Origin of the sequence: Paenibacillus sp. FSL R10-2782 (genome assembly GCF_038592985.1) — a bacterium.
GTDB lineage: Bacteria > Bacillota > Bacilli > Paenibacillales > Paenibacillaceae > Paenibacillus > Paenibacillus terrae_C.
Genome location: NZ_CP151951.1, coordinates 5,558,726 through 5,603,820 on the forward strand (window position 1 = coordinate 5,558,726; position 45,095 = coordinate 5,603,820).

Consider the following 45,095-nt stretch of genomic DNA (forward strand, 5'->3'; position numbering starts at 1 on the left):
GGCTGTTCATCATCCACCACCAGAATCGTTCCCTGCATACAGCGCTCACCTCTTCCTACGGATCATGTTATATATTAACTTTCGTTTGTCAGTGTCCATAAGCTGCTTATTCTATTCTACCATACCCACACGCCATTCCATTACTTGTCCAGCCCCTTTTTCTTGCACAAAAAAAGCCATGCCTGCACCTACTGTTAAGCATGCAGAAAAACATGGCCTTCCCCGTATCCTCATGAATCATCATCCAGCGTTATAAACGATCCATCTATCTTAAATACGTCATTGGATTGCGTGGCGTATTGTCTTTACGAATTTCAAAATGCAGATGTGTTCCTGTCGAGCGTCCTGTGTTCCCCATAACTCCGATCGACTCGCCTTGCTGAACCACCTGTCCCACATGAACGCCAATGCTGCTCAAATGCCCGTATACTGTCTGGTAGCCATTACCATGGTCAATCATAATGACATTGCCGTAGCCATTCTGCTGACCTGCAAATGTAACTACACCTTCATCCGATGCGTGGATGTCAGGACTGCCGACCAAATCGACACCCTCATGCATACGTCCCCAGCGTGCGCCAAAGCTGCTCGACATCGCTGCGCCGGACACCGGCCAAGCGAACTCTCCCGATCCTTCGCCTACGACCTTTGTTCCTTTCAACACCACCTCGGAAACAGACGGCTGCAACACCTTTTGACCGAGCCATTCCTCTCGCACGACCTCGCCGTTCTCCTTGGTCAGACGGTAATCCATTTCCTTCAAGCCTGCTTGTCCCGGTCTGACAACCTTGGTGACTCCTGCTTTCAGTTCGTCACTTTGGCGAACCTCAATCTCAGGCTCAATAGCAATCTGCTCAACGACCTTCTCCACTGTTTGCACCGTAACCGGAGCCTTTGGAGCGGTAAGCTTCAATTCATCTCCAATTTGCAGATACAGCTCACGCGATCCGGGGTTGTTCTGCTTAATCTCCCAAGCGGTCATATTAAATTTATTCGCAATCGACGACAAGGAATCGCCCTCCTGTACCGTATACGTTACAGGTGCCTCACGCGCCTCGGTCAGCGCTTTAACCGCTTCTGCCTCGGTCAGCACCTTGTTCGGGTCTGCTTTTACAGGCTCATATGCAATTTTCTCACGAATAGTGGCAGACTCCAGCCATGCTTTAGAGGCTTTGCTACTGGCATTTGCATGACTACTGCCCACGGATGTTTTGCGAACCAGTCCCTTGATGCCTGTAGCCGTGCCCTCACCCGCAGGTGTGTATTTCTTCTGCACTTGCTTCAAAGCAGCCTGTGCAGTCGCTTTATCCTTTACAATACCGACCGTCTGGCCGTTGACCTTCACTTCTACGCCTTTGGCATACGCGGTCAGCATGCCATCCAGCTTCTTCAGTGTTGCTCCGCTGTCGATATCCACTTTATACGCCTTTTCAATACCTGTCGTTACTGCGCTCGTATTGAGCACCATGTCCACACCGGGATACTTGTCCTTATATTGCTTGCTCTTCGTTGCATACAGTTGATTTAGCTGTTGCTCATTGAGGATGCTTCCGACCTCCACACCCTTTACATACACTTTATAATAAGGAACCGTATTCGCCCCGACATATTGATTTCCAGCAAAAATAAGACTGCCTGCAATCACCACACCGCCCGCAGTCCAACTCAACCACTTTCTGCGCCCGCTCAACCACATTGCTATTTTTCCTGCTGCTCCAGCAGGCTTGTCTTCAGCGCTTGAATCTTCATTCCTGCTCTCTGATGAATGCTTTCCCTTCAAAACCTCCATGATTCTCTCCTTTTCAGCATATCTTATCTCTATATAAATGCGTTCGTTATTGGTTTTTCCCGCTATGAATCCAGCCTGTATTTACAAGTATCTATGATATTAGTCGCTATCTAGCATTGCATAGTTGCGTAAAAGGTTTCAAAATTTTAACCTTTTCACGACACTGTCTTACTTTAACATAGCTTTTACAAAGAATTCAACTCCACCCCAATTCCTTCCTGACACGCAAAAAAATCCGCGCCCGGCGCGGATTCCAATGTCCTGTTGTGAGCATGAGCATTACCCATAGTCGAATCGTTACTATTTAAGCATACCCATCAGCTTGTTATACTCTTCTTTCGTTAGATACTTCGCAAGCACCTGCTGGATATCCTGCAGCTCCTGCTCGGTCAGGCCGCCTTCCATCGCGGCAGATATTTTTTGCATTTCCTCCGGTGGCAATTTATTCATCAGTATCGCAAAAATCTCCTGCTTCTGCCCGGCGGGTAAGCTGTTCTTTTTTTTCGTCAAATGGTCAGGCGTAATGACCAGGTCATGACCTTCAATACTTGTTTCAGGTGTAGCTGCACCTTCTGCCTGTTGCCGTGACACGCCGCCCGTTGCACCAGCCGAAGAAGAACCACCCTCCTGCGGGGTTTTCCCATTCGTTGCCCCACTGGTTCCCGTGCCTCTCCCACTCTCATCTAAGCCCTGTCCCATAACGGATAAAGCATCATCAGGCGGTGTTACACTTTCCGAACTACCGCCCGTAGCTTTGTTTTTTCCTGTATCAGTACTTTTATCGGTGCCAGAGCTTCCGTTCAACCAGCCCAGTCCCCATATCGGCTGATGATCCAACTGAATGTTAAACTGCCGCAGCAGCGATTGAACATAGGCATTCACAACCACGCCTGTTACCGCCAGTGTTAAAGCGCTGACCAGCACCACCGTCATTCCTTTCTTAAGTAGCCATCCAAGCCACCTCATATCCCATTCCCTCCTTATACGCATCTTGCCATGTGTACATCATGAAGTGCATATAGATCAGTATTGACGAGATATGACGATTTTTAACCCTTGGAATATGTAAAACTAGCACGATTGGATAGTAGATGTAATTCTTACATGAATCAGCGTGTACGGCGCACCCAGAAATGGAAAATGTCGCTGCGGACATAATCCAGCGAATACAACACCTGTCTGTTCAGCTCATCATAATGAAGCTGCTTGAGCAGTAACACGGTAGCCTGCGGCTGCTTCAACAGACGCGTCATATGGGCATCGTCATGATTCGGGACAGTAAGCTCCGAATACGCGCCAACAATTCGTACCCCGGCTTTAAGTTCCAGGCTTTGGAAAAGCGAACCTGAAAAAGACCCGCCGTCCAAAATCGAACCTGCTAATGTCTCCGGCATCCAATTGATAGAATGTGCTACCGCTTCTCCATCGGCTGTGCGAGTCCGCTCCAGAACGATCATAGGCTCATTCTCGGAAAACCTCATTCGTTCGGCAATATCAGGGGGACATACCGTCATCCTCTTGATAGATTCCAACTGCTCATCCTCCCTCAACCCTGCCGAACGGATCATGTCCCCGATGCTGTACAGGCGGTCCAGCGAGCTTGGAATGCTTGGCAGCGGGCAAGTAGCGAACGTACCACTCCCGTGCTTCACCAGCAGCTTGCCCTCCGATTCCAGTTGACGAATAGCTCCCCGTAGTGTCGTACGCGAGACACGGAAGGATTGGGAAAGTGCAGCTTCCGAAGGCAGCCGATCTCCAGGGCCAATCTGGTTAGCCTCTATATATTCTTCTATAAGCTGCTTAATGTTCTCCTGTTTTGTTGACACCGTCCGAAGCCCAGCCTTTCTATTGTATTAAGCCATATAAATCGGATTCGTAAAAGCAATCATCATCACACAGTCCTCCATGCAGCCATAAAGCTCGGCCCGTAACCAGCCTTTTCCTGCGGGATCTTGTAATGATAGCGTATATTCACCTGATTGAGCAGGGATCTGAGTCTCAGAGCATACTCCATGACTACTTGTCAGCAAAAGGCGAAGGTTCTGAGGCTCAAGGGTGTAATGGGCTGCTCTCGTTTCCACATCCAATTGAACCGTCACAGACAGTGAATCCTCCACAGACAGCTCTACACATTCACCGATGTGATATCGCTTATCACTACCCTTAACCTGTGCCGACATCGTCAGTAACGGTCCCATCGTAACCGACACCGAACCGAGGCGGATCGCCTCAACTGCCCGGTTAACTAAGCTCTCCTGCTCTTCTGCTTCACCATGAACACCCAGATACGTGACAGCCGGAAGCGCATCATCCCGTTTGGATACATGCCAGTCCCGACCGCTTACCGCCGTGATGCGATACCCCTGATTCAATAAATCCGTCCACATGGCGAACGCCCGCTGGCTATCCCGCTTAATAGACGGCATAAGTGTTGACCAGACCTCAATATAATCGACCTCATGCCAGTCCTGGATGGTATACTCCCAAAAGCACCCCGTACAGATCGGGCTTCCGATCCTGAATGGATGGGCAAGTCCTGCAATGCCTCCCTGCTCATGCACTTGCCGGATTCCCTCATGAATGTCATCCGGCCCCAGCACTCGCCAGTCAATAAACCGGTCTACCCCCAGCGTCAGCATATGCCCGTAAAAAGTCGTCCACTCCATCCCTGAAATGATCGGGACACCGAACTGCTGCTCGACCCGGTCCTGATCTACAAGTGCCGACTGCGTGTTGTGATCCGTCATAGCGATGCATTCCAGCCCGAGGTCCGCTGCGCTTTGGGCAAGCTCCTCCAGCGTTTGCTTTCCGTCGCTGTGAAGCGTATGGGTGTGAAGCTCAGACGGAATCCATTTAAGCATATATGGCTTCCTCCCCCAATACGTGAATTTGGTAAACAAGCGTCTCGGTCACAACGGCATGCAGACTGACGGTAATCCGCCACATGCCCGCCGGATTATCTCCTGCGAGGAATCCCGGCGAAGCCCCAGGCGAACCGAGCCAATGCTCCTGTTGCATCTCGGGACGATGTGCATTTCCCCGGTGGCGGAGAGGGTCATCGACAGACAGCGTCAATAAATTTTGCAGTGGCATATACTTCTTCCACAGATCTGATGAATGTCCCGGTTCGTCGTATCCGTATTTGCTGATGCTTTCCTCAATAATCTCTCGCGCTTGCTCCTGATCCTCCAATAACTTGGGGGTGTAAGAGAAGTGAATACGGATCGTGTCAGTCGGCTGCGGGATGTGAAAAGAGTACGTAATATGGCTCTGGGTACAGGTTCTATCGACCGTTCCTTCCACATACAGGAGCCTGCTCATGACTCCCCATCCTTGCTTGTCGGGTCATCCACAGCACGGTTCTCCGTACGATTTAAAGTATGTTGGCCATCACCCGCCCCGTCTTTGTCTGCTGCCCATAAAATACCCGCTGGATGATGCCGCGTTAGCTCAATCACCCGGTCCGTACGAATACCAGGAAACTTCGGCAGGTTTTCCTCGTTTAGCGTAAAAGCATACAGTCCAGCCACTTCCATGCTGTCTGCACCGCCTTCCAGCAATACAGCTCTGATTTCAGCTATATCCTCAAGCACAGCCTCTCCAGATAACTTGACCGTGGTAGAAAAATGCGACTCTGCACCCTCATAAGCAGCCCTGAAATCACCCAGTCGCAGATCATGATAGCACGATGAATACCACTGCTCCGAGCCATGAAGGCGAAGCTCTATATCCACACAGGCATCTTCCTCGCGTCGGTTAAAGCCCGGCTTGGACACTGGAGACGATTCACTGCTGGAATCCCTTAAGGGGCGTTTTGAAGTCTGGATAAATACATAGCTGCGCTGATGGGCAAGCATAATGGAAGACGCATTTGATGGCATTTCCAGCTCCTGCTGACGCTCCATCTCCCACCCGGTGACCTGATAGGCAAAAGGAAAACGGCTCATGACCGCCTCACGCGGCTCTTCCTCTGGCTTCCATTGGAAAGCAGGCGGCAGCATAAAACGATAGTCCGAAGAAATGTCATCCTTAAAGTTTCCATTCGTCGTTGCGGATTGGAGAACAGGATGCCCGCCCAGATCATAGTTGCCATTAAACGCAGTCGTAATATGATGTGCCCCCTGGAAAACAGCCTCCAGAACGTTGCCCCCGGCATCCAGCTCGACGCGGTACATCCATTCGATATCGGTGGTTCTTCCCCATTTGCTCATAAGCAGCGGTGCAGGCGTTCCTTCATCCTCATGGCTGAACATCATCTGGTATTCAATGATCGTTTTCCCCTCATTCTCTTCCATGGAGTAGAACAGAACAAGCGGTGTATCTGTAAAACGATTCTCATAGGGATGCGCCAGATTACGTCCGTATAAAAGCGGGGTGTGGCGATAAATCAGTGATCTTGGAGAAGAATCAGCCACGCAGCGCAGTTCAACCCCGTCGATCCATGCTCTGGATACAAGCGGAGCCGACTCCAGCTCACGAAATTCGGCATAGACCTCATAATCGCCTTCTTTTAGATACCCCAACAAACGGGTGTACACTCCCTGACTGCTGCCATAATACAAAATAACATCCTGATTATAGGCTTCGTTCAGGTAGAGGCGTACGAAGGCGGATTCCCGATCTGTCGCAGCCCAGTCACTGTCTGATCTGGCGAGCAGATCAAGCTCCGCGAACCCGTCTTCGGGCATGGAAAACGTGAACCGGAATCCGTTCCCCGGACTAAGCTCAACCTCCGCTTTGTGTAAGGCAATCCGATACCCGCAATCCAGCAGGTCCTTTTCCCACACTCGCCCACTAAACCCCGTAATCTGCACCTCTGCTTGGCTGTTCATCCCTGTAACCTCCTCAGTGTATAGCGGCCTTCTAGCTCGCCTCGGCATCCTTCACCATAGTCCGAATATAAAAGTAGCCCATAAAAGAACACAGTAAAAACATAAACACTGCCATTGCGCTGGCTGTATGCGTCTCCTGATAGCTGGAAAATACCTGCTGCATCGCCACACCCAGCACCTGCGGCGAGTTGGCGCCAATCAGGAACGGAGCTGTGAAGCTGCCCATAATCCCCATAAAGATGAAGGTCACCGCAACCCACATCGTTTTGTAGGAAAGGGGTAAAATAAAGCGCCCAAACAGTTGCAGCGTGCTGGCTCCCGCGTCTCTGGCACTTTCCACAACAGCGTTCGGAATGCTGGCCAGCGCCGAACTTAGCAACATCGTTGCGAACGGAATGTTAAACCACAGATTAGCCAGCACCAGACCTTTGTAGTCGTAAATAATCCTCGGAATGGTTTCAATACCCAGCGGCAACAAAAGGCGTGCAGCCCAGCCATGATTGCCGTACATCGTAATGATCGCATAGGTTGCAATTACGCCGGGAACGAACATCGGGACAAAATACAATCGCCCGATCCATTTGACGACAAAACCTTTTCCAAATCGCAAATAAATCGCCAAAGCGTAGCTGATGACCAATGTGAGGGCCGTCGAAACCAGCGTGACATTGATCGTATATATCATATTTTTTCGCATCGCAGGCTCTGTGAACAGGCGGATATAGTTCGCCAGCCCGTAGCCTGTTCCATGCTGATCAATCAGACTTTCCTTTACGGCATAGAGAATCGGAATTATGACGACAACCAGCAAAATGAGAAAAGACGGGATGACTAGGGCAAGCCCCAGCATCCCCCTTTTGGACGATGAACTCATGATTAACCGCCCGCTACTTCACTCTGCCAGCGTTTGTAGATTTCCTGCTGGAGCTCGCCGCTGTTAAAGCTGCGGTATCCAGAAGATACACTGTTGAATTTTTCTTGCAATTCACTTGGCATCAGACTCCACTTAATCCCCGGATAGCCGTACATTTTGTTAATAACAACCGTTTGCGCTTCTGGCGTCAGCACATAATTCAGGAATTCTTGTGTTGCTTCTTTTTTGGAGGAAAGCGAAGGAACCATCAGATAAGACGGACCGCCTGTAAATGCAGGGTCGATCTGTGTCAGCTTCACCGTGTCTGGAAGCAGACCCTTAGCCAGTTGTTCGAGCGCCATATCGGACCAGGCCGGAACCATGTCCACCTCTCCACTTGCCAAAATATCAAGCGTGCCTTGGTTCTTTTTCGGATAAACTCCCTTTTGGTACATCGAAGGACCCAGTTCCTTGAGCAGCGAGAAGCCTTGATCCCATTTCTTCATATTGGCCGGATCATCACTGTTCATCGCTTCTGGAGGAAGGAAGTTATAGATAACCGTGTTCACAAACGAGCTACCCGATCCACCCGTGGACGGGTCGTTATAAGCAAATTTGCCCGGGTGCTGACGAATCCACGTATACAGCTCATCCGCTGTTTTCGGAGGTGTCGCTACTTTTGCACTGTTGTAGGCGAGAACAACCGAAGATGCCCGATATGGAATGGCCTGATTGTTGACTTGTTTGAGATACGTTTCATCGACATTCGCTAGGTTAGGAACCTTGGTAGTGTCCACCGTTTCCCACAGCTTTTCGCCTACCCCTTTAGTGATGTCATCCAGACTGCCTTCGTACAGGTCGATATCTGTATCGGTTTGCCCGCTTTTCTTAGCTGCAATCAGACGATCCAGCGTAGATGCGCCCCCGGTTCCCGCTGGCAAATACACCAGCTTGACCTTAACGTGATCATTTTTAGCTTCAAAGTCCTTGATTAACGTTTCCCACAGCTCTTTGACGTTCAAGGAACCGCCAGTGTACAAGGAGATTTCTGTCGTTCCCGTAGCGGCTCCCGCTTTCGTATCCTTGGCTTCCCCTGTAGCTGTAGCGGCATTACCGCCGTTTCCACAGCCAGCCAACAACGATAAACTAAGCACTCCAGCCAAAATCAGACCCATCTTCTTTTTCCCAAACACGTTGTTGCCTCCTTTAGATAGTTGCACAAGTTCGCAGCATCACCAGATGATGCGTTCATGATGGACATTGATGCGATGTAGAGGTTGATCGTGAATCTTCACTGTGCTGCCGGAAAAGTAACCATTTTACTGAAGCTGAATCTGATCTGCTCTCCACTGCGCAGCTCGGCTGCCCGTTCACGCGGCACAAACATTTTCAGATGATCGGTACCGCTATCCAGCGAAACCTCCGCATAATGCCCGAGAATCATCACTTGTCTGATCGTTCCGGCTAGAGAGCCGTTTTCTTCGGTCGTCAGAACAATATCCTCTGGCCTTACACCGACCATAGATTCACCTGTATATTCATGCTCTTGTGCAAACGGTATGCCGCTCACAGAGACACTGCGACCTGTACTCACCCCCTTTAATAAATTGATGCGGCCAATAAAGCCCGCTACAAAAAGCGACTGTGGCTTATCATAAATCTCCTGTGGCGACGATAGCTGCTCAATCCGCCCCGCATTCATAACAACAATCCGGTCGGAAATCGACAGCGCCTCCTCCTGATCGTGGGTGACAAACACCATCGTCATCCCCGTCTGGGTCTGGATGTCGCGCAGCTCCTCCCTCATCTCCATGCGCAGCTTGGCATCGAGCGCGGAAAAAGGCTCGTCCAGCAACAATACATCCGGCTTGAGCAGCAGAGCCCGAGCGAGCGCTACCCGCTGCTGCTGACCGCCCGAGAGCTGCCCCGGCGTTTTACGCTCTGCGCTCTCCAGCCGAACCAGCGCCAGCGCTTCCTTTACCTGGCGGTCGATTTCGGCCTTTTTCACCTTGCGAATCTTCAACCCGAAAGCAAGGTTGTCATACACCGTCATATGCGGCCACAAATTATAGCTTTGGAACACCATAGCGGTTGGGCGTTTTTCGGGTGGCAGCTTGAGCACACTTTTACCCTGAATCTGAATGTCGCCACTGTCCGGGTCCAGAAAGCCGCCAATGGAGCGAAGCACGGTTGTTTTACCACAGCCGGAAGGACCGAGCAGGGTCACAAGCTCCCCTTTCATCACGTCAAGTGAGATGCCCTTGACTCCGTCTCCCGTCTTAAAGCGTTTGGTTAACTCACGAATGGATAATTGAATGGACATTAGCTTTGGCTCCTTTTTTCAGGATTTTGCAAAATTCGATTTCAGTCGCATTACTTCACCTGGAATCCGCCAGCCAGCACGTCCGCGCTTACGAAACGCCTTGCGGCCAGCAGCAGGATCACCGTGGGCAGAGTCAAAATGACGGAGAATACAGCACCCGTAGTACTCGGATAATCCGCAATAATGGAATACATAATGACAGGCATCGTTTTATAGTCCGGTGTCCCGACGAGCAGCGTTCCCTGAGCCTCATCTAATGAAGCGAGAAATGTAAAGATGGAAGCGACCACAATGCCGGGCAGCGCCATGGGGAACGTAATTTTCCAGAACACCCGTAACGGTCCCGCCCCGGCATCCCGGGCAGATTCCTCTTGAGCGCGATGGACGCTGCGGAACGCAGAGGAAGGAATCCAGGTCATGTACATCAGCGTGTTCACCATGTGGATCAATACAATGCCCGTAAAGGTGTTCATCAGCCCGAATTTGTAGAACAACACCGCGATAGACACGTACAATCCCATTTTCGGAAAAGCATGCGTGAGCAAAAATGAAAACAAAAACCACTTGCTAAGCGGAAACGAAATCCGCGCGAAGGCGTAGGCAGCGGGAACACATACGATAATCGAGCAGACTGTAACGGTAATAGCGATCAGGAAGGATAGAGATATGGAGCTGAGCACATCATCCTGCGTTAATACAAACTTCCACCATTCCAGTGACAAGCTCTGTGGCAGCGGTGCAGGATACTGCCATTTTCCCGAAATTGCCAGCAGCAATAAATTAGTTAAAGGCCCCAGGAAAAAAATGACGAAAATAACGAGCACGATGAACTCCACAATTTTGCGTGTGCCAAGTGAGCGAAGATACCAGTTCATAATTCATCCCTCTCAAGACGTCTAGACGTCCGAATCTCTTTCTATCTGGATTATAGAGAGGGTTTGTTATCACAAATCGACATGGGCGATAAGATTTTGTAAAGGGGGCAGAAATCAGAGGAACGCTTTTTACATTAAAAAAGGAGAGGGAGGCTTTAACAGCCTCTCTCTCCTTGAACGTGCAGGAATAGCTATACAATTGAATAGGCGTAACGCCTTAACAGATAAAACGATTCCGCTGGTTTACAGATAAATCGGAAGCACCTGGTTCGTTTGGTCACGGTTACGACCAACAGAGAAGATTGCAATTGGAATGCCTGTCAGCTCAGATACACGTTGTACGTAATTACGAGTAGTCTCAGGCAATTCCTCCAGCGTTTTCACGCCAGTAATGTCTTCGCTCCAGCCTGGCAGTTCCTCGTATACGGCCTCGCACTCCGCCAGCATTTTCAAACTAGCCGGATAATGCGTAATCACCTCACCGCGATACTTGTAGCCTGTGCAAATTTTCACCGTTTTCAGACCTGTCAATACGTCCAGCGAGTTCAAGGACAGACCTGTAAGTCCGCTGACACGACGCGCATGACGCACAACTACACTGTCGAACCAGCCAACACGACGAGCACGACCTGTAACGGTACCGTACTCATGGCCTGTTTCACGGATGTAATCACCGATTTCATCATTCAGTTCCGTTGGGAACGGACCGTCACCGACACGAGTTGTGTAGGATTTAGCTACACCGATGACTTGTTGAATCTTGGACGGGCCTACACCGGAACCGATACATACGCCGCCAGCCGACGGGTTGGAGGATGTAACGTACGGATACGTACCTTGGTCGATATCGAGCATAACGCCTTGCGCGCCCTCGAACAGTACCTTTTGATTCGCATCAATCGCATCATTCAACACAACAGACGTATCTCCTACATAAGGACGGATAAATTCAGCATACTCCAGATACTGTTTCAGTATTTCTTCTACATCCAGCGGCTCGCCGCCATATACTTGTTCAATCATATGATTCTTTTCTTTTGTTTGATGGCGCAGCTTCTTTTCGAATTCCTCTGCATCCAGCAAATCAGCAATACGAATACCATTACGTGCAGCTTTATCCATATAAGCAGGGCCGATCCCTTTACGCGTCGTACCGATTTGGTTAGGTCCTTTGCGGTCTTCTTCCAGCACATCCAACGTGATGTGGTATGGCATAATAACATGTGCACGGTCGCTAATGACCAGATTTTTCGTAGAAAAGCCATTATCGTGAATGTAAGTAATTTCTTCAATAAGAGCGGCCGGATTAACTACCATGCCGTTGCCAATGACACACTTTTTATCTTCATAAAAAACGCCGGATGGAATCAGGCTCAGCTTGTACTTTTTACCGTCAATGAGAATCGTATGACCAGCATTGTTTCCGCCTTGGTAACGGGCCACCACTTCAGCGCTTTCCGCCAGATAGTCCGTAATTTTACCTTTGCCTTCGTCTCCCCATTGTGTTCCCACAACGACTACAGTTGACATGTTTCATTCCTCCGTGGAGTGCCCACAGACACTCTGATTTTGGGCTGACGCGCTACGTATATCTGACTTAAACCGCCTGAGCGGACAGATATAGAACGTTCTCGGACAGCAGGAAAAAACGTCCGTCGCAGACATTCCGTAGGTACGGAAAGCCCCGGGCGTAATGATCTCCCCACTGCGTTGAAGCAGCACTATAAGTGTAACAGCACCATTTTTCAAAGTCAAATAAAAAGCGAACATTATATCACATGAAAATAGTATTGTTCGTAATTGAGAGTTTCGGTCCTTATATGAAAACATATGAATACCGTGTGTAAAAGGCCCCTTCGACATCGCGGAACCGCGTCGAAAGAGCCTTTTTTCAAATATATCATTCCGCTAGCCAGCGAATGCATCCGAATGAGCGCGCTCGTAATTGGCGAATTTATTATAATTTTTGAGAAACACCAGCTCTACCGTACCGACCGGGCCGTTACGCTGCTTGGCAATGATAATCTCAATAATATTTTTCTTTTCCGTTTCCTGATTATAGTAATCATCCCGGTACAGAAACGCGACGATATCAGCATCCTGCTCAATGGAACCAGATTCCCGCAAGTCACTCATCATCGGTCGCTTGTCCTGACGCTGCTCTACACCCCGGCTTAGCTGGGAAAGGGCGATGACAGGCACTTCCAGCTCACGGGCAATTTGCTTCAAGGTCCGTGAAATTTCGGATACCTCCTGCTGCCGATTCTCGCCCGACTTCCCGCGCCCATGAATAAGCTGCAAGTAGTCGATCACAATCATGCCGAGTCCCTTTTCCGTCTTGAGACGACGGCACTTGGCACGGATATCCGCAACCGTAATACCGGGCGTATCATCGATATAGATTTCAGCCTCCGACAAGGCCGCAATGCCCATCGTCAGCTTCGCCCAATCGTCGTCGCCTTTAAAATCACCTGTCCGCATGACGTTCGCGTCCAGATTGGCCTCGGCGCAGATCATCCGCTGAACGAGCTGGGCCGCCGACATTTCCAGACTGAAGATAGCAACCGTCTCCTTTGCCCGAACTGCAACGTTTTGCGCAATATTCAGGGCGAACGCCGTTTTACCCACGGATGGACGGGCTGCCACAATGATTAGATCATTGCGCTGGAAACCCGCTGTCATCTTGTCCAAATCAACAAAGCCGGACGGAATCCCGGTCGTATTACCCTTGTTCTGATGCAGCAGTTCGACCCGATCGAACACTTCCATCACGACATCGCGGATGGCAATAAAACCGCTGCCCGAGCGTCCGTTGGAGATCTCCATAATCTTGCGCTCGGCATCGCTCAGCATACCAGCGACGTCCTCGCCGCCGCTATAGCCTTCGCTCACAATCTGCGTGGCTGCACGAATCAATCGGCGGAGCATCGCCTTTTCTTCAATAATCTGAGCGTAGTAATCCACGTTGGCCGCTGTCGGCACCCCGTGAGCCAGCTTCGCCAGATAGCTGACGCCCCCGATATCCTCCAGCTGACCCTTGTCCTGAATTTTCGAGGTCAGTGTAACCAAGTCTATCGGCTGTCCAGATTCACCCAGCTCAATCATCGCTTCGTAAATCATCTGGTGAGCCTTATCGTAAAAATCCTCGGTCTGCACCCGCTCCATCGCTGTAATCAGTGCTTCGGACTGGAGCAAAATGGACCCGATAACCGCCTGTTCTGCCTCCAGATTTTGCGGAGGAATCCGATCGAAAAATTCGCCGCCCATAATTATTCTTCGGTCACCTGTACCTTCAGCGTAGCTTTGACCTCAGGATGAAGCTTAACGGTCATTTGAGTCACGCCCAACGTACGAATCGGTTCTTCCAGCTCGATTTTGCGTTTGTCCAGCTTAATCCCCGTTGCAGCGACCGCTTCCGCGATTTGCTTGCTTGTAATTGCGCCGAACAGTCGACCGCCTTCACCAGCTTTTGCTTTAAGCTGAACAGTTGTGGATTCCAGCTTTTTGCCGAGTGCCTGCGCCTCTTCCTTTTCTTCTTGCTTGCGCTTTTCCTCAGCAGCGTTCTGGTTCTCCAGCGTCTTCATATTCCCTTCCGTCGCCGGGCGGGCAATACCGCGCGGCAGCAGGAAATTCGCTGCGTACCCGTCCGATACTTCCTTAATTTGACCCTTCTTGCCTTGGCCCTTCATATCTTTAATAAAAATCACTCTCATTCAAATAACCCCTCTTCCCCATCAATTTCGGCCAGCACGTCGACCACTCTGCGTTTGGCTTCCTCCAGCGGACAATCCAGCTGAACCGCCGCATTCGTCAGATGTCCTCCGCCGCCTAGCCGTTCCATGACGACCTGTACGTTCATGCGTCCGAGTGATCGGGCGCTGATCCCCACCAGGCCGTCAGGACGTTCACTGACCACAAAAGAGGCCAGTACATCCGTCATATTGAGTAATGAATCCGCCACCTGAGCAATCAGGAGCTGCGGTATCTTCTGTCCGGGCTCTGTCACCGCAAGCGCGATGTGCCCATATATCATTTTAGCATGCTTAATAATTTCCGCCTTAGCAATATATTCATCCAGGTCCTCTTTTAACAAGCGCTGGATCATCACTGTATCCGCCCCGCTACGCCGCAAAAAACCGGCAGCCTCAAACGTCCGCGAGCCTGTATGCAAGGAAAAATGCTTGGTATCCACCGTAATCCCCGCAAGCAGCGATGTCGCCTCCAGCGGCGTCAGTTGAACCTTCTCATGAATATATTGCAGCAGCTCTGTCACCAGTTCACAAGTCGACGACGCATACGGCTCCAAATAAATCAAAACAGAGTCGTTAATAAACTCCTCGCCCCGACGATGATGGTCTACAACGACCACCCTGCTCGCCGTCTGCACCAATTTGGGCTCAATCGTCATCGAGGCCTTGTGCGTATCCACCACGACCAGCAGGCTGTGCTCAGTCATCAGTTGGAGCGACTGCTCCGGCGTCATGAGCGCTGCCGACAGATTCTCGTCCTTGTTCACCTGCTCCATCATCCGGTCGATGGACGGATTGGATTTATCCAGCACGATGTGCGCCTCTACGTTGTAGAGCGCTGCCGCCTTCCACACCCCGATGGCTGCTCCCAGTGCATCCATGTCCGGTATTTTGTGCCCCATGATCAGCACGCGGTCGCTCTCCTGCATCAGGTCGCGCAGCGCATGCGCAATGACCCGCGCGCGCACCCGTGTACGCTTTTCGACAGCATTGGACTTGCCGCCGTAAAAAGATAGACGCTGTCCGGCCTTCACCGCCGCCTGGTCGCCCCCCCGTCCGAGCGCCATATCCAGACTGGACTGAGCCAGCTCACCCAGCTCCTTGATGCTCTCCGCGCCGAAGGACAAACCGATGCTCAGTGTCATCGGCACTTTCAAATCGGCCGTCATTTCCCGCACCGTATCCAGAATAACGAATCGACTTTGCTCCAGCTCCTGAAGCGCCTTGTGATTCAGCATGATGAGATAGCGCTCGGATGACAAACGGCGCAAATAAATATTGTACTGGTTCGCCCATGCTGTGATCTCGCTCGACACCTTTGCAATAAGCGCGGTACGCTGCTGATCGTCCATTCCCTGAGCAGCTTCATCCATATTATCAAGCATAACGATGCCGAGCGCCAGCCGCTCGTTCTCATACTGCTTGCGCAGCACCGCCAGCTCCGTTACTTCATACAAATAAATCAGACGCTCATCCAGCACGATGAGGAACTGATAATAGCGCTCATCATGCTGTAGCTCTACCTTTAGCTCACGAACAAGCTCCTTCGTTTCCTTTTTGGCACCCAAAGCCCCTGCCAGCTGGGGAAAAAGGTCCTGGAGCGGCTCGCCTATCAGTGATTGGTCCTCGAACATTTCCCCAGCAAACCGATTGTGCCATTCTACCGTTCGATTTTCGCTGTATAAAATGATGCCGAACGGCAGTGAGCTGACCGCTTCCCCTTCCACCCGCTTGATGCGAAAGGAAAGGCCGCTGATATATTGATTCAGTTCCCGACGGAAATCCAATTCCGTCTTCAGCATCAGCCCGCCGAGCAAGAATGACAGCAGCAGTCCCATCACACCCAGTTCCCAGTTATACATGGAAATACATATGACAAGCACCAGCAGCAGTAAAAACGCCCAGACAGTATGATAGCCGTGCCAGCGTTTTTGTAGAAATTTAGGCATGACTGTTCACCCTATTTCTTTGATCTTGTAATAGCTTCACGCAGCGGAAAGGCCAAATCAATAATACCGATAATGCGTAGCGGTTGGAACACCAGAACGACAATCGACAGCAGCACCGCGATGACAGGTCTCATGTTACGGCTATGTGTCCAGAAGTGAATGAAGCCGATCGTCTGGATAATAAAGCACGCATGGATCAGCGGCAACATACTAACAGAAACCGCCTGAACCCAACTGCTGTCAGAGGACATAGCTATCCACTCAAACACAATCGCCAGCAGGTAATACCAGATGAGCGCTCGTGGCAGTCTCCATTCCCGAGCAGGCTTCATTTTGCGTACAGGCACATCCAGGCTACTCAATGCCGGACGCGTCAGAGCGTGCGTGATCACAGCCAGTAAAAATGAGGTCAGGATCAGCACATATGGAACTTTGCCAATCATCATCGTGCCGAGTCTCTGTGTATCTTCTGCTGTCCAATTCATGCCTGGAAGCATCGCATTTCCATTTAAGATTTGCTGTACCAGATTTGCCGATATAGCAGCCTGATCACGAAGATACTGGGAAAGATCAAACCCGAAGGTATACGTAGCGATGAGCAGTACAACCAACAACTCGGCTAAAACCACACCCGTTCCGGTCATCAGTGCCTGAAAAGCAGATGCTCCCTTTTTATAAACCCGTCCCATCAACAATGCGGGGATTAGAAAATAAATCGCGGGAAGCAGCAAATATACATCTTGTAGCGCTATAATCAACAGCACCGGTATGACATGAATCAGAAATCCCTTGAAAGGCAGCGATGAAAACAATACAGCGCCAGGCACAATCAGCAAAAATACGGTAAAGATTCTTAAGGGTGTCAATAGAGACAGCAGCAGCAGCAAATAAATAACGCTCCATGCTACAGTTGCCAAGCGGAATTTCAAAGTTTTCACCTCTTACGCATATGTTCTTCCAGTGCGGATATGTCCTGATACCAATCCTCCAGCTGGTGTCCTTCTTTTCTGTGCTTTCTTAGCTTGTCGATGAGGAGATCATCCAATTCACGATAAGACACCCCAAGACGTCTTCCCAAAATATAACTGCTCATCATCAGACTCGCCAGACAATCGCCAATGCGGGCTGTACTGCCTTCCCACATCGCTTTAAACAGACGGGATACCTGTTCAAGCACCTCAGTTTTGAGCCATTCAATCACCTTGGCTCGTTTAACTACATCCAGTTCTTTAGGCATATGATGAAGAGTCACACCCCTCTGAAAAAGCTTTATTCTCCATTATAGCATATCCTATTCTGAAAATAACTGTTACCCCATAGGGTAAATCGTTATTTTCAGCGCAGCTATGCCTGCTTACTTTAAGCTCTTTTTCACCACTGCTGTCCGTAGCATTATTGTTCTGCGCAGCTACACTGCTTGCTTTAAGATGACGGGTTAAGCGATTCTCTGGACACGAATTTTTCACAATATTCAATAATCTGGCTACGGCGGACAATGCCGATAAACCGTTCCATATCATCCACAACAGGTACAAAGTTCTGCACCTTAGCCAAATTAATTAGATCCTCCATATTGGCATCAATGGACACCGGCTTTATTGAAACCCGAAGCGGGACGTCCTTGAGCATAAACTTCGAAGCGTTTTCAAAGGTGATCTTCCCCTCAGATTCTTTCATATGCCACAGCAGATCACCCTCTGTAACCGTGCCGGTATATCTACCTTCCTTATCCAAAATCGGAACCGCCGTGAAACGGTGATACTCCATTCGCTCCAACGTTTGCCGTAAAGTTGCATCCGCCATTACAAAAGCAACCTCTTGTTTGGGAAGCAAGAAAAAAGCGATATTCATGAGAAAAGAATCCCCCTCAAGATCAATTGTAAAATCAAATGATTACTCACTGAATGTCCTGCTTGTCGGGAAGCTTCAGCGTCTGCGGGGTTGTGCCGGAATCCAGCCAGTTTGCGATCATGAGTCTGGCATATTCGAGTTCCTTTTCATTGGCTCGGTCATAATACAGGCCCTTCTTCTTGAAACCTTCCCCCGTAATCGTAAAGCTCGAAATCTGTGGTTGACTCTGCGAAATGACCTGCTTGCCAAGCCCTGTAATAAAAGTAGGCTCCATATCCGTCTTGAAATTGGCTCCCATAATATCGAGCAGCTCCGGAAGCTTGGAAATCCCGTTGATATTCAGCAGCTTATCTGCCATTGCATTCAGAAAAATTTGCTGCCGTTTGGTACGGTTAAAGTCGCTGTCTTCCCTATATCTAACATAATACATCGCTTCTTCACCATTATAAAGCGGCTTGCCCGCCTCGATGCGGAACTTGATATGCAGCGGATTTTTATTCTCAATCGGCTTATCGATGGGAAGCTCAACCCCACCCACCGCATTTACAGCATCCTGAATACCCTGAAAATTAATCGTAGCATAATAATCGGCCTTATGCTCCATCAGCTTCTCTACCGTAGCTATGGACATATCCTCGCCTCCGAACGCATAAGCATGCCCCAACTTATCAAAATCATCCTCACCGTCATGATTTGGATCATGTCCGACAATCTGGACATACGTATCCCTTGGAAGGGAAACCAGAAGCACACGCGATTCCGCAGGCCGTACAGCCGCATAAATAACCGTATCCGAGCGGCCACGCGCCTTCTCGTTCGGCCTTTGGTCCGTACCGAGCAGCAGCACCGAAAACGGCTCTTTCCGATAAGCAACCGGCTCCGACTGCTTCTGTCCCTCCGACTGGCGCGGCTGAAAGGACTTCTCCAGCTTGCTCTCCAACGTCGGAGATACAAACCAGTCAAAGGCCACCAGCGTTAGCTGTTTACGGAACAGATATCCTCCCACCGCAATCAGAAACAAAACAATACATGAAATATATAGAGCGGTAAACCTTTTTTTATTCTTGGGCTTGCCGCCTGTCCTTCTCCTATGTCTTCGCTCCATAACAGTTTCCTTCCTTCTTTACGTCGATAAATCCCATCTCTTCATTAAACCGAATTTGGCTCTTATGAAGCGGAAACTTCCCCCCACAGCATAAAAGGTCTGCTACCTTGTTGTCAAAAGTGCCATGTCGTACGTAGTCAGACCCTCGTCACCACATCCACGCAAAAAAAGGCTTCCCCTCACGGTCAAAGCCTTGCTTGATGTTATAGCCAGTATCCTAAGTAGCTTTTAAAATCGTTCCTTACCTTAGCGCGGAGCCAGCTTCACTAAATTCTGCACCCTTACGGGAAAAGAGGTGAACAGAGCGAAACCATAGTCGAACAGCTTCCGTGTCTGCTCGAAGCGTTCCTCCTTGCTCGGCGCCCCCAGCACCACAGCTACCAGCCTTCTGCCATGCTGTTCGGCTGTGCCGGTGAAGCAATATCCCGCATCGCTGGTGTATCCCGCTTTCAGCCCATCCGTTCCTGCGTAAGAGTAGGGTCCCGCCAAGGAAGGCAGCATCCAGTTCGTATTACTAATATAGATGCCCTTATCCTTCAATTCCATCTGTGTACGACTCGACGTTCTCAAAATCTCCGGATGCGACGTAATCAGGTAGGAGGCCAGCTTCGCCGTATCGCTTGCCGTCATTTGCGTTTCTCCCCGAATATTCTCGGGATGGTTAGGACCCAGCTCACTCTGCCCCGCTCCTGATGCATTGCTGAATCGGCTGTAGGACGTCAATCCAATCTTAGCCGCCTTGTCGTTCATACGCTTCACAAAAGCCGGTTCATTGCCCGCCGAGCGCTCCGCCAGTGCCACAGCCGCGTCATTAGCCGAATACACAACCATGCTCTGGAACAGTTCGGACACCGTCAGCCTTTCACCATACCGGAGTGACAGATTTACACCACCCACCGTACTTGCGTAACGACTGATTTTCACTTCATCATTCCAGCCTAAACGCCCGGCACGAATATCCTCCAGCACCAGCAGCTCAGTCATGAGCTTGGACATATTTGCGGAAGGCATAGGCGTATCGCCATTCACATCCATCAACAATTCTCCCGTCTGCATGTCCATCAGCACCGCGGCTCCTGCATCCACATCCGGCTTACCGACCAACAGCCTTGGTCCAAGTGTAATAAAAATCAATATAATAAGTACCGGGACCACAATAGCCCAACGTAACCAGTATTTTTTCATCATCGTAATAACCCCCATACTTTATTAGACGATGAAAAATCCATTTTGTCTGCAACTTTTCGAAAAAAAGATGTAATTTTTTTGTCTTTTCCACTCCACAGAAAAAAACCCGCCAATTCCTGCTTGCAGGCTGACAGATTTTTATAAATCAAATGATTCAAAAAGGCTTTCTACTATCGTTCTAGGCAAAATGACAGGCCACAAAATGCTGATCGCCCGCATCCCGATACGCCGGAATTTCCGTTTTACAACGGGCCTCCGCCATAGGACAACGTGTATGGAACTTGCAGCCTGACGGCGGATTTGCCGGGGAAGGAATGTCCCCTTTTAGTACAATTCGTTGTCTCTTGATCGTTGGATCGGGAATGGGAACCGCCGACAGCAGCGCCTTCGTATACGGATGAAGCGGATTGCGGAACAGCTCCTCTTTGGAAGCCAGCTCCACCATCGAGCCTAGATACATCACACCGATACGGCTGCATAGATGCTCGACCACACTCAGATCATGCGAGATGAACAGATACGTCAACTGCCGTTCCTGCTGCAAATCACTTAACAAGTTAATGATCTGAGCCTGAATAGACACATCAAGTGCAGATACCGGCTCGTCAGCCACGATAAAATCAGGATTCAAAATCAAAGCCCGCGCAATCCCGATCCGCTGCCGCTGACCACCAGAGAACTCATGCGGATACCGATCATAGTGATAGGAGGATAGCCCGCAGATATCCAGCGTCTCGTTCACCTTTTTCCGCAGCTTGCTACGGTCAATCAATCCGTGATCCAACAGTGCTTCCCCGATGGCTTCGCCCACCTTAATTCTCGGGTTCAATGAGCTAAAAGGGTCCTGAAAGACAATTTGCAGCTTCGGACGAAGCGCACGAATCTGCTCCTTGCTTAACGCGTGCAAGTCCTCTCCCTTGTATCGCACCGAGCCCTCTGTCTTATCCATCAGTCTGAGAATCGTACGCCCAATCGTGCTTTTGCCACAACCGGATTCTCCTACCAGACCGAAGGACTCTCCCTTATGGATGTTAAAAGACACATCATCGACCGCTTTCACATGTCCCACAGTACGCTGAAAAATCCCGCCTGTGATCGGGAAATATTTTTTCAGACCTTCCACTTGAATTAAAGGCTCGCTCATCCCTGTTGCCCTCCTTCTTCCTCATATAGCCAGCAGGCAACCTTATGACCGTTCTTCTTTTCGTGCAGGGGAGGGGCCTGATCCTTACAGATTTGCATACATTGCGCACACCGATCATGAAAATGACAGTTTTCCTCCAGCTCAATCGGGTTGGGAACCTGACCAGGGATCGAATACAGCCGATCAATCTTCTGATTAATGACAGGCTTCGCCTTCAATAACCCTTGCGTATATGGATGCTGCGGATTCTTGAACAGCTCAATGACGGGTGCCTCTTCAATCACGTTCCCGGCATACATGACGACCACATAATCGGCCATTTCCGCCACAACACCTAGATCATGCGTAATCAGCATAATGGACGTTTTGAGCTTATCCTTCAAATCTCGCATCAGATCGAGGATTTGCGCCTGAATGGTAACGTCCAGCGCCGTTGTCGGCTCATCCGCAATCAGCAGCTTCGGATTACAGCTCAATGCGATAGCAATCATGATCCGCTGGCGCATACCACCGCTCAGTTCATGCGGATACGAATGAAATATTTCCTCCGAACGCGAAATACCCACCAAATTGATCAGCTCAATCGCCCGGGTGCGTGCTTCCTTTTTACTCATTAATGTATGCATCAGCAGCGGCTCCGTAATCTGTTCTCCAATGGTAAGCACGGGATTCAGAGAAGACATCGGCTCCTGAAAAATAATTGAAATGTCATTGCCGCGAATTTGCTGCATCTGACCTTTATTCAGCGTTAACAGGTTTTTGCCCTCAAACCAGATTTCACCGTCTGAGGTATGGGGGGAATCAATCAGCCGCATCATCGTCATGGCCGTTACACTTTTGCCGCAGCCCGATTCTCCTACCACACAGAGCGTTTCACCCTCACGTATTTTAAAACTGACGTCATTGACCGCTTTGACAGTTCCGCTGGAGGTATGAAAGTGGGTTTTCAGGTTACGAAATTCAATCAAAGCATTTTCCATAAACGTTCGTCTCCTACTTCTTCATTTTAGGGTCCAGTGCATCGCGCAAACCGTCGCCAATCAGGTTAATCGCTACAACCGTAATCAAAATACACATTCCCGGTGGGACCCATATCCAAGGCCGTTTGCGGAAGTCGATCAAATTGTTCGCAGCCGAAATCATATTTCCCCACGAAGGTGTGGGCGGCACAACGCCGATCCCCAGGTAACTGAGCGCAGATTCCGTGATAATCGCCCCGGCCACCCCGAGCGTAGCCGTAACAATAATCGTAGGAATCGTATTTGGCAGCAGATGACGGAATATTTTGCGGCGGTCTCTCAAGCCGAGCGCTTCCGTAGCCTGCATGAACTCCTGCTCACGCAGCGTAAGAATTTGCCCCCTGACCAGACGAGACAAGCTCGTCCAGCTCAAGATCCCGATAATGAGCATTAGAAAATAAATCCGGTTCGCTGGATCAACCTTCAAATCGGACAGAACGGCACCTAAAATGATCAACAGCGGCAAGGTAGGCAATGCCATAAAAATATCGGCAATCCGCATAATGATCGTATCCACACCCTTGCGATAGAAACCTGCCAGTGCTCCCAACGTCGCACCGATCACGACTGAAATAAACGTGGCCACCAGTCCCACCGTCAAAGAAATACGGCCAGCCAGCATTGTACGCAGCAAAATATCTCTGCCAAACTTATCTGTACCAAGCCAGTACTGGGCATTCGGGGCTAAATTTTTGTCAGATAGCTTATAATCACCCAGATGATAAGGTGAAATCATCGGTCCAAATGCGCAAATGATCACCATAAGAATCAGTATAATGAGTCCGGCCAAAGCCAAATGGTTCTGGTTAAAACGGCGAACGGCGATTCTCCACGGAGACGCTTCAGGACGGATCGCCGCCTTTGGACTAGTTTCAATCGTGACTGTTTCTGCGGGCAATAGGTATCCCTCCTACTTCAAGCGAATTCTTGGATCTGCCATGCCATACAATACATCCGAGAGCAAATTACCGATGAGCGTAAGGACCGCCAGGAAAATAGTGAAGCCTAGCATAAACGGATAATCCCGCATACTGATCGACTCCAAGTAGACCTGCCCCACACCCGGCCACACAAATACCTTTTCCAGAATCATCGCCCCGCCAAATAAAGCCGGCAGCTCAAAGCCAAGCAGCGTGATCGCCGGAATTAGTGCGTTGCGCAACGCATGCTTGAAAATAACCGTCCGTTCCTTCAAGCCTTTAGCGCGTGCGGTACGAATATAATCCTGACGAATAACCTCCAGCATACCTGTACGGAAATACCGCGTCAGGCTGCCTGTGCTTAGCATCGTAAGCACGAGCGTTGGCAGGAACATATGCTTGAGAACATCCACGATATAAGCCCATGAGCCTGACTCCATCCCTGCAGTTGTCATGCCTCCAACTGGAAGGATACCCCATTCCAGTGCGAATATTTTGATCACCAAAAGACCGATAAAGAAAGACGGCAGCGACATACACAAAAATATGAATAACGTAACGAACTTATCGAATAGCGAATATTGGAACTTGGCTGAAAATACCCCGGCAACAACCGCAATCAGCCAGCTAAAAATAAGACTGAAAAAAGCGATAATAAAAGAGTTCCATACATAATTGCCAATGACCTTCGTTACTGGCTGCTTATGCTGTAATGAGTCCCCCATATTCCCCTTCAACATATTACCGGCCCATATAAAATAGCGTTGGTACTCCGGCTTATCCAACCCGTAGATATGTCGTAGCTGCTGTGCCTTTTCGGCGGTCATATTCGGGTTCTGCTTGGCTGTAATATAATCACCCGGCACCATGGCTGAAATCGCAAATACGATAATGGATATGCCAATGAGTGTGGGGATGAGTTGCAGCAGTCTTCGAATAATATACTGCTTCATAATCATTCCTCCAGACAAATAAAGAAGTGATATGCCCAGCCCGTGAGAGCTGAGCATACGATTGGCAATCCTTATTGTGCGAGCTGAGCGTTATACAGACTGAATTCAAAATCCTTGTATGGTGTAATTTCTAAGCCGGATACACGCCCATTAACTGGCCACATATCTCTGCGCTGATACATAAAGATGGCTGGCAAATCCTTGTTCAGCTCTTGATACAGCTCCTTGTAGATCACTTTACGCTTCTCCTGATTCAATTCCTTTTTACCCGCAATCGTCAGCTCATCGACCTTTTTATTGGAGTAGCCGACATCATTTTGTGAGCCGTTCGTCAGGTAGACCGTTGTATCTGGATCAGGTGTCAATCCCCAGGCGGCAAAGAACATATCAAACTTGCCCGTATCTTTTTTATCCATAATCGCGTTAAAATCCAGTGTTTCAGAATTCAGCTTAATGCCCAGTTCCTTGTAGTTGTTGGACATAATCGGCAGCAAGGCCTCTACTACTGGATTATCCGCAGTCGCTGAGAAGTTAATGGTAAACTTTTCACCATCCTTCTCACGGATACCGTCCGCTCCAACCTTCCAGCCAGCCTCATCCAGCAAAGCCTTTGCTTTAGCGGTATCAAACTCATATTTGTTAATGCCTTCATCTGTATAAGACCAAGCTTCTGTAGATTGTGGAATGTTAATGACGTTTGCATACGGACCGTACACCCCTTCCACAATCTCCTTCCGGTTCAAACCTATGGTCAGAGCTTGGCGTACTTTAGGGTCCTGAAATTTCTTTTCTTTGTGATTAAATGCAATATATCCGTAGCCGTTGGTCGGCATAATATTCACGTCCAGGAAGCCCAGAGACTTCAATTCCTCTACGTTATCTTCTGTAACCGTAACATTGTCTATATCGGTCTCACCCGTTTGCAGCATAGACAAGTTGGTTTCTCCTGTTGTCGTTTTGAAAATAACCGATTTTACCTTTGGTGCGCCCTTGAAGTAGTTTGGATTGGCTTCAAGTACGACTTGTTGACCCGGGGAGAAGCTTTTCAACACATACTGCCCGGAGCCGATTGGCTTATTATTAAGCGCCTTGATGCTGTCCAGACTGCCCTTTTTGAAACCTTTTCCGTAATAAGCTTCTGGCATGAAGTATTGCTCACCCAGAAAATCCTTTGTATAAGCTGTTGCTTCTGTAACGGTTACCTCTACCGTATTATCATCAATAACTTTAATACCGGAGATATCATTCGCCTTGCCATCGTGATATTCCTTGCCGCCTTTAATTTTGAAGGACAGAATATCGGTTTCTCCATCATAATTCGGATCATGCAGTACCTTCAGGACAAAAGCATAATCCTTCACTGTTACTGGCGTTCCGTCACTATACTTCACACCTGGTTTCAGGTGGAACGTATATTTCAAGCCATCCTGCGACACATCAATCTTGTCAGCCAAGCTATTTTCGTATGTACCATCTGCTTTCACCTGTAAAAAGGAATCAAATACGGTTCTGACTACATATAGATCGTAAGTTGTTTGCCAGAATAACGGGTTAAATACCCCTTTAGGTGATACCATACCTACCACAATGTTATCCTTCCGGTTCGTAGCACCAGGCGGATTTTGCGTCAGATCACTTGCTTTGATTACACCCTCTGTGACTTGTGCACTGCCTTCTTTTCCCTCTGTTTTATTCTCCGTATTGCCCGGCTGCGCTTCATTAGCCCCTCCGCTACATCCTGCAAACAATACACCAACGACCGTCAGTATCACAAGCAAAGAAACCCATTTCTTCGTTTGCACCATTCTGTTCATCCCCCTTAGTCGGTTCTTTTATTTAACACCTGTCTCTTTTCTGCGTTGATTCATTAAAGCTTGAGGTTTGAAAATAAAGTCTGTGCATCCTCCTTACCGTTACCAATGATAGCGTAAACACGTGTTTTAGACCCTTGGTCAATTTAGGTGCTAATAACCTTTATATTTTTATTAAGGCTTATCTTAAGTGTAAAATAATATCACGTCAATATCTTTTTTGTATAAAGTAAAAATGCTTAACATCTATTTTTTGTACATTTTATGAAATATATTAGAAAAAATACTAATAATATGAATTTTCATGTAATATAAAATAACATATCAGATATCTGATATGTTTACTCTGGCGAGTTGGGGAATGTACAATCACAAATGCGACTAGAAAAGCTGAGCTACGCATACTGGTTAAACATGGATTGTATTATTAGTAAGTTACAATACATGGGACTTGTTGTCAACAAGAAATATCATAAAAAAGACGCCCCCGAAATCGGGAACGCCTCTTTTCTCTTCCAACAAACTACTATTCAGTAGTGTAAGGAAGCAATGCGATTTGACGGGAACGTTTAACCGCAATTGTCAACATACGTTGATATTTCGCGCTTGTTCCAGTCACACGACGAGGAAGAATTTTTCCACGTTCGCTGATGAATTTTTTAAGCAGGTCTGTATCTTTATAATCAATGTGAGTAATTTTGTTCACAGTGAAGAAACATACTTTACGACGTTTGTTGCGACCACCACGACGAGCTGGTCTTTTGTTATCGTCTCCGCCTTCTCTTTGTCTGAAGCCCATTCTTTGTCAGTCCTTTCCCAATTAAAATGGTAAATCATCATCCGAAATGTCGATCGGTTTTCCGTCATCGGAAAAAGGATCCTGATTGTTTCGCGAGTTATTATTCCCGCGTCCACTATTGCTGTTACCGCCTCCGAAAGGAGACTCCTCACGCGCAGCTCCACCGCTATTGCCGCCACCGTTACCGCCATCGCGGTTAGATTCCAGGAAACGCACATTATCAGCTACAATTTCAGTCACGTATACACGTTTTCCTTCATTGTTCTCATAATTACGTACCTGAACACGGCCTTCAACAGCCGTTAAACGACCTTTGCGAAGATAGTTAGCGCATGTTTCAGCAAGCTGACGCCAGGTTACGATCGGCAAGAAATCCGCTTCCCGTTCGCCGCCTTGACTCGTAAACGGACGGTCTACAGCCAGGGTGAACTGGGTTACTGCTACACCAGACGGTGTATAGCGCAGCTCTGGATCTTTGGTCAAACGACCGATCAAAATGACACGGTTCAACAATCCAATCCCCTCCTTTGAGCGTTGTTCATTACATAATCACGTACAATAATTAAGCTACGTCGTTCGTAATGAGATAACGAATTACTTCGTCAGAAATTTTCATGATACGCTCAAGCTCAGCAACTACAGCAGGTTCTGCTGTGAAGTTTACCAGAACGAAAGAACCATCACGGAATTTCTTAATCTCATACGCAAGACGGCGTTTAGTTACATCGTGACTCGTAATTTCGCCACCGCCGTTGGAGATGATACCTTGGAATTTATCGACTGCCGCTTGAACAGCTTCTTGTTCAATGTCAGGACGAATAATGTACATCACTTCATATTTGCGCATTCTTTACACCTCCTTATGGACATAAGGCCCTCAATCTCGGTTGAGAGCAAGGAACGAGCCTAAACTCGCACTAAAACAGTTTACCAAATCGAGCAACTGATTGCAACCTGCAATTGAGTCAATGCGATGTAAATCAGCTAATAAGCTTCATACATTCCATTCTTCACAATTTTATATGTACACTAAGATTTATCTATATAGTAGGAAAGAACTCGATTTTCTGACATTCAGTGTGCTTGTTCCCGGATGTTTTTGCTCATATCGGCGCACAATAACCGTTGCAGTTCAAATCCATGTAGTAAAGGAGGAACAACCTTATGGGTGAAAAAACCGAATTCGAACCAGGTGACAAGGTCCCAAATGACGGCGTATATATGGAAGTGGGCGAAAAAAGCTTTCATACCGAAATTCAAAATCCGCAGTCAGTAACGCTGGAAAGAGGCGACTCTTTTCCGGAGACGACCAACCATAATCGCAAATGGAAGAAAAAAACGAAAGCCCGCGTTCATTAATGTATATTTTCTCGAAATTCGGGCCATATTATAATCAGGCGATACAACAGAGAGGTGTGGTTCCGTTGGATGACGTAGCCGAACAAACTGTTAGGAGATCCATTCCGGGCATTAGAAGCGTTAGGTTTGTGTAAAAGGACTCTGTCTTTTCAACACTGGTATTGCTTGTCAGTACACCGAGTTTCGTGATGTGATTGGACAGATCGTATCCTGTTAAAAATGTATCGCCTACGATGGAGGACCTTTGAGGTCCTCCTTTGTTGTATGATCGGACTTTTTGCATATACTGGTAAAATGCAGATTAATCCGGCTCCTTCTGCTAGAATATATCCAAGTACAAAGACCTACTTTTACGGAGGTTTTAAGATGAGTTATTCTCGAATATTAAAGTGGATATCAGGTATATTCGAATTGGTGCTTGCCGTACCGATTGTAGGAGGAGCTATTGTCATGGGGACCGGTTACTCGGCTCTGGGATTCATGCTTATCCTGCATGCAGTAACACTCATCCTGTCGTTACGCAATCAGGAAGCGATCTACGGCTCTGTATGGGGAGTACTCACTTCTTTGCTGGCCTGGATCCCCGTCGTAGGCTGGGTTCTCCATCTGATCGCAGCCATCCTACTGATGATCTCCGGCTCGAAAAAAACAAAACGCTATAACTACCCGCCGAACCAGCTATAACCACAAAGGGGGTGTTCTTTAACAGCTGATACCTGTCACTGTTGAAGGGCATCTTCTTTTTTTATTCCACCTCAACACTCATCCCTTGTTCCTCAAAAGGTCCAGCTCCATATCTCCCCTCCCCGGCAGACAAAGTAATTCATCGAATAAAAAAGCCAGTCCGCTCTTATCTCTCCAGCACTGAATAATGTCCGTGACAACCTCCGTAATTTCACGCTGTACACCTCTCGCTAGTTGAAGCCCGCCACACTCTCCTTCTACATAAAGGTGCGTATGATACGGCTGTTCCACCTTTTGTACATGACGTAAGCACAAAGCGCCATTTTCGAGATAAAAGAAATAACACCCCTCATAAACAACTCCCTCGAATATCTCATACATATGCGGCAGATCATAAGGTCCATACACCATAGCCGCCTGTTCCAGTTTTAATGAATCCATAGATAAAATCTCCTCTCCTCTTTCAATCTATTTATAGAACATAGTGTTCCTATGACCAACTGATCCCTTATACATATAATGTTATTGTTGATTTTATCGTACGCTTATGAGTACAATGATTAATTGTCTGGAATAAATTCAGGAGTGTGTAACATGAAAGTAAAAATAATGCTTGGCGAGTTAATTAAGAGTAAGGGTATCTCTCTAAACCAGCTATCCTATAAAACAGGTGTCCGCAGAGCAGCACTTTCTGAACTGGCAAACGATAAGAGAGAAAATATTAATTTCAAGCATATTGAACAAGTTGCAAAAGCATTAGACATTTCAGATATCCGCGAAATAATAACTCTTATAGATGAAGAACAGAGCACACGTTATAATTAGGAAATAAAAAACTATGTTATGCCGAGTTCTTGAAATATGCAGTCCCTCCCCCCGTGATCCATACATAAACACTTCTTTTAATTACGTTTTGCGTAATTGTCAACGTTTATTACGTTTCTCGTATCCTCTATATATTTAGTTATGTGAAATAAGAAAGGAGGAAAGACATTGAGTCAACGATTGCTCGTCTGTGATTTAAAGAACCTCTTACGCGAAAAGGGTTGGGAACAAAAGAAATTAGCCGAGCTAACTGGTATTAGAGAAGCTACCATTTCAGAAATGGTCAGAAATAAAAACAAGATGTTCCCCCGACAGGCATTGGAAAAAATCATTAATGTTTTAGATATAGATGATATAGGAAAATTATTACGAGTTGAATATGTAGATGCTGATAAGTAAATGAATATCGGTATCGCGTCTAATTTTATTTGTGTGGTCCAAAAAGCTTATAAATAAAAGGCGTAAGCTCTCGAAAATAATTCATTCGAGAACTTACGCCTTTGTAATATAAATATAAAAAACCCCGCCAAATATGACGAGGTTTATCCGTAGAGAATAAGTTGAGGGAGAGTGCCACTTCTCCATCTCTTTAAAGACCACTAGGGCGTGTCGGCTGGCTGTTCCGACCTCAGCAACAAATTCTCTCCTAATACTTACCCAAATTATACACAAAATATTCCACATTGTCAAACCTTTTTTACGGTATTAGCCTGAAGATAGGCGTTAAATGTATCTTGTGAGATTGGATAAGCTGACCGAAAAGCCCAGTTTTGATTATGACTTATACGGACTGCTACTAACATAAGATCATCAATTCGTTTGATAAATTGAATACTATTCCCTTTGGGGTGAAGACCTACGTACTCAGGTGTTTTAATTACCGAGGGAATTGCCTTTAAATGTTTTATGAAAGCTTCCTCCGAAGGAAAATCAGATTGATGTTTCTCTAGATATTTAATTCTGCCCTTCCAAAGGACAATATCTTTTTCTTCATAAGGTAATTCGAGTAAGTCAATTATTTCCTGTGTTAACTTGCCTATAACCATGTTCTCTTGTGTCATATGTAAATCTAGCTCGTATATCAAGTTCACGTCCTCCCTTTCCCTATACTTCGACAAAAAGAGGGCAACCTCCTCCCAAATTTTCCATATCATGATACGATAACTGGTCTGTATGCATTCTCTATAAATCAAAAAATCTCCTACGCCATAGACGTAAGAGATCGGTTTATTTATTGAATGAAGTTAGTGGCGGAAAGAGTGGGAGTCGAACCCACGCACGCCTTGCGACGCCTAACTGATTTCGAGTCAGCCCCCTTAGACCTCTTGGGTACCTTTCCGCAGCAAGGATTATTATATCATCATTTTGCCCATGATGCAAGTTCATCGTTGCCCAAAATCACTCAGCTCCCCCGGCTCAATTCGTTTCCGAATGCTGCCCGTCAGCGTTGGCTTTTGAACGCAGCACCTTCTTCATATTCTTTTCGAACTTGGCACGCGGAATCAGCACACTGTGCTGGCAACCGACACATTTGATCCGAATATCCATCCCCATACGGATAATTTCCATTTCATTCGTTCCGCAGGGATGGGGCTTCTTCATCTGCACAATGTCCCCCAGTTCAAACGACTTACGCTCCACCCTTCTCTCCCCCTTTTCTTTCTTGCTCGTCTTCCTTCTCAAGGGTTACCGCCGTCTCTAGCGCGCTCTGACGATGTTCCTCATCCTCTAGTGCCTTCTTGATGTTATTCTGAATATCACGTTCTACCGCAGCCCCTGTGTTCGGCATGCACTCCGCCACAACACGCACAATATACTCTGATGTCGTCATGGACTGAACCCCCAGAACATCCGGTATATTCAGCACCTGCACATTGGACTCCTCAATTCCATGGATCGCTTGTTTTACCAAGCCAACAGCTTCCTCCAGAGTACGCTCCGCCTTCATGGGTACATCCACCACCGCCAACGAGTTGGACATGGAAAAGTTCGTAACCGTTGTAATGGAGCCGTTAGGTAAAATGTAAACCTCCCCTTTCCAGCTCACCAGCCTGGTTGTACGCAGCCCGATCACTTCTACTGTACCTTTGAAGGTTCCTGTCTGAATAACATCTCCTACGGCAAACTGATCCTCGAAAATGATAAAGAACCCGGTAATCACATCCTTGACCAAGCTCTGCGCCCCAAAACCAACGGCCAATCCAAGCACTCCAGCTCCGGCAATCAGAGGCCCGAGATTAATGCCCATTTGAGACAATACCAGCATAATCAGAATGAAATTGAATACGATATTAGTTACATTTTTCAGCAGTTCTCCAACGGTTGTTAGCCGCCTGGTATTCAAGCGAAATCTTCCATTCTCTCCCTTTTGCTGCATCGACTTATCTATAATCTTATTAATAACCCGAATAAAAATACGTGTGATGATGAAAATAATAGCGATCTTCAAAACCACAAACAACAAGGTCGACCACATTGAACTATCAGTAAGCCATTCCCATATAACATCCTTCCAATGCATCGCATCCTTCACAACAGCAGCCGTCCCTGTATTGTTCTCCAACCAACGCATTAAGGTCATTCAGTTGCTCCTCCTTACACAAGGGACCTAATCCTCTGGCTTCCCACATTCTATTTTCTACTACATAAGCCCATCTATAGGCTTCATTCATTTTGCTATGAATAATCTACTTCGCCGAGTATAAAACCCCACACTTATCCATATACTAGCTACTATCTTGAGAATAAATGTTACCCGCAGGCTAATTATTATTCTCTAAGTCAGTTATACTGCTGGTTTTCATTTCTGATCAATGCTATGCCAACAGCTAGCGGTGTATATAAAGCGGGCGCAACCTGCACACTCCATTACAGAGCGAAAGGAAGATTCCATGACTCATCCATCTGACTTCATTCCGGGGCAAGAACCCCTTAGCTTAAAAATATCACACACCGACCCCGGGATCCAATCAGCCATCATCCATCGTTTGCTGTTCCATTTGCACCAGGCGCCTAGTCTGCAAAATATAGTCATTATTTGCATCGGCACCGACCGTTCTACTGGAGACTGTCTCGGCCCGCTCGTAGGTACCCAGTTGTCACGTTATAAAAGCCCGCTCTTTCACCTTTACGGAACCCTGGAGGAGCCTGTACATGCTATGAATCTGCAAACAACACTGGACGGCATACACACCCGGTACGACCAGCCCTATATCATCGGCATAGACGCATGTCTTGGACAAACCTCCAGCGTCGGATGCATCCAGGTTGCGGACGGGCCTTTGAAGCCTGGAGCGGGGGTAAATAAAGAATTACCGCCGGTCGGCGATATCCATTTGACAGGAATCGTTAACGTCGGCGGCTTTATGGAATACTTTGTATTGCAAAATACAAGACTAAATCTGGTAATGAAATTATCAGATATCATTGCTGGCAGCTTATACTCCGCGATTAAGGAGTGGCATTACCGTTCCGTCCTGCTTGCTGCGCAAGAGTAACAGCTTCTTTCTCTTCAGGGGATAAGGAATAAGATGATTGCCCCGCTTCCAGGGGCTTGGCATACACATAAGAGCCATCCCGGTTATAAATACCGGTTAATACGATACCATCCTGATTGTCATCTACAATAGCCATGGAGAAGCTTAGATCGCTCCCTCGCTCGCCAAAGGCATTATAGCGTTTGATACCTATATGTCCCTTCAGGCCAGCCAGTTTACTGTGTAGAGATTTCATATTTGCACGATGTGCTTCCTGCTCATCCTCAATCGTATCCATTTGCACCTTCAAATCAATCAGCAGCGTTTCCAAATTCTCGACACCGCTGCCTGCCATCATGGTTTCATACTTTCGCCGCATCTTCTTCAACTTTGCGCCCTGCACAATGATAACAATCAACAGGATGAGCAAAATGAGCACAATCCCTGCAACGATTCCGGCAAGCTGTTCCATGATTAGTCCGTTCAATTCAGCCATATGCTTGCTTCTACTCCTCTACCTCAAAAATCATGTCACTGCATACCTCTTATTTTATACCTTTGAGAACAGCGAAACAAATCACAGAAGGCTATTAGTTTATCCATCTAGACCATTCTGATTCCTTCATTTTCAGACAAAGCAAAGACATATCTCACTTCCCATTTTGATCAAGGAGACATGTCCTATTTCGTATAGACTACTGTAATAATTCCAGTAATCTTTCCAAATCCTGCTGGCTGTAATAATTCAATTCGATTTTACCTTTATCCTTGTTATGCTTGATTTTCACAGTCGTTTTAAAACGTTCACGCAAGGACTCTTCCATATGATCAATAAAAGGGTCCTTTTTTCTCACTTTGGGCTTGGCCTTCGCTTCACCAAGCTTATGATCCAACTGTTGTACAGCTTCTTCCAGTTCCCGAACACTCCATTGTTGCTCAATACATTGTGTTGCCAGTTGCTTCACCATATCTGGATCTTTAAGCCCAACAATCGCTCTGGCATGTCCCATAGATAATGTTCCACGTGAAACATGATCCTTAACTTCCTCCGGCAATGCAAGCAAACGAAGAAAATTCGCAATATGAGAGCGCGATTTGCCCACTTTCAAGGACAATTCCTCTTGAGTTAATGAGAACTGATCCATTAATCCCTGATAAGCTACTGCTATTTCCATAGCGTTCAGATTTTCACGCTGCAAATTCTCAATCAGGGCAATTTCCATTACCTGCTGATCAGTAAAATTGCGAACAACCACAGGTATCGTCGAATTCCCACAATATTGGGAAGCCCGAAATCTTCTTTCACCTGCAATAATTTCATAGCCTCTTAATACACTACGTGCAATAATAGGTTGGATAACACCGTGCTGACGAATAGATTCTGCTAGTTCTTTAATTGATTCCTCATCAAACGTTTTTCGAGGCTGGTACGGATTTGCACGCAACTGGCTAAGCGGAATGTCAACAACCTTGTCCTCATCATTGACCGTAAGGGAGGGAATGAGTGCATCCAGTCCTTTTCCCAACCGTTTACTCATAAGATGCCACTTCCTTTGCCAACTCAATGTATACCTCTGCCCCACGGGAGCGGGGATCATACGTAATAATGGACTGGCCATGTGATGGTGCTTCACTGAGTCTCACATTGCGTGGGATAATCGTTTGATAAACCTTGCTTTGAAAATACTTTTTCACTTCTTCAATCACCTGAATACCCAAATTGGTGCGGGCGTCAAACATCGTCAATAGCACGCCTTCGATTTGCAGCGAGGTATTTAAGTGTTTTTGTACCAATCGTACAGTATTCAGTAGCTGACTTAAACCTTCCAATGCGTAATATTCACATTGAATGGGAATAATGACCGAGTCAGAAGCTGTTAAAGAATTAAGTGTCAAAATCCCCAGCGATGGAGGGCAATCAATCAATATATAATCATACTTATGCTTGACGAGCTGGAGCGATCTTTTTAATCTTAGTTCACGAGAAATGGTTGGTACCAGCTCGATTTCCGCTCCTGCCAGCTGAATGGTGGCTGGAATAATATCCAATCCCTCAATCTGTGTACTGACAATCGCTTCGCTAGGATCAACCTCATTAATAAGTACATCATAAATGCAATTGGCCACATCCGCCTTATTGATACCCACACCGCTGGTTGTATTACCTTGGGGGTCGATATCCACGAGCAATACCCTTTTGCCGAGGGAAGCAAGTCCGGCGCCCAAATTCACGGAAGTAGTTGTTTTGCCCACTCCGCCCTTTTGATTGGCTACGGCTATTATTTTCGACACTTCATTCACCTCATAATTTAATCGGAATCCTGCTATATTCCTTTATTGCAAAATCCTTTAGTAAGACGATTCTCCATCATTAGCTTACGGATAACGGCAATTTTTAGAATAGAATACGAGTATGCTGCGGCTTTAATTGGCGTTAGACAGAAAAAGCGGCAATTGCTGCCGCCTGTACGCTTCATCCCTTACTTACGTTTGGGAATTTGAATGACAATCTCATAGTGATCCTCATGATCGGATTCCTTGGTCTTGATATCCAAGCCTGAGCCAGACACCATATCAATGGATTGACGAATCGTATTCAGCGCAAGCCGGACATCCTTGGTAAAGGAAATCCGCTTGGATTTCTTCATCGTGGACACTTGTTTATAAAAGGCGACTCTCGCCTCTGTCTGCTTCACATTGAGTTCCTTGGCGATGACTTCATCCAGAACCTTATACTGTAGCTCCTCAGTCTCTAATGACAATAACGCACGGGCATGACGCTCGGACACTTTCCGTTCCATTAGAGCATTTTTCACTCTCTCTGGGAGGTGAAGCAGCCGTATCTTATTAGCAATAGTGGATTGGCTTTTGCCAAGTCGCTGAGCCAGACTTTCCTGGGTGAGCTGATGTAGATCAATCAGCTTCTGATAAGCTACAGCCTCTTCAATCGCTGTTAGCCCTTCCCGTTGAAGATTCTCAATCAACGCGATAGAAGCAGCTTGTGAATCATTAAACTCACGAACAATGGCTGGAATGGTATCCATCCCCAGCTTGGTGACAGCTCTCCATCGACGTTCCCCTGCTATAATTTCGTATTGTCCATTACGGAAACGAACGACAATCGGCTGAATTACACCATGCGTCTTAATGGTCTGGCATAGCTCATCAATCTTCTCGTCGTCAAATATGGTGCGGGGCTGATAAGGACTGCTGACAATATCCCGAACTGGAATTTGCTTTATTTCGTCCCCAGTGGATCGCTCCGTCAAACCAAATAGCTTGGAAAATTGTTCTTTCATTCCGTATAATACCACCTAATTTCATAATAGCACCATACTAACAGCGCTTCGTGAAAAACAGTTCCTTACGCGGATCGTAGCCCCTTTTATATGAGACAGCGTCGTAATCGGGTACACTCCACGTATTCTCCCTGGCATTGTTGTCCCGCTTCCCCTTATGTATATCGGAATCGAACGGTACGGGAAGCAGCCAACTTACATCAAAAACGATTATCTCTATTCTATCACTTTTCCAGCCATAATCCTATCGTCTCTACCAGCTTTTCGGAAGGATCAGATAATAAATTGCACACCCAATCAGATGCCTATTTATCCATGCTTCTCTACGCCGTAAATAAAGACCTTCTGCATCTGTACGTTGTTTATGTTAAGAGCATTGCAAGCCATAAAAAAAGTGAATGTTTCACGTGAAACATTCACTTTCTTTCAATTGGTTACACTAACGGTGTTTTTAAAGGCGTACCCGGCTTACGCGGATATTTCCGTGGTGTAGCTGCCCTTTTTTCAATAATAATCATATGTCTAGCTGCATCCTCCACAGGTAACTGAAAAGCCTGAATATGCTTAATCTTCCCTTTAAGCTCTTTCAAGCTATAGGAAGCTTCCTTGATTTCTTCCGTTGGGTCACTGCCTTTCATCGCAGCAAAGTGACCCCCTTCACGGACAAAAGGCAAACAAAATTCATTCAGCACCGCAAGACGGGCAACGGCTCTGGCTGTGACCAGATCATAGTTGTCCCGGTATCCCGTTTTACGACCCAATTCCTCTGCCCTGCTATGGATCAGCTCCACGTCTTCCAAGCCTAGCTGCTCCACCACATGCGCCAGAAATTGTATACGTTTGTTCAATGAATCCACAATAGTCAACTGAATCTGCGGAAAGCATATTTTCAAAGGAATCCCCGGGAACCCTGCCCCCGATCCGATATCCGCCAAGCTTTTCACATCATTTAACGGAACATAAAAGGCCAGTGAAAGAGAATCGTAAAAATGCTTGGTGTACACCGCATCACGCTCTGTAATGCCTGTCAGGTTCATCTTTTCATTCCACTCAACCAGCACACGGTAATACGTTTCGAACTGCTCTAGCTGACTGTCATTAATCACAATGCTATGCTCTGCCAGTCGCTGCTTAAATTGCTGTTGTATCGCGTCCATTATGATCCCCTTGCTGCCGTTACGCGGTTATAATGCTCCAGATAAACGAGCAAGATGGAAATGTCCGCAGGAGTCACACCCGAAATACGAGATGCCTGACCAATGGACATCGGACGAATTTTGGCAAGCTTCTGCTTGGCTTCAATCGCCAAACCCTGAATCTCATCGTATATGATATCCTCTGGAAGCTTTTTCTTCTCCATTTTTTGCAGACGTTCTACATGCATCAGTTGTTTCTCGATGTAGCCCGCATACTTAATCTGGATTTCCACCTGCTCCTGTTCCTCCTCAGTCAGAGCTACAGGTGAAGGTGAAATTTGTGCCACTTGTGCATAGCTAATCTCTGGTCGACGCAGCACGGTTAACAAATTACTGCCGTCCTGTATCGGTGCAGATCCACCTTGCTCCAGCATCTCATTGACATCAACCGGACGCACTTTTGCCAGACGCAAACGCTCAATCTCTTGCTCTACCTTTTGTTTCTTATCCAAAAAGCGCTCGTACCGTTCATTCGTAATCAGGCCGATATCATGTCCGATCGGAGTCAAACGCAAATCTGCATTATCATGACGCAGCAACAGACGGTATTCTGCACGGGAGGTTAGCAAACGGTAAGGCTCATTCGTCCCCTTGGTCACCAGATCGTCGATCAGAACCCCGATATAGCCTTGTGAGCGGTCCAACACGACAGGTTCTTTGCCCTGCACCTTACGAGCCGCGTTAATGCCTGCCATAACCCCTTGGCCCGCAGCTTCTTCATAACCGGAAGTGCCGTTAATTTGACCCGCCGTGAACAGGCCAGGTACTCTTTTTGTTTCCAACGTAGGCCACAATTGTGTAGGCACCATGGCATCATACTCAATCGCATAGCCGTTACGCATCATTTCTACCTTTTCCATCCCCGGAATTGAGCGCAGCACAGCTAATTGCACATCCTCAGGCAAGCTGGTCGACAAGCCTTGAACATAGTATTCAGATGTGTTTTTACCCTCAGGCTCCAAAAAGATCTGGTGCTTCGGCTTATCACTAAAACGTACCACTTTATCTTCAATAGATGGACAATAACGCGGTCCTGTTCCTTCAATCAGACCGGAGAACATCGGTGCACGATGCAAATTATCATTAATAATCTGATGAGTTTCCACTGAAGTATAGGTCAGCCAGCAAGGAAGTTGCTCATTATCCGAAGACTTCGTTTCATACGAGAAAAACTTCGGTTGATCGTCCCCCGGCTGAATTTCGGTTTTGCTAAAATCAATCGTGTCCTTATGCACGCGCGGCGGTGTACCCGTTTTGAAGCGGACCAAATCAAAGCCCAGCTCGCGCAAATGCTCAGACAGTCTCAACGAAGGCTGTTGATTGTTCGGGCCACTCTCATACATCAGCTCACCCATAATGATTTTACCACGTAAATAAGTGCCTGTAGTCAATACAACCGCTTTGCTTCGGTACTCCGTACCAGTCTTCGTGATGACGCCCACGCAATGACCGTCTTCAATAATCAGCTCTTCCACCATTCCCTGGCGCAAGGTCAGATTTGGTTCCTTTTCCATCGTTTCCTTCATCGTATGCTGATAAGAGAACTTGTCAGCCTGCGCGCGCAATGCGTGGACCGCAGGCCCCTTACCTGTGTTCAGCATCCGCATTTGGATAAACGTCTTGTCGATGTTCCGGCCCATTTCGCCGCCCAGAGCATCAATTTCACGCACCACATGCCCCTTGGCAGGACCACCAATAGACGGGTTGCAGGGCATGAACGCAACCATATCCAGGTTAATCGTAATCATCAACGTACGACAGCCCATCCGGGCTGCTGCCAAGGCGGATTCCACACCCGCATGGCCCGCGCCCACGACAATTACGTCATAGTCGCCTCCTTGATATCCCATACCTCTCTTACCTCCTTATGCACTTCGGTCTTTGCGTACCAAATATGCTCTTGTATATCTATAACGATAGTAGGGCTTAACACAGCCATACTCGAATGTCCTATTTGCCCAGACAGAATTGTGAAAATATTTGATCGATTAACGCATCATGCGCCGTATCGCCCACAATCTCGCCCAAATGCTCCCACGCCAGCCGTACATCAATCTGAATCATGTCAATCGGAACGAACTGATCAGCGGCCTCATAGGCATCTACCAACGATTGGCGAGCCTTCTTTAACAAGGCAATATGCCGTACATTGCTGACATATGTCATGTCGGCTGATTCCAGCTTACCACTAAAGAACAACTGCGATATGGCCTGCTCCAGCCGATCTGCTCCCTCATTTTCCTTTACAGACATTGGTACGATAAGCTCTTCTGGAACATACCGCAGCAGCAAATCCCGGTCTACTTGGGCCGGTAAGTCCATTTTATTCATAATGACAATCGCTTGTCTACCGCGGATTTGTTCCATTAATGCCATTTCATCCTCATGCAGCGGTTCGTTGGCGTTAATTACGATGAGCAGCAGATCCGCTTCACTGACCGCTGTTCTCGAACGCTCTACCCCGATCCGTTCCACTACATCCATCGTTTCCCGAATGCCAGCCGTATCCAGCAGCTTCAAAGGAATGCTGTTAATCGTCACATATTCCTCAATAACGTCACGGGTCGTGCCCGGAATATCGGTCACAATCGCCCGTTCGCCCTGAGCCAGTGTATTCAGCAGCGAGGATTTCCCCACATTCGGTCTTCCAACAATTGCTGTGTTCAGGCCCTCACGTAAAATTTTCCCTTGCTCCGCTGTATGCAGCAGCCGATCAATTTCGGCCATGACCTGACTACTCTTATCCTTGATCAACTCAGACGTAAAAGATTCCACATCATGCTCAGGATAATCAATGTTCACTTCAATATGAGCCAGTGTCTCTACCAGAACATGCCGCAAACGGCGGATATTTTGTGACAGTTGTCCATCTACTTGCTTCAAAGCGACTGAAAAAGCTTTATCCGACTTCGAGCGAATCAGGTCAATGACTCCCTCCGCCTGACTCAGATCAATACGACCGTTCAGAAAAGCACGCTTCGTGAATTCGCCCGGCTCGGCCAAACGTATATTTTGCAGCAGTAGTAAATCCATCACCCGTTTAACGGCTACAACCCCGCCATGGGTACTGATTTCTACGACATCTTCTGTTGTAAAAGAGCGGGGCGCTCGCATAACCGTAACTAGAACTTCCTCCACCTTTTCATGGCTTTGAGGATCTATAATATGTCCATAGTGTACCGTGTGAGATGGAGCCTTGCTTAGAGGCGTCTTGCTCAGGAACAAAGCTTCCACCTCTGTAACGGCTTCCGGGCCGCTGACCCGTACAACCGCAATGCCCCCTTCGCCGACTGCCGTTGCAATGGCAGCTATGGTTTCGCTCAGCATATGGTTTCTACCTCCTGTCTAGTAGAAACGGATTGCCGTCCTTCATCAAGGACGGCAACCGTTTCAGCAAGAAATATAAGAACAAATGAGTGAAACTTATAAAGTCTTATATTTCAAAATTTTGCAAAATCCTCATTTGAAAAAAAGCAATGGCTTCTGCACCTTGCAGAGAGCCATTGCGTCGGATTATTTTTTGGCAATGACGACGCGCCGATTTGGCTCGTCCCCCTTACTGTATGTTCTAACCTGCGCATGCTGTTGAAGCTTGGCGTGAATCAGCTTCCGCTCCTGTGACGGCATTGGCTCCAGCACTACTTCCTTGCCGTAACGAATAGCTTGGTTGGCCAGTCGATCCGCCAAATCCTCCAGCGTTTTTTGCCGACGTGCGCGAAATTGCTCGGCATCCAGCACAATTCGGATGAATTTGTCAGAATGACGATTGGCAACGATATTCGTTAGGTACTGCAATGCATCCAGCGTCTGTCCCCGGCGGCCGATCAGCATGCCGAGCGACGGACCGGATATATCCAGTATGCTTTCATCCTTGCGGTGACGAACATCCACTTCAACATCCAGTCCCATTCCCGCTGCTGTTTCATGGATAAAACGTACAGCTTCTTCATAGGGGTCTGCATGGCCTATGGAGGCTTCCTTGCTCGTGCGTACTTCCTGCTGCGTAACAGGTTCAGCTTCTGGAACAACAGCCTGTCCCATGGTAGACACCTGAGCCGATACATGATGTTCAGCCGTGTGTGTGGTTTCGGGAGACGGATCAGATAGCAGCGTAAGCTCTACCTTCGCCTTCTTGACCCCGAGCCACCCCAGGAATCCTTTTGACGGCTGTTCCAACACGTTTACGGTTACCCGCTCACGGCTTACTCCCAGCTGGGAGAGTCCTTGTTTTACAGCATCTTCAACGGTTTTTCCTGAAGTCACGACTTTGGTCATCTCGACTTTTTAGCCCCCTTCGAGTTTCTGCCACCTTTTTTCTTGTTATTGCTATTGGAGGAACCTGTTTTCGTAAGACTGGCTGTTTTCACATTTGCCAGCGCAACTTCTTTATCCTTATTCCGATAAAGGAAATAGTTTTGAATAATCGTGTAAATATTACTGTAGAACCAGTATAACGGCAAAGCAGATGGGAAGTTATACGACATGAACAGAATCAGAACCGGATAGACGTACAGCAAAAATTGCATCGGTCCTTGCTGCGGAGTCGGATTCATTTTCATCATCATCCAGGTTTGGACGAATGTTGTAATTGCCGCCAGAATTGGCAGGATAAAGAAGTGATCCGGTTTACCTAACTGGAGCCACAAGAAATCATGATCCCGCAATGCCGAATTATAGTAAATGGCATTATAAAGCGCGATGAAAATCGGCATCTGAACGATCAAAGGAAGACAGCCCGCCATCGGGTTAACCTTGTTTTCCTGGAACAGCCTCATCGTCTCTTGCTGGACCTTCTCAGGCGTATCCTTGTATTTCGCTTGAATTTCTTTTAATTGCGGCTGAATGGCCTGCATTGCTTTAGAACTGCGTACTTGCTTGAGTGTAAGCGGCAAAATAATGGTACGCACGATAATCACCAGTATCAGTACGGCCAGGCCATACTCTCCAGAGAACCATTGGGCAAACGTATCCAGCGCATACGAAAACCAGTAAACGACATATCTTTGCCACCAAGATCCATTGGCCAAGTCTGCCGTCGTGTAAGAATTGTGGACTGTCGGAGCACATCCAGACAGCACAGCAACAAGTGCCAATAAGGCAATCAGGAGGAACCATTTCCCCCGTTGAGTCTTCAAACGCGACACTTCATAACCCCTTTCTTAACCAATCCATTCCAACGTAAATCATACCATATCCTGTAGGACAAAGATACTGACTATCGGCGTGAAGACTTGAGCAGCGAGGCTTTGCGCAGAACGTGCAGCACGCTTTTCTCCAGCTCCTGATACGACATTGTAACCGCTCCCTTGCGGACGATAAAAATCAGGTCAATTTGCTCCACCAATTCATGCTCATGATGGCGCACAATTTCCTTAACGATCCTGCGCATCCGGTTGCGGACAACTGCGTTGCCGATCTTCTTGCTGGCCGAAATTCCAACGCGGAACTGCTCTACCTCTCTGCGGCGGAACCAGTACACCACAAACTGATGGTTGGCAAAAGATTTGCCATGGCGGTATACTCGCCCAAAGTCCGCCCGGTTTCGTAGACGCAATTTTTTTTGCACGGCGCTTCTCCTTGCTCATCTCTTTTACACATGCCGGCATGCCAATCCTTACCCCTTATATAGTAAGAAGTATGGACAACATTCCCCCATGGTAATCTCGCTTATTTTACATCCATTTTCAAAAGCTTCATCTAATATAGAGCAGGTTGCGGTGCTCCTCCCTCTTTTTTCACTGCATTTCTACAGACACAGGGAAAGCGATCCGCCCCATAAATACCTCCATTATGAAAAAAAAGACCACCGTAGTGGTCTTTATGCACGCATTACGCACTCAATACTTTTCTGCCTTTTTGGCGACGAGCTGCCAAAACTTTACGGCCATTCTTTGTGCTCATTCTTTTACGGAAGCCGTGAACTTTTTTACGCTTGCTGACATTCGGTCTGAAAGTCGGTCTCATTGTACTGCACCTCCTTACAAGGAATACGTTTTATATGGAATATACCTAACATAGCAATCTCCACAAAAAACACCTTTGTACATTTAACCATAAATAGCGGCCAAAGTCAATGTACAGCTTCATCTTCTCCCCCTAAATCACACAATCCTCTCCCTCTTTTTCATGACCAAAGATTTCGCTCCTTCATCCAGTTCACTGATCCCACGCTCTTTTCCCCTTTTTGATCGTGGATTCGTGGATTTGCTTCGACTTTCCTTCTTCAATATCAGCTTGTCTACATTTTGTGGTCCTTCCACCACTCCTGTTCCTTACAGTTCGTTCTTCCTTCCTACTTCCTAATTTCTTTACACCGTCTTTTATTTTGAGATCGCATATTTCCAGGCATCATAACCATATCATTAAAAATATTGTCGGAAACGTTACCGGAAATTTTCAACAGGAAAAACGCCTCCTGTGACCAAAAGGCAACAGCTGTTATGCACAGCTCCACAAAAAAAGCTGAATTGTGATTTAAATGGTCATAACCTGTGCATAACATTTTGAGACGAAAAAGAGTTATTGTCGAAAACTGAACAAATTATAAACAATATCTTGTGTTGTGAATAAAAATTGTACACAACAGATTGAATTTGTGGATAAATAACCACGAGTCATTGAAATACAAGGCTTCTTTTGCTATGATGATATTACTTTTGAATGTGAATATGTTGTTTTACCCTCCATATTATCAACACCCTGTGGATAAAGTTGTGAACAAGTTCAATTTATCCATCTTTTTATTTTTGTGCGGATTCGGGATTCTGGGGATATATTCTACATTTATCATTTGATTTCGACATATTGCAGTCCCGTTTTGGCCTGCGGGATCAAGAGAACGGATCGTGCCGCACATTCCCTCCTGAGAAATATCGCCTTTCTTCTGCCGATCAGCAGCGGATTTTTCCATTAGCTATTTTTCAGGACCATTTTGTGCTGCGTTCTCTCATCACACTGCCGCATGATTTAGGCGGCGGTATGTCTTTTTATGGCCTTCAACAACATTTTTGGGATTTTAGGCGTTTTGCCGAAGCGCTGGGAGCAGCTCTTTGCAGCTTAAACGGCAAAATGTCAGGATTTAAAAGGAGTGACGTCT

At 47.3% G+C, this 45,095-nt stretch carries 48 protein-coding genes and 1 tRNA gene (1 of these 49 cut by a window edge); 5 read left to right on the top strand and 44 right to left on the bottom strand.

Going from position 1 to position 45,095, the window contains the following annotated elements; genetic code table 11:
* The 28 genes from yycF to rpsF all read right to left on the bottom strand — a co-directional run.
* Positions 1–38: the 5' end (the start) of a response regulator YycF gene (gene yycF, locus NST83_RS25310; RefSeq protein WP_014278963.1), read on the bottom strand. It extends 694 nt beyond the left edge of the window; only the first 38 of its 732 coding nucleotides appear in the window; its start codon is at positions 36–38; its stop codon lies off the left edge, out of view.
* 227 nt (positions 39–265) lie between these two features.
* The gene (locus NST83_RS25315) at positions 266–1,789 is read right to left on the bottom strand and encodes a M23 family metallopeptidase (RefSeq protein WP_342416113.1); all 1,524 of its coding nucleotides are present in this window, start codon (positions 1,787–1,789) and stop codon (positions 266–268) included.
* A gap of 300 nt (positions 1,790–2,089) precedes the next feature.
* Positions 2,090–2,755 carry a hypothetical protein gene (locus NST83_RS25320; protein WP_342416114.1) on the bottom strand — a complete coding sequence of 222 codons (666 nt, stop codon included), beginning with the start codon at positions 2,753–2,755 and terminating at the stop codon, positions 2,090–2,092.
* 143 nt (positions 2,756–2,898) lie between these two features.
* Positions 2,899–3,615 (bottom strand): GntR family transcriptional regulator, encoded by a 717-nt coding sequence (locus NST83_RS25325; protein ID WP_137060949.1) that lies wholly within the window; start codon positions 3,613–3,615, stop codon positions 2,899–2,901.
* Positions 3,616–3,642: 27 nt separating this feature from the next.
* Positions 3,643–4,650: a CehA/McbA family metallohydrolase gene (locus tag NST83_RS25330; protein WP_342416115.1), complete on the bottom strand. Its 1,008-nt coding sequence runs from the start codon at positions 4,648–4,650 to the stop codon at positions 3,643–3,645.
* Complete coding sequence (locus NST83_RS25335) at positions 4,643–5,110, bottom strand: hypothetical protein (RefSeq protein WP_342416116.1); 468 nt, start codon at positions 5,108–5,110, stop codon at positions 4,643–4,645. Before NST83_RS25335 ends, NST83_RS25330 begins: the two co-directional genes overlap by 8 nt.
* On the bottom strand, positions 5,107–6,621 hold the full coding sequence (locus tag NST83_RS25340) for a hypothetical protein (RefSeq protein WP_342416117.1): 1,515 nt from the start codon (positions 6,619–6,621) through the stop codon (positions 5,107–5,109). Before NST83_RS25340 ends, NST83_RS25335 begins: the two co-directional genes overlap by 4 nt.
* Positions 6,622–6,652: 31 nt before the next feature.
* Positions 6,653–7,495 carry an ABC transporter permease subunit gene (locus NST83_RS25345; protein WP_342416118.1) on the bottom strand — a complete coding sequence of 281 codons (843 nt, stop codon included), beginning with the start codon at positions 7,493–7,495 and terminating at the stop codon, positions 6,653–6,655.
* A 2-nt stretch (positions 7,496–7,497) separates the two neighbouring features.
* Positions 7,498–8,667 (bottom strand): extracellular solute-binding protein, encoded by a 1,170-nt coding sequence (locus tag NST83_RS25350; protein WP_342416119.1) that lies wholly within the window; start codon positions 8,665–8,667, stop codon positions 7,498–7,500.
* Positions 8,668–8,765: 98 nt separating this feature from the next.
* Positions 8,766–9,797: an ABC transporter ATP-binding protein gene (locus tag NST83_RS25355; RefSeq protein ID WP_342416120.1), complete on the bottom strand. Its 1,032-nt coding sequence runs from the start codon at positions 9,795–9,797 to the stop codon at positions 8,766–8,768.
* 50 nt (positions 9,798–9,847) lie between these two features.
* A complete protein-coding gene (locus NST83_RS25360) occupies positions 9,848–10,672 on the bottom strand; it encodes an ABC transporter permease subunit (RefSeq protein WP_137060955.1) in 825 nt (274 codons plus the stop codon).
* Between the two features lie 243 nt (positions 10,673–10,915).
* A complete protein-coding gene (locus tag NST83_RS25365; RefSeq protein ID WP_137060956.1) occupies positions 10,916–12,202 on the bottom strand; it encodes an adenylosuccinate synthase in 1,287 nt (428 codons plus the stop codon).
* Positions 12,203–12,580: 378 nt separating this feature from the next.
* Positions 12,581–13,939: a replicative DNA helicase gene (dnaB, locus tag NST83_RS25370; protein WP_014278975.1), complete on the bottom strand. Its 1,359-nt coding sequence runs from the start codon at positions 13,937–13,939 to the stop codon at positions 12,581–12,583.
* A gap of 2 nt (positions 13,940–13,941) precedes the next feature.
* Positions 13,942–14,385: a 50S ribosomal protein L9 gene (rplI, locus tag NST83_RS25375; RefSeq protein WP_014278976.1), complete on the bottom strand. Its 444-nt coding sequence runs from the start codon at positions 14,383–14,385 to the stop codon at positions 13,942–13,944.
* Positions 14,382–16,370: a DHH family phosphoesterase gene (locus tag NST83_RS25380; protein WP_342416121.1), complete on the bottom strand. Its 1,989-nt coding sequence runs from the start codon at positions 16,368–16,370 to the stop codon at positions 14,382–14,384. The genes rplI and NST83_RS25380 overlap by 4 nt, the downstream gene beginning before the upstream one ends.
* Positions 16,371–16,381: 11 nt before the next feature.
* The gene (locus tag NST83_RS25385; RefSeq protein ID WP_342416122.1) at positions 16,382–17,299 is read right to left on the bottom strand and encodes a DUF2232 domain-containing protein; all 918 of its coding nucleotides are present in this window, start codon (positions 17,297–17,299) and stop codon (positions 16,382–16,384) included.
* A gap of 5 nt (positions 17,300–17,304) precedes the next feature.
* Entirely contained in the window at positions 17,305–17,607 is a 303-nt protein-coding gene (locus NST83_RS25390; RefSeq protein ID WP_134911781.1) for a MazG-like family protein, read from the bottom strand.
* Positions 17,608–17,792: 185 nt separating this feature from the next.
* A complete protein-coding gene (locus tag NST83_RS25395) occupies positions 17,793–18,221 on the bottom strand; it encodes a CBS domain-containing protein (RefSeq protein ID WP_342416123.1) in 429 nt (142 codons plus the stop codon).
* 46 nt (positions 18,222–18,267) lie between these two features.
* Positions 18,268–19,326 carry an LCP family protein gene (locus NST83_RS25400; RefSeq protein ID WP_342416124.1) on the bottom strand — a complete coding sequence of 353 codons (1,059 nt, stop codon included), beginning with the start codon at positions 19,324–19,326 and terminating at the stop codon, positions 18,268–18,270.
* A gap of 246 nt (positions 19,327–19,572) precedes the next feature.
* Entirely contained in the window at positions 19,573–20,514 is a 942-nt protein-coding gene (locus tag NST83_RS25405) for a D-alanyl-D-alanine carboxypeptidase family protein (protein ID WP_137060960.1), read from the bottom strand.
* 178 nt (positions 20,515–20,692) lie between these two features.
* Positions 20,693–21,658, bottom strand: a complete 966-nt coding sequence (locus NST83_RS25410; protein ID WP_137060961.1) for a dipeptide ABC transporter ATP-binding protein — start codon at positions 21,656–21,658, stop codon at positions 20,693–20,695.
* Positions 21,655–22,638 (bottom strand): ABC transporter ATP-binding protein, encoded by a 984-nt coding sequence (locus NST83_RS25415; RefSeq protein WP_342416125.1) that lies wholly within the window; start codon positions 22,636–22,638, stop codon positions 21,655–21,657. Before NST83_RS25415 ends, NST83_RS25410 begins: the two co-directional genes overlap by 4 nt.
* A gap of 13 nt (positions 22,639–22,651) precedes the next feature.
* The gene (gene opp4C / locus NST83_RS25420; RefSeq protein ID WP_342416126.1) at positions 22,652–23,575 is read right to left on the bottom strand and encodes an oligopeptide ABC transporter permease; all 924 of its coding nucleotides are present in this window, start codon (positions 23,573–23,575) and stop codon (positions 22,652–22,654) included.
* A gap of 12 nt (positions 23,576–23,587) precedes the next feature.
* Positions 23,588–24,550 carry an ABC transporter permease gene (locus NST83_RS25425; protein ID WP_342416127.1) on the bottom strand — a complete coding sequence of 321 codons (963 nt, stop codon included), beginning with the start codon at positions 24,548–24,550 and terminating at the stop codon, positions 23,588–23,590.
* 71 nt (positions 24,551–24,621) lie between these two features.
* Positions 24,622–26,355 carry an ABC transporter substrate-binding protein gene (locus NST83_RS25430; protein WP_342416128.1) on the bottom strand — a complete coding sequence of 578 codons (1,734 nt, stop codon included), beginning with the start codon at positions 26,353–26,355 and terminating at the stop codon, positions 24,622–24,624.
* Between the two features lie 532 nt (positions 26,356–26,887).
* Complete coding sequence (rpsR, locus tag NST83_RS25435; protein WP_013312800.1) at positions 26,888–27,160, bottom strand: 30S ribosomal protein S18; 273 nt, start codon at positions 27,158–27,160, stop codon at positions 26,888–26,890.
* A 21-nt stretch (positions 27,161–27,181) separates the two neighbouring features.
* Positions 27,182–27,673: a single-stranded DNA-binding protein gene (gene ssb / locus NST83_RS25440; RefSeq protein ID WP_013312801.1), complete on the bottom strand. Its 492-nt coding sequence runs from the start codon at positions 27,671–27,673 to the stop codon at positions 27,182–27,184.
* A 49-nt stretch (positions 27,674–27,722) separates the two neighbouring features.
* Positions 27,723–28,007 (bottom strand): 30S ribosomal protein S6, encoded by a 285-nt coding sequence (gene rpsF, locus NST83_RS25445; RefSeq protein WP_014278989.1) that lies wholly within the window; start codon positions 28,005–28,007, stop codon positions 27,723–27,725.
* A 317-nt stretch (positions 28,008–28,324) separates the two neighbouring features.
* Between rpsF and NST83_RS25450 the strand changes: the two genes are divergently transcribed.
* On the top strand, positions 28,325–28,519 hold the full coding sequence (locus NST83_RS25450; protein ID WP_137060966.1) for a YjzC family protein: 195 nt from the start codon (positions 28,325–28,327) through the stop codon (positions 28,517–28,519).
* 366 nt (positions 28,520–28,885) lie between these two features.
* Positions 28,886–29,203 carry a hypothetical protein gene (locus NST83_RS25455; RefSeq protein WP_342416129.1) on the top strand — a complete coding sequence of 106 codons (318 nt, stop codon included), beginning with the start codon at positions 28,886–28,888 and terminating at the stop codon, positions 29,201–29,203.
* Between the two features lie 78 nt (positions 29,204–29,281).
* On the opposite strand, the gene NST83_RS25460 is transcribed toward NST83_RS25455, so the two are convergent.
* On the bottom strand, positions 29,282–29,644 hold the full coding sequence (locus NST83_RS25460; protein WP_342416130.1) for a hypothetical protein: 363 nt from the start codon (positions 29,642–29,644) through the stop codon (positions 29,282–29,284).
* A gap of 153 nt (positions 29,645–29,797) precedes the next feature.
* Here NST83_RS25460 and NST83_RS25465 point away from each other — a divergent pair, with 153 nt between their 5' ends.
* Both NST83_RS25465 and NST83_RS25470 read left to right on the top strand, forming a co-directional pair.
* Entirely contained in the window at positions 29,798–30,028 is a 231-nt protein-coding gene (locus tag NST83_RS25465) for a helix-turn-helix transcriptional regulator (RefSeq protein WP_342416131.1), read from the top strand.
* Between the two features lie 168 nt (positions 30,029–30,196).
* Positions 30,197–30,427: a helix-turn-helix transcriptional regulator gene (locus tag NST83_RS25470; protein ID WP_134911772.1), complete on the top strand. Its 231-nt coding sequence runs from the start codon at positions 30,197–30,199 to the stop codon at positions 30,425–30,427.
* 287 nt (positions 30,428–30,714) lie between these two features.
* Here NST83_RS25470 and NST83_RS25475 read toward each other — a convergent pair whose 3' ends face one another.
* From NST83_RS25475 to NST83_RS25490, 4 genes are all read right to left on the bottom strand, one after another.
* Positions 30,715–31,113, bottom strand: coding sequence for a PBECR2 nuclease fold domain-containing protein (locus NST83_RS25475; protein ID WP_342416132.1), 399 nt, complete (start codon positions 31,111–31,113; stop codon positions 30,715–30,717).
* Positions 31,114–31,276: 163 nt separating this feature from the next.
* Positions 31,277–31,367 (bottom strand) — tRNA-Ser (locus tag NST83_RS25480).
* A gap of 77 nt (positions 31,368–31,444) precedes the next feature.
* Positions 31,445–31,669, bottom strand: coding sequence for a DUF951 domain-containing protein (locus tag NST83_RS25485; protein ID WP_137060969.1), 225 nt, complete (start codon positions 31,667–31,669; stop codon positions 31,445–31,447).
* Complete coding sequence (locus NST83_RS25490) at positions 31,659–32,609, bottom strand: mechanosensitive ion channel family protein (RefSeq protein WP_342416133.1); 951 nt, start codon at positions 32,607–32,609, stop codon at positions 31,659–31,661. The genes NST83_RS25485 and NST83_RS25490 overlap by 11 nt, the downstream gene beginning before the upstream one ends.
* 310 nt (positions 32,610–32,919) lie before the next feature.
* Here NST83_RS25490 and yyaC point away from each other — a divergent pair, with 310 nt between their 5' ends.
* Positions 32,920–33,525: a spore protease YyaC gene (gene yyaC / locus NST83_RS25495; RefSeq protein WP_044648684.1), complete on the top strand. Its 606-nt coding sequence runs from the start codon at positions 32,920–32,922 to the stop codon at positions 33,523–33,525.
* On the opposite strand, the gene NST83_RS25500 is transcribed toward yyaC, so the two are convergent.
* From NST83_RS25500 to rpmH, 11 genes are all read right to left on the bottom strand, one after another.
* Positions 33,479–34,000: a DUF4446 family protein gene (locus NST83_RS25500; protein ID WP_342416134.1), complete on the bottom strand. Its 522-nt coding sequence runs from the start codon at positions 33,998–34,000 to the stop codon at positions 33,479–33,481. The genes yyaC and NST83_RS25500 overlap by 47 nt on opposite strands.
* A 199-nt stretch (positions 34,001–34,199) precedes the next feature.
* On the bottom strand, positions 34,200–35,042 hold the full coding sequence (locus NST83_RS25505) for a ParB/RepB/Spo0J family partition protein (protein WP_137060973.1): 843 nt from the start codon (positions 35,040–35,042) through the stop codon (positions 34,200–34,202).
* Positions 35,035–35,796, bottom strand: coding sequence for an AAA family ATPase (locus tag NST83_RS25510; protein ID WP_025683689.1), 762 nt, complete (start codon positions 35,794–35,796; stop codon positions 35,035–35,037). Before NST83_RS25510 ends, NST83_RS25505 begins: the two co-directional genes overlap by 8 nt.
* A 188-nt stretch (positions 35,797–35,984) precedes the next feature.
* A complete protein-coding gene (gene noc, locus NST83_RS25515) occupies positions 35,985–36,803 on the bottom strand; it encodes a nucleoid occlusion protein (RefSeq protein ID WP_137060974.1) in 819 nt (272 codons plus the stop codon).
* Positions 36,804–37,237: 434 nt separating this feature from the next.
* Entirely contained in the window at positions 37,238–37,960 is a 723-nt protein-coding gene (gene rsmG / locus NST83_RS25520) for a 16S rRNA (guanine(527)-N(7))-methyltransferase RsmG (RefSeq protein ID WP_342416135.1), read from the bottom strand.
* Positions 37,960–39,849 carry a tRNA uridine-5-carboxymethylaminomethyl(34) synthesis enzyme MnmG gene (mnmG, locus tag NST83_RS25525; protein WP_342416136.1) on the bottom strand — a complete coding sequence of 630 codons (1,890 nt, stop codon included), beginning with the start codon at positions 39,847–39,849 and terminating at the stop codon, positions 37,960–37,962. Before mnmG ends, rsmG begins: the two co-directional genes overlap by 1 nt.
* A 100-nt stretch (positions 39,850–39,949) precedes the next feature.
* Positions 39,950–41,326: a tRNA uridine-5-carboxymethylaminomethyl(34) synthesis GTPase MnmE gene (mnmE, locus tag NST83_RS25530; protein ID WP_342416137.1), complete on the bottom strand. Its 1,377-nt coding sequence runs from the start codon at positions 41,324–41,326 to the stop codon at positions 39,950–39,952.
* A 186-nt stretch (positions 41,327–41,512) separates the two neighbouring features.
* Positions 41,513–42,274 carry an RNA-binding cell elongation regulator Jag/EloR gene (gene jag / locus NST83_RS25535; RefSeq protein ID WP_137060978.1) on the bottom strand — a complete coding sequence of 254 codons (762 nt, stop codon included), beginning with the start codon at positions 42,272–42,274 and terminating at the stop codon, positions 41,513–41,515.
* Positions 42,271–43,143 (bottom strand): YidC/Oxa1 family membrane protein insertase, encoded by an 873-nt coding sequence (locus NST83_RS25540; RefSeq protein WP_137060979.1) that lies wholly within the window; start codon positions 43,141–43,143, stop codon positions 42,271–42,273. The genes jag and NST83_RS25540 overlap by 4 nt, the downstream gene beginning before the upstream one ends.
* A 71-nt stretch (positions 43,144–43,214) precedes the next feature.
* Complete coding sequence (gene rnpA / locus NST83_RS25545) at positions 43,215–43,565, bottom strand: ribonuclease P protein component (protein WP_013312817.1); 351 nt, start codon at positions 43,563–43,565, stop codon at positions 43,215–43,217.
* 263 nt (positions 43,566–43,828) lie between these two features.
* Complete coding sequence (rpmH, locus tag NST83_RS25550) at positions 43,829–43,963, bottom strand: 50S ribosomal protein L34 (protein ID WP_007433250.1); 135 nt, start codon at positions 43,961–43,963, stop codon at positions 43,829–43,831.
* Positions 43,964–45,095: the final 1,132 nt, after the last annotated feature.

Coding starts and splice junctions, on each gene's coding strand:
- NST83_RS25360 (WP_137060955.1), bottom strand. CDS start 10,672: ATGAACTGGTATCTTCGCTCACTTGGCACACGCAAAATTGTGGAGTTC.
- yyaC (WP_044648684.1), top strand. CDS start 32,920: ATGACTCATCCATCTGACTTCATTCCGGGGCAAGAACCCCTTAGCTTA.
- NST83_RS25390 (WP_134911781.1), bottom strand. CDS start 17,607: ATGCCTAAAGAACTGGATGTAGTTAAACGAGCCAAGGTGATTGAATGG.
- NST83_RS25505 (WP_137060973.1), bottom strand. CDS start 35,042: ATGAGTAAACGGTTGGGAAAAGGACTGGATGCACTCATTCCCTCCCTT.
- rpsF (WP_014278989.1), bottom strand. CDS start 28,007: ATGCGCAAATATGAAGTGATGTACATTATTCGTCCTGACATTGAACAA.
- NST83_RS25455 (WP_342416129.1), top strand. CDS start 28,886: ATGAGTTATTCTCGAATATTAAAGTGGATATCAGGTATATTCGAATTG.
- NST83_RS25365 (WP_137060956.1), bottom strand. CDS start 12,202: ATGTCAACTGTAGTCGTTGTGGGAACACAATGGGGAGACGAAGGCAAA.
- jag (WP_137060978.1), bottom strand. CDS start 42,274: ATGACCAAAGTCGTGACTTCAGGAAAAACCGTTGAAGATGCTGTAAAA.
- NST83_RS25490 (WP_342416133.1), bottom strand. CDS start 32,609: ATGACCTTAATGCGTTGGTTGGAGAACAATACAGGGACGGCTGCTGTT.
- NST83_RS25430 (WP_342416128.1), bottom strand. CDS start 26,355: ATGGTGCAAACGAAGAAATGGGTTTCTTTGCTTGTGATACTGACGGTC.
- rpmH (WP_007433250.1), bottom strand. CDS start 43,963: ATGAGACCGACTTTCAGACCGAATGTCAGCAAGCGTAAAAAAGTTCAC.
- NST83_RS25460 (WP_342416130.1), bottom strand. CDS start 29,644: ATGGATTCATTAAAACTGGAACAGGCGGCTATGGTGTATGGACCTTAT.
- NST83_RS25410 (WP_137060961.1), bottom strand. CDS start 21,658: ATGAGCGAGCCTTTAATTCAAGTGGAAGGTCTGAAAAAATATTTCCCG.
- NST83_RS25395 (WP_342416123.1), bottom strand. CDS start 18,221: ATGAATATCGCTTTTTTCTTGCTTCCCAAACAAGAGGTTGCTTTTGTA.
- NST83_RS25335 (WP_342416116.1), bottom strand. CDS start 5,110: ATGAGCAGGCTCCTGTATGTGGAAGGAACGGTCGATAGAACCTGTACC.
- NST83_RS25400 (WP_342416124.1), bottom strand. CDS start 19,326: ATGGAGCGAAGACATAGGAGAAGGACAGGCGGCAAGCCCAAGAATAAA.
- dnaB (WP_014278975.1), bottom strand. CDS start 13,939: ATGGGCGGCGAATTTTTCGATCGGATTCCTCCGCAAAATCTGGAGGCA.
- NST83_RS25425 (WP_342416127.1), bottom strand. CDS start 24,550: ATGAAGCAGTATATTATTCGAAGACTGCTGCAACTCATCCCCACACTC.
- NST83_RS25330 (WP_342416115.1), bottom strand. CDS start 4,650: ATGCTTAAATGGATTCCGTCTGAGCTTCACACCCATACGCTTCACAGC.
- mnmG (WP_342416136.1), bottom strand. CDS start 39,849: ATGGGATATCAAGGAGGCGACTATGACGTAATTGTCGTGGGCGCGGGC.
- mnmE (WP_342416137.1), bottom strand. CDS start 41,326: ATGCTGAGCGAAACCATAGCTGCCATTGCAACGGCAGTCGGCGAAGGG.
- rsmG (WP_342416135.1), bottom strand. CDS start 37,960: ATGGACGCGATACAACAGCAATTTAAGCAGCGACTGGCAGAGCATAGC.
- rpsR (WP_013312800.1), bottom strand. CDS start 27,160: ATGGGCTTCAGACAAAGAGAAGGCGGAGACGATAACAAAAGACCAGCT.
- NST83_RS25450 (WP_137060966.1), top strand. CDS start 28,325: ATGGGTGAAAAAACCGAATTCGAACCAGGTGACAAGGTCCCAAATGAC.
- NST83_RS25405 (WP_137060960.1), bottom strand. CDS start 20,514: ATGATGAAAAAATACTGGTTACGTTGGGCTATTGTGGTCCCGGTACTT.
- rplI (WP_014278976.1), bottom strand. CDS start 14,385: ATGAGAGTGATTTTTATTAAAGATATGAAGGGCCAAGGCAAGAAGGGT.
- NST83_RS25345 (WP_342416118.1), bottom strand. CDS start 7,495: ATGAGTTCATCGTCCAAAAGGGGGATGCTGGGGCTTGCCCTAGTCATC.
- NST83_RS25340 (WP_342416117.1), bottom strand. CDS start 6,621: ATGAACAGCCAAGCAGAGGTGCAGATTACGGGGTTTAGTGGGCGAGTG.
- NST83_RS25320 (WP_342416114.1), bottom strand. CDS start 2,755: ATGAGGTGGCTTGGATGGCTACTTAAGAAAGGAATGACGGTGGTGCTG.
- NST83_RS25315 (WP_342416113.1), bottom strand. CDS start 1,789: ATGGAGGTTTTGAAGGGAAAGCATTCATCAGAGAGCAGGAATGAAGAT.
- noc (WP_137060974.1), bottom strand. CDS start 36,803: ATGAAAGAACAATTTTCCAAGCTATTTGGTTTGACGGAGCGATCCACT.
- NST83_RS25380 (WP_342416121.1), bottom strand. CDS start 16,370: ATGCCTAAATTTCTACAAAAACGCTGGCACGGCTATCATACTGTCTGG.
- NST83_RS25415 (WP_342416125.1), bottom strand. CDS start 22,638: ATGGAAAATGCTTTGATTGAATTTCGTAACCTGAAAACCCACTTTCAT.
- NST83_RS25500 (WP_342416134.1), bottom strand. CDS start 34,000: ATGGCTGAATTGAACGGACTAATCATGGAACAGCTTGCCGGAATCGTT.
- NST83_RS25465 (WP_342416131.1), top strand. CDS start 29,798: ATGAAAGTAAAAATAATGCTTGGCGAGTTAATTAAGAGTAAGGGTATC.
- NST83_RS25355 (WP_342416120.1), bottom strand. CDS start 9,797: ATGTCCATTCAATTATCCATTCGTGAGTTAACCAAACGCTTTAAGACG.